A 54,858-nucleotide genomic window follows, 5' to 3' on the forward strand; every position below is an offset into this window, starting at 1 on the left:
TGGCGCGGGCCAGCAACTCCGCGCTCTCCTGCGGGGTCAGCACGTCCAGCGACACCGGGGGCACCTCGTCCAGCCCCAGCAGCCGGTTACGGCTGGTGATCAGGGCGACGGAGGGGCCGGCGCCGGGCAGCAGCAGGCGGACCTGGTCGGCGTCGGCGGCGTTGTCGAGGACCACGACGGCCCGCCGCCGGGCCAGTTCCGACCGCCAGCAGGCGGCCAGCTGCTCGACCCCGTCCTGCGGAACCCTCTCGGAGGGGACGTCGAGCGCGGCGAGCAACGACCGCAACGCCGGGTCGGGATCGAGCGGTTCCCGTCCCTCGGTGAACCCGTGCAGGTCCAGATAGAGCTGGGCGTCCGGGTAGTCGGTGGCGAGCCGGTGCGCGGCGTGCACCGCCAGACAGGTCTTGCCGACGCCCGCCATGCCGTCGATGGCGACCACCCGGCTGCTGTCCACCGCGGCGAGTACGGCGGCGAGCGGGGCCTCGCGTCCGGTGAAGTCGGGCACGTCGCGCGGCAGATCGTTACGGGGTGAGGGCTGGACCTGGCGGCTGGCCTTCGGGGGCGCGGGCAGGGGGTTGGAGGCCCGTTCCCACAGGGGGCGCAGCGGGCGGGGGTCGCGTTTGACGAGTCGGCACAGTGCGATCACCGCCGGCCAGGGCGGCACCGACTGGCCGCCGAGGTAGCGCGACAGCGACGACGAGCTGAGGCCTGTGTCCCGCGCCAGGGCCCGAACGCCGCGCCCGGACAACTCCTGGAGCAGGCGCAGCCGGGCGGCCAGTTCGTCCTGAGGGTCCGCCTTCGCCGTCCGCTGTTGCGCAACCACCGAGTCCTGCCTCTCTGTCCCGTCGCGGAAGAAACTTACCGGGACGGATCGCCGCAGGCGAAGGCCGTTTCACCTGTCCCACGGTGTCCCACCACCGTCGTCACCGCGTGGCCGTCCGGCTGTCATGGAGTCACGCCCCGAGGGACGGGGCGTCGATCCGAAGAGGAGAACTGAAATGCAGTCTCGTATGCAGAACCCGGCCTTCGTCCTGCCCGGCGCGATGCAGCCCATCCAGGAGCTCTTCAAGGCCGTGCACGCCGGCGGGGTGGACACTCAGACGCTGGAGCTGGTGCACCTGCGGGTCAGCCAGATCAACGGCTGCAGTGCCTGCGTCGACGCGGGCACGAAGACCGCTCGCAAGGCCGGGGTGAGCGACGAGCGGCTGGCCACGGTCGTCGCCTGGCGGGAGACCCCGTACTTCACCGAGGAGGAGCGGGCGGCGCTTGAGCTGGCCGAGGCCGCGACACGGCTGGCCGACCGCGCCGACGCGGTGAGCGACGAGGTCTGGGACAGGGCCGCCACCTATTTCGACGAGAAGCAACTGGCCGCGATCGTCCTGATGGTCGGCGTCACCAACCTGTTCAACCGGCTCAACGCCACCACCCGGCAGATCGCCGGCGCGTGGGGATGAGTGGTGAGCGGTCCCGGGTCAGCGTGCTCGAGCAGCCCTGGCCCGGGACCGCCCGCTCGCCGCGATCCCCTCGTGCCGAAGCCCGAGAAGCCGCCACGACGGCCGCTCTCGCAAGACGCACGCCTCTGCCGAGATCCCCAGAGAAGGAGAGACTCACCATGAAGGAAACGACCACCGCAGCCGCCAAGAACTTCGACGGGTTCACCGACGAAGAACGAGCCGCGATGAAGGAGCACGCCCAGGAGCTCAAGACGGCCGCACGCCGCGGCTCGCGCGCGACCAAAGCCGACGGGGAGCGCGACGTGCTCGCGAAGATCGCCGAGTTGGAGGAAGAGGACCGCGTCCTGGCCGAGCGGATCCATGCCATCGTCAGGGCCAGCGCGCCGGCCCTGTCGCCGAAACTCTGGTACGGGATGCCCGCCTACGCCAAGGACGGCAAGGTCGTCTGCTTCTTCCAGAGCGCGGCGAAGTTCAAGGCGAGGTACGCGACCCTGGGCTTCAACGACCCGGCGAACCTCGACGACGGCGCCATGTGGCCGACCGCCTTCGCGCTTATGGAGCTGACCGCCGAGGACGAGGCGAGGATCGGCGCGCTCGTGAAGCGGGCGGCGAGCTGAGGACGGCATTCGCCGGGGGTCCCATTCAGCGAGATGTGACGGGGGTGTGTAAGAAACCGAGGGGGTCAGGCGGCGGCGTGTGGCGCGGCCTTCAGGCCGACCTGCCGGCCGACGTCATCGGTCTCCGCCGCGGCCAGCACCGCGTCGAGGAGCCCGGGGAAACGTGTGCGCAGGTCCTCGCGGCGCAACACCACGAAGCAGCGGGTGCCCTCCTGGCGCGTGCGCGTCAGCCCCGCATCGCGCAGGACCCGCAGGTGGTGACTGAGGGTCGATTTGGCCACCGGAGCCAGCAACTCCCCCCAGCCGCGTTCGCGTCCGTCGGCCAGTACGCGTACCAGCCCGACCCGGATCGGATCACCGAGGGCGGCCATCACGTCGGTCAGGGTGATTTCGCCCAGCTCAGGGTGGTGAGCCTGTCTCATCCCCCCATGCTAGCGTTGTTCGATGTTTCACGAACATCGAAGAAAGAGATCTCTGTGAAAGACCAGCTCACCAGCCTGCAGGGAAAGACCGTGATCGTGACCGGAGCCGGGAGCGGGATCGGTAGCGCCAGTGCGCTCGCCTTCGCCCACGCCGGTGCGCACGTGCTCGGCGTGGGCCGTCGCGCCGAGGCCCTGCGGGACACCGCAGCCCGGCATCCCGGCATCGCCGTCCTGGCCATCGACATCACCGCGGCCGGCGCGGCCCTGACGATCGTCGATGCGGTGATCAAACGGTGGGGCCGCCTGGACGTCCTGGTCAACAACGCCGGCGCCACCGCGGTGATGCCGCTGGCCGAGGCCGACGCCCTGCGCATCGGCGAGTTGCTGGCCCTCAACGTCACCGCGCCCACCATGCTCGCTCAGGCCGCGCTGCCGCACCTCGCCGCGAGCCGCGGCGCGATCGTCAACGTCTCCAGCACGTACGGCCACCGGCCGCTGCCCGGCGCCGCCCACTACGCCGCCTCCAAGGCAGCCATTGAGCAGTTGACGCGCAGCTGGGCACTGGAACTGGCCGCTGACGGCATCCGGGTGAACGCCCTGGCTCCCGGTCCCACCGAAAGCCAGGCTCTGGCCGCGGCGGGCCTGCCCGACGCCGTGGTCGAGCAGATCAAACAAGACGAGATCGCGCGCATCCCGCTCGGCCGCCGCGGCACCCCGGAGGAGGTGGCCGCCTGGATCGTGCGTCTGGCCGACCCGGCCGCCATGTGGGTCACGGGTCAGGTCCTCACCGTCGACGGCGGCCTGGAACTCACCTGAGCGGTCAGGCAGAGGCCGGACCACCCCTCGCCCTGGGGCATGATCTTGGAACATGGTCTGGCCCCGCGTTCACCCGACGGGACCCGAACCCCAGGAGCCGGGCCCGCCTCACCGCCAAGCGCGCAGCTTGGCGGGGTTGAGCACCATCCAGATGTCGGTCAGCCGGCCGCCGTCCACGTCGGTGGCGATCACTGCGACCACCCGGCCGTCGAGCCGGGCGACCAGGCCGGGCCGGCCGTTGACCTCGGCCTCGGCGACCTCCTGGCCGAATTCCCGGCGGAGCAGGCCGAGGAAGAACCGGGCCACCTTCTCGGCGCCGTGGATCGGCCGCCGCGCCGCGCGCACCTTGCCTCCGCCGTCCGAGATCACGGTGACCCGCGGGTCCAGCAGTTCGATCAGGGTGTCGAAGTCCCCCGTCTCACAGGCGTTCTTGAACGCGGCGACCACGTTCTTGTGCTGATCGGGTGCGATGGCCTGGTGGCGGTTGGACTGGATGTGCCTGCGCGCGGAGGCGGCGAGTTGCCGGCAGGTGACCGGGGTGCGTCCGACCACGGCGGCGATCTCCGCGAACGGCATCTTGAACACGTCGTGCAGGATGAACGCGACCCGCTCCGCCGGGGTCACCGCTTCCAGCAGGACCAGCATGCTCATGCTGATCGACTCGTCCAGCGTCACCCGGTCGGCCGGATCGGCGCCCGGAGGCGTGGCGCTGGTCCACGCGTCGTCGTCGCCCAGCGGCTCGGGCAGCCACTCCCCCGCGTACCGCTCCCGCCGCACCCGCGCCGAGGCCAGGTGGTCCAGGCAGATCCGGCTGGTCACCCGGACAAGCCACGCGGTCGGCGACTCGATCTCCAGCCGCTCCTGCTCGGTCAGGGCGTACCAGCGGGTGTAGGCCTCCTGCACGGTGTCCTCGGCGTCGTGGGTGGAGCCGAGCATGCGGAACGCCACGTTCATCAGCGTGGCCCGCTCGGTGAAGATCGAGCGCAGCGAGCCCTCCTCATGCGACATGGCGGGTCACCTCCCGTAGCGTGCCGGCGCCGGGGCCGCTCCAGCTGCGGCGGGCGGGCAGCTTGTGCGGCCGGATACGTTCCACGAAGTCCTCGAAGTCCTCTATCGGGTCGTGCAGGGTGATCGCCACCTGGTCGCCGGCCGTACCGGCGAGTTGGTCGGCGCGCGTCACCCCGGCATACCCCCCGCCGAGGACGATTACCTTCTGATGTGTTTCGGGTGATGTCACACCCCTTCGACGACGCAGCCCCGCTGAACGTGAAGTTCTCCGGCCGTTCACATCGCACGGTGCCACCTCGTCATATCGAACATGACACAACTCGACGAAGCACATGTGGTGGTGCTGGGCGCCGGTTACGGCGGCCTGCGCGCGGCCTTCGGGCTGGCGCGGAAGGTCCGGGTCACGCTGATCGACCCGGACGACTCCTTCACCGAGCGGGTACGGCTGCACGAGCGGGCCGCGGGCAGGGAGGACGTGCGTCACGCGCTGTGGCCGCTGCTGCGAGCGTCCGGCGTCACGCACCTGTCGGCGCGGGTGTCGCGGATCGACACCGCCTCGGCCGAGGTGCATACCGACGGCGGCCGCCTCACCGTGGTGGGCGGCGGGCTTACCGGCATCGAGACCGCCGCCGAACTGGCCGAGTCGCACCCGGAGTGGGAGATCCGGCTGGTCACCGGCGGCAAGATCGCCCCGAGCGTCTCCCGGCGCGGCCGGGCGCACATCCGGTCGGTGCTGACTGATCTGGGCGTGGCGATCGAGGAGGACCGCCAGATCGCCGGGGCCGCCGACGTCGACTCCGACCTCGTGGTCTGGTCGGCGTCGATGGTGCCCAACACCGAGATCGCGAAGGCGGCGGGACTCGCCGTGGACGGGCTTGACCGGATCACCGTGGATGCGGCGCTGCGCTCGGTGTCCCATCCGAAGGTCTATGTCGCCGGGGACGCCGCGGCCGCGTACACCACGGTCTCCGGGCCGCTGCGGATGGCCTGTGCCACGGCGCTGCCGGTCGGGCTGCACGCGGCCCGCTCGGTGGTCCGGGACCTCCGCGGCCTGGAGCCCCTGCCGCTGAAGTTCTCCTATTCAGCCCAGTGCATGAGCCTGGGCCGCCGCGACGGGCTGCTGCAGTTCGTCGCCAAGGACGACACCCCGCGCGACCGCATCGTGACCGGCCGGGCCGCCGCGCTGGTCAAGGAGCAGATCATCCGCACCACGGTGCGCACCATCTCGATGACCGCCCGCCACCCGCGCACCGCCCGGCTGATCCCCGGCGTGAACTGACCGGCGCCCTTCCCCCCGCCCGCCTCGTCAGACGCCTCCCCTGAGGCCGCGGTCACCACGTGACGGGAAGTTCGGCTGGTCCGCTGGTCAGCACGTCAGTGATGAACGGCAGTTCTTCAACGGCCACGGTAAGGCGCATCTCCGGAAATCGGCGGATGAGCTGGGAGAACACCGTCTGCAGTTCGATGCGTGCCAGTGGTGCGCCTATGCAGTAGCGCGCACCGTGCCCGAAGGTGAGGTGCGCGGGGGCCGGGCGGGTGACGTCAAAGTTGTCCGGATCGGCGAACACCGTCCCGTCGTGGTTGGCCGCTCCGGTGTCCAGCAGGACCAACTCTCCCGCGCGCACGCGCACACCGGCGATGTCGAGATCGGTGCGGGCGTACCGGGGGATGCCGCCTCCGCCGCCCAGACCCGGCGCGCGCAAGATCTCCTCCACCGCCTGATCGATCAGCGCGGGGTCGGCCACCAACGCCTGCCATCGGGCCGGGTCGGCCAGCAGCCACACGACGCCCATGCCGATCGCGGTCACCGTGGTCTCGTGTCCGGCGAACAGCAGGAACATGCCCATCATCGCGGCCTCGTCGTCGCCGACCCCCTCGGTGCGCGCCATGCGGGTGATCACATCGGCGTCCTCGCCGTGCCCATCGTCGTTCAGCAGCCCCTCCTCGCGTCTGCGGGCCACCAGTTGCCGGCCGTAGAGGAACAGCTCGGCCAGGCCGTGCTCGGAGCGAGCACGGTCGGTGATGTCGCCCGCAGCCTGGGTCCAGGCGCGGAACCGCGCGCGATCGGCGTACGGCACGCCCAGCAGCTCGCAGATCACCGCGATCGGCAGCGGCAACGCCAGCCCCGCGTGCAGGTCGCCCGGTGCGCCCTGCGCGGTCAGATCGTCCAGCAACGCTCTGGTCAGCTCCTCGACTCGAGGGCGTAGCGTCCGCATCCGCCGGGGCGAGAAGTGCGGCTGCAGCAGCGACCGCATCCGGGTGTGGTCGGCCTGCTCGGTGTCGAAGTCGCCCAGCGGCCCGCCGAACAGCGCCGATTCGCCGGTGCGGGAGGCGCGTTCGGGTTCGGGATGGGCCCTGCCCAGCCGGTCGTCGTCCAGCAGACGGCGGACGTGCTCGTAGCCGATGATCATCCACGCCGGGTCCCCGACCGCGGTGCGGACCTGGTGAATCGGTCCTCGGCCTTGTAAGACGCGCAGCTCGGGTGAGGGTTGTAGCGGGCTGGGCTGCTCCATCGGGAGCTGCACGGGAACGGACACGGTTCCTCCACCTCGATCGACTTAGGTAGACACCATTTTGTATATCCTTACGTATACTAAGCTACTTGTAGACTTTCGCGTATACAAGAGGGAAGGACGGCGATGGCGAACACCGACCCGGCGGAGGCCCCGCAGACGGCGAACACCTCCGCGCCGGTGCGCCGGCTACGCCGTACGGAACGACGCGAGCAGATCCTGGACGCCGCGACCCGCGCTTTCGCCCGCGCCGGGTACACAAGCACCGGCCTGGACGACGTCGCCGCCGAGGCCGGTCTGACCCGCGCCATGCTCTATCGGCATTTCGACTCCAAAGCCGATCTGTACCGGGCCGTTCTGGACCGCGCCTGCACGCGCCTGGCCGAGGCCACCGGCGCAGACGACTTCGACGACGACTCCATCCCGGCACTGGTCCGCGCCGCCGCGGCCGATCCCGACGGATTCCGGCTGCTGTTCCGCTACGCGGCCCGTGAGCCGGAGTTCCGTGAGCTGATCGACTCCATCACCGCCGCCTCCCGCGACGTGGCCCGCCGGAACCTGGCCCGACTGCTGCCGGAAGGCCCCTGGCTCGAATGGGCCTCGCGGTTGATCCCGGCGCTCACCCTTGAGGCCGTCATCGCCTGGCTGGATGCCGGCCGGCCTGATCCCGGCCAGGTCGCCGAACGCATCGGCCAAGCCGTCCAAGGGGTCATCACGGCAGCCGGCCGGGATGCCGCGCTCAGCGACTGAGACATGTACGGACCGGGAGGCCCACGTCGTGTCCCGTGGATCTTCGATGGCGGCCTGACGCGCACCCCGCCCCCGCGGGGTCTACTTCAGCCGCGCTACGGCCTCGGCGATCCCGTCGCCGGTCAGCCCGTCTGGCCCTATCCGCCGTCCCGTGGCGAGGAGGAGCAGGTCGCCCGCTGGTCCACGCACCTCCCGCGGACCGTCGCCGGCCGTCCAATCGGCGTCGCCGGCGACGAACCGCAGCCCGGCGAAGCGTTTCCGCGTGCCGTAAAAGAAGCTCGTCCACACGTGCTGCAGCACTGGAAGCACCCGTTCGGCGGGCATCGGGCGCTGTCGACCGAGCGGCCGGGCGATGTCCTGCCCGTGCACCAGGATGTCGGTCAGCGGGTCCAGGGGGCTGCTCATCGGGAAGCGCCGGGGTTGCCCCGCCGTTTCCCGCAACTGCGCGACGAGTTCGGCGGGGCTGTACCGGAGGGCTCGTTCGCGGGCCATGTCCGCGGTCGCCTGGTCGAAGTCGCCGCGAACCCGGATCACCCGCAGCATCGTGGCGGTGAACTCGCGGTCGGCGAGCGTGAGATGAGCGACCACGTCGCGAACGGTCCACCCCGCGCACAGCGACTGCACCTGCCATTCGCTGTCGTCGAGTGTGTCGAGAAGGTCGGCGAGATCGAGTCGTTCGGCCTCCACGTCAGGCACCATGGCGACGCGGGTGCGGCGGGGAGATGTGGTCATGACGGATCTCCTCGGTTGGTTCGAATCGGTCGGTTCGAAGCCTGCGTCGTCAGAGGAGGCGCCGACGATGTGTCAGAACCGTCCACGCCTCGCTCGGACCTGTGTCGCCTGGGGGCGAGCCCGGCGCTCGGTACGCTATCGCGCGCCTCCGACGTTTCCGGGCCGACGATCCCGGCCAGGCTGCAGGTCGGGCTACTCGGGAGGTCTACTTCGCCGCCTGGGCGTCTGCTGCCGCCGCGCGGCCGAGCGTGCGGTCGAAGACGGTCAGCAGGAGGTAGACCACGCCGGAGCCGAGCATGACCCAGGCGAGCTGGTGCATGCCGCCGGTGTCGGCACGTTGCCCGAAGGACGCGCCGGTCGCCGAGGAGGCGATCATCGAGCCGATGTACGCGAAGGTGCGCAGCAGCCCGGCCGAGGAGGCGGTGCGCTCGGGATCGGCCTGGAAGTAGACGGAGTTCTGCAGGGCCAGGTTGTTCAGCCCCTGCGGGACGCCGAAGATCAGGGCGACGAGGACCAGCGTCCACAGGGGGCTCTTCCCGGTGAGCGTCAGCATCACCAGGCAGGCGACGATCTGTCCGGCCGCCCCGACCAGCAGCTTCCCGCGCACGCTCTTGCGCCGCCCGGTGATGATCGAGACGCCGATCGCCATCAGGAACATGGGGACCTGCACCAACCCGGCGTGGAAGGGCGTCAGTCCATAGCCTTCTTCGGTCCACTGGCTGAAGCCGTAGAGGAAGGCGTAGGCGACGACGTAGGCGACGAGCGCGCGCCCGTAGGTGGCAAGGAGCGGGGTGTTGCCGCCGAGTACGCGCAGGTCGATGAAGGGGGTGGCGGCCCGCAGTTCCCGCGCCGCGAACGCGGTTCCCGCGGCGGCGGCGATCACCAGCAGGTACCAGTCGCGCAGGTGCAGGTTCATCAAGAAGAGCAGCAGCGAGGTCAGCGTCGCGGCGAACAGGCCCATCCCGGGCAGGTCGAGCCGGGCGGCCAGGGGCCCACGCTGCGGGGACTCGCCCGTTCCGGCCGGCCTGGGCAACCGCAGCAGCCCCAGCAGCACGGCGGCGACGGCCAGCGGCACATTCAGCGCGAAGGTGGCACGCCAGCCGCCCGCCGCGATCAGCAGGCCGCCCAGCAGCGGGCCGACCACGGCGATGGTCTGGTTGGCGACCGCAAGGGCGGTCAGCACCCCGCCGGGACTGTCCCGTCCGGTGCGCTTGGCCTCGCTGCGCAGCAGTGCCATCGCGGCGGGATAGCCGGCGCAGGTGCCGAACCCGAGCAGGACGCGCGCGACGATCAGCACCCCCAGGTTCGGCGCCAGGGCGCCCACGACGCCGGCGACGCCGACGAGGCCGGTGCTGAGGAGGAAGAGCCTGCGCGGCCCGAAGACGTCGATGAGCCGGCCCACGACCGGCTGCCCGAGCGAGGTGGCCAGGTAGAGGGCGGAGACCAGCCACGCGGTCTGCGAGGACGGCGCGCCCAGGGCCTCGCCGATGGGTACGAGCGCGACGGAGATGATCGTCGAGTTGATCGGGTTCAGGACCGAGCCCAGCATCATCGGCGGCAGCAGCCGCCGGTCGAAACCCGGCTCGTCCGTCTCTTCTCCTACGGCGTCGGTCTTCGAATCAGTCATGGGTCAGCCGCGACAGCACGGCCATGGCGGCGATCACCGCCTGGCGTTCTTCTTCCGTGCACTTGTCCTGCAACTGGCCGGCGAGCCATTCGTTCCGGGCCTGCCGTCCCTCCTCCACCCGGCGGTGGCCCTCCGCGGTCAGCGCGATCAGCAGGCGCCGCCCGTCGTCCGGGTCGGGACTCCGCTCCACCAGCCCCATCGTGGCCAGGGACGCGACCGTCGCCGTCATCGACTGGTGCCGCACCCCTTCGGCTGAGGCGAGCTCACTCGCCGTGACGCCCCCCTTGCCGGACAGGCGGGCCAGGACGGACGCCTGGCCCAAGGTGATGTCCTCGACCTCGGAGGCGTTCAGGATTCGGCGTCGCAGGCGGCTGATGACCGCACGGACCTCGTGCGACGCCTGAACCGCCGAGGGCGACAGGCTCGGGTTCTCGCTCACGCCCTCCACGCTAACGTGTACAGGCTTGACTGTACAGTTTCACCTGTACAGTATGAGCTGCATCACTTGCTGTCGCCCTGCACGGAACGCGGGAGCAGCCGTCAGCGGCGGCCCGGTTCCCCCGCGGTCATTCCGCTTCGAGGCAGACCACCGGGATCCGCTGAACGGCGTTGTTCGCGAATCCGCCGCGGTTCCACGCCTGCGACTCGGGCTGTCCTTCCCCGTCGGCGGTCGTGGCCCTGGCCGACAGTTCGTAACGGCCAGGGCCGGGAGACCACTCGAAGGTGAAGCGCCGCCACGCCCACGGGTGCCCGTCGGGCTCGGCCAGCACCGCCGGCGCCCAGGTGGCGCCGCCGTCCACGCTCACGTCCACCCGCTCGACCGGCACACGGCCGGACCACGCCCGGCCCTCCAGGGTCACCGTGCCCGGCCGCACCACGCGCGTCCTGGACATGAAGTCGGGGAAGCCCGGCGGCACCAGGAGTGCCCGCGGGACGATCCGGGTGACCGGCTCGCCCGGCTCGTGTGGTTCCTGGCGCAGGCGGTAGGCGACGGACTGCTGGAAGCCGGTGAACGGTTCGGTCACCACCTCGATGTTCCTCAGCCACTTCACGTGAGCCATGCCGTACCAGCCGGGGACCACGAGGCGGAGCGGGAAACCGTGCTGCGGGGCCAGGGGAAGGCCGTTCATCTCGTAGGCGAGCAGCACCTCCTCGCGCATCGCCTCCTCCAGCGGCAGGCTGCGCTGGTAGTCCTGCTCGACGCCGCGCTCCACGCCGTGGTCGGCTCCGGTGAAGACCACCTCGGCCGCGTCCTGGTCGGCGCCCGCCGCGGCGAGCACCTCGCGTAGCGGCACGCCGGTCCACTCGGCCGTCCCCACCGCCTCCACCAGCCACGGCTGGCTGACCGGCCTGGGATCCAGCCTCGCCCGCCCGTTGCCCGCGCACTCCATCGTCACCCGCACGGTACGGCGGGGCAGTTCCTTCAGCTCCGCCAGGCCGAGCGTGAGATCCGTGCCGACCCGCCCGCCCACGTGCAACCTCCAGGTCAGCGGGTCCAGCAACGGGATGTCGTAATGGATGAGCAGGTAGTGCAGGCCGGGCGGCGTCACGTCGTACCGCAGCGCCTCCAGGGGGATGCCGTGGTTGCGCGCAGCCAGGGCGAGCTCTTCGGTGCTGATGCCTTCGCCGGTGTCCACCCGTCCGGGGCGGCTGATCTCGGCCAGTGTCACGTCCATCCGACCAGCATGCCCCGGCCTCCCCGACCGGGCCATACGCCGGGGGTGGGTTGGGGCCCGCAGCGGCTCTGGTTCCGGCGCAGAGCGCCGCCTCGGCCTCCGCCGTCGTGGCAGGCGGAAGCAGGCGCCCTGACCGGGGAACATGGTGTGCCGCGTGGGGAGGATCGGTAGTGCGAGTCCCGCTCCGCCGCCTCGGCGGCGCGCTTGATGTTCGCCAGCCGCCGATCCCACCTGGTGGCGAGCGCGGACATCCACCGGGCCGTCGCGTCCAGCGCCGCGGGCCGCACCGTGTACCGCTCAGTGCTCCCGGTAGAAGTCGGCGAGGGCGGCGAACGCGGCCTTGGGCTCCCATGGCATGTCGGGATAGGCGACTCCGAGGCGGTCCTCGTAGACCTTGACGACGCCGTAGCTCGCCAGGTCCAGGTCATCGCGAGGGTCCCCGTCGGGCCGGTGCGGGTGGTCGTAGAGCGCGAACGTGAACACGAACGTGCTGTCGACGCCGCCGGCGTCGAAGGCCTCCAGCAGTTCGCGCAGATACGCGGCCTGACCGGCCTCGTCGCGGACGTGCTCGCCGTTCAGCCGAACAGGCCTGCGGGTGACCTTGTCGTACTCGACGACCTCCAGGCCGCGAGCGCCCCTGTCGCCCGCGCCGCGGTAACCGGCCGCCCCGAACTCGGTGATCGCGACCGGCCTGCCCTGCGCGACGAGGCCGCGGACGCCTTCGGCGAACTGACCGGCGACCTCGGCCGACCGGTAGAGATCCACGGACATGAAGTCGAAGAGCGCCCAGTCGACGCGCTCCAGCGGTACGGAGGCGTAGGTCACCCTGCCGCCGAAACGCTCCCGGACGACCGCCACGGCCTTGGCGAGGAAGTCGTTGATCCGTCCGCTGAGCTCGCCGAGCACCTCGGGCGCGCGGTCCGGCCTGGTCAGGAACCCCACCCGCTCGCCGGTGTCGTCGCCGGGCAGGAATCCCTTGTTCATCAGGCTGTGCTCGGCGCCGGCGACGAACACGACCTCGGCTCCCCTCTGCCGGATCCGCTCCGCACGCTCCGCGCAGTCGGCGAACAGCGCCAGCATCTCGTCCGTGGTCAGTTCCAGAGGATAGGGAGACATCCAGACCTCCAGGCCGAGGTCGGCGGCATGGCCCGCCGCGAGCTCCAGCCGGTCCGGATCGCCACCCATGACGCGAACCGCGTTGCAATGCAGGTCGTCACGGATGATGCGCAGCTCCCGCCTGACCACCTCCGGATCGAAACCCTCATGACCGATCGCCCCGTCGTAGACGAAGCCGGTGTCGTAACTGATGCCCCTGGCTCGCATTGTCGCGCCCTCTTCCAGCGAGGAATTTACGGTACGGCGAGTACCTTAGTTGCCGACATGCCACCGTGACAACAAGAATGTGAGGGTACGGCTGGTACCGATCGCGGAGCAGGGGGCCATGACGGGAGATCCGAGCAGGCAGCCGGGCGCCGGGCACACGCGGCGACGCGGCGCCGCCCTGGAGGAGGCGATCCTGCGTGCCGCGGTGGACGAGCTGACCGAGTCCGGATACGCCGGGCTGACCATGGACAAGGTCGCCGCCCGCGCCGGCACCAACAAGAACACCCTCTACCGCCGCTGGCCGAACCGCCTCGCACTCGGCATCGCCGCCTATCGGCAACTCGCCTCGACTGTCGCGCCACCCGACACCGGCGACCTGCGCAGCGACGCCCTCGAACTGCTACGCCAGGCGAACCGCCACTGGAGCTCCCCGCTCGGCTCGATCCTGCGCGAACTGATCTCCGCCTCCGGCGGTGCGTCGGAACTCCTCGCGCAGGTGCAGGAACAGTCCGGCGACGCCGTGGCCGCCCCCTGGCTGATCGTCCTCGGGCGCGCCGTCGCACGCGGCGAAGCCTCCCCCGAAGCGCTCCATCCACGGGTCGCCACCGTGGCCATCGTCCTGCTGCGCAACGAATTCGTCCTGCGCGGGATCCCCAGCGCGCCCGACGACGTCCTCGTCGAGATCGTCGACGAGGTGTACCTCCCGCTGGTCCGCCGGCGCGGTCCGGCCTCGAGCTGAGCTCAGCGCGTCACGCGGGGGTGAGCACGAGGTCGAACTCGATGAGCTTGAACGGCGCCGCCACGCCGTACTCGGCGGCGCGCGCGGCGTCGTCGACGTCCACGACGGGCCGGACCAGGCTGGGCTTGACGCCGAACACGGCATCGGTGTCCAGATACGGGCTGCCCTCGACGAACAGGTGAGTGGTCACCGGCCGGTAGCCGGGGCTCCCGCCGATGAAGTGGATGTGCGCGGGACGGTTGGGGTCGCGGCGGGTGGCGCGGAGCAGGTCGCCGACGGGCCCGTCCGTGGGGATGGGATACGGAGCGGGGACGACGCTGCGGAACCAGAAACGGCCCTCGTCGTCGGCGGTGAACAGGCCCCGCAGGTTGAGCTCGGGCTGCACGCCGGGCTGTTGCACGTCGTAGAAACCCTCGCCGTTGGCCTGCCAGACGTCCACCAGAGCCCCGGCGAGCGCCTCGCCGCCGATCCCGAGGACGCGGCCGGCGACCACACACGGGACGCCCTTGTGGTCGAGGGAGATGTCCGCGCCGAGTTCCCGCACCGGCGAGTCGACCATGTGGAACGGCCCGAGCACGGTGGACTCGGTGGCGCCCCGCGGTTTGCGGTTGTTGATCGCGTCGACGAGCATCGAGACGCCGAGGACGTCCGAGAGCAGGATGAACTCCTGACGCACGTCGTCGCTCTTCTGCCCGGTGGCGGTGAGGAAGTCGACCGCCCGCTGCCATTCCTCGTGGGTCGGCTCGACGTCGCGGATGAAGTCGTGCAGGTGCGTGACCATGCTCTCCAGGACGGTGCGCAGCCGTTCGTCGGGCGTTCGCGCCCAGCGCGCGTTGACCAGGGCGGTCGCCGAACTCTCGGAGAACTCGGCGGGCGCTCCGGGGGGCGCGGTCGGATTCGTTGACACTGGACACTCCTTGGGCATGGCCACCTTCCAGCAATGTACCGAGGCCGCCCGTGCCGCTCACCGGCGGCGTCCGCTCCCCGCACAGCCCGTACGGCGGCGCGCGCCCACCGGGCCGGCCGAGACCCACGACGACAGCGCCGTCGCTCACGCCTGAGCCCGATGGAGGCGGTCGAGGACGGCGAACTCGTCCCCGGAGAGGCGCAACGCGCCGGCGGCGACGTTGTCGGTCAGGTGATCGGGGTTGCCGGTTCCGGGGATCGCCAGCACATGCGGCCCCCGCCGCAGCGTCCAGGCGATGCGCACCTGCGCCGCGCTCGCGCCGTGCGCCCGCGCGACGGCGAGCACCTCCTCGTTCTCCACGCCGCTCGCCCCCGCCTGGCGTCCGGTGCCGGCGATCGCGTAGAACGGCACGAACGCGACGCCCTGCTCGCCGCAGGTGCGCACGAAATCGTCCTGCTCGGGTCGCACGCCGATGCCGTACATGTTCTGCACGCAGACCACGGGGGCAATGGCCTGTGCCTCGGCGAGGTGGCCGGGGGTGACGTTGGAAAGGCCGAGATGGCGGATGAGCCCGGCGTCGCGAAGCCGGGCCAGCGCACCGAAACGCTCGGCGATCGACTGGGTTCCGAGCACGCGCAGGTTCACCACGTCGAGATGGTCCCGGCCGAGTTGGCGCAGGTTCTCCTCGACCTGGCCGCGCAGTTCCGCGGGACCGGCATGGGGCAGCCAGTGACCCGACGGATCGCGGCCCGGTCCGACCTTGGTGGTGATGACGAGATCGTCCGGATACGGGGCCAGCGCGTGGTTGATCAGCTCGTTGGCGGAACGCAGCGGCGAGAAGTAGAACGCGGCGGTGTCGATGTGGTTCACGCCGAGTTCGACCGCGCGGCGCAGCACGCTGACGGCCTGGCCGCGGCCGCTCGAAGCGGCGCCGGGCCGGAGCGCATCGCCGTGCTGCGTCAGGCGCATCGCGCCGAAACCGATCCGGTTGATCTCCAGGTCGCCCAGCCTCCAGGTGCCGGAGGCCGCGGCGGTGATCGTCTCTGAGGTCATGTCCCGGATGATCCCGAGCCCTGTAGCGTGACCGCCAATGATTAAGACATATCCGAATCCGGAGGTTCGCCGGTGCCGGCGGAGCTGACGTTCTCGGCGAGCGACCTGGCGCAGATGCGGTTCGCCGTCTCGCCGATGTGGGAGGTCGGGCCCAGTTTCCGGCTGCTGAGCTCCGGCTCCGCCCATCCCGTGCACCGCAGGTGGGCCGAGCAGGTTCGGCCGCGGACGGCGGCCGCCGGCCTGGACCGGGGCTGGCTCGCCGAACTGATCCCGCCCTCCGGGTACGTGCCCGACTTCCTCAACCCGGCGCCCGCCGGACCGGCCCCCACGCTGTCGGAGGAACTGGCCGTGGTGGCCGCCACCCCCGACGACCGGGTACGCCGGGACCTCGACCGGCTGGCCCACGAGCAGGGCCGTCTCGGACCCCGGTCGCGGAACCTGTACGTCGACCCCCGGGCCTGCCTGGCCCGGGTCACGGAGGAGATCGAGGTCTACTGGGAGCTGGGGCTGGCCCCCTACTGGGCGCGAATCCGCGCCGTGCTCGACGCCGACGTCTTCCACCGGGCCCGGCAGGTCGCCGAACACGGTGCGGGGCACCTCTTCAACGACCTGCATCCCTCGGTGAGCTGGGACGACAGCGCGTTGCGGCTGGCGCGGCGGCGGAGCCTGTCCCGCGAGACGGCGGGCGCGGGGTTGCTGCTGATCCCCTCGGCCTTCACCGGGCCGGGCCTGTTCACCCGGTTGACGCCACCCGATCCGCCGCAACTGGCCTACCCCCCACGCGGCCTCGGCTCACTGTGGGAACCTCGGCCCGTCACCGGCACCCATGCCCTCGCCGCCGTGCTGGGCCGCTCCCGCACCCTGTTGCTGACCGAACTGGACACCCCGGCCTCCACCACCGAGCTGGCCCGCCGTACCGGCCTGTCCCCCGCCGGCGTGTCCCAGTGCCTGACCGCGCTGCGCGACGCGGGACTGGTCAGCGCCCACCGGGCCGGTCGCTCCGTGCTCTACGCCCGCACCGCCGCCGCGGAAACGCTCCTCGCCGCAGCGGGTTCTTAGAGAGTGCCGGGCGGGAGCCCGTGCCGCCGGGCGAGCCAGGCGGCGTAGTGCGGGCGCTCGGCGATCGCCTCACGATGAGCCTCCGCCGCGAACGCGGTCAGCTCCTCGGCGCGCCCCGCGAGCGGGCCGTCCCGGCGCCAGGCCACGAGATGCCGCAGCCACAGCGGGTTCCCCGCGAGCGGGCGGACCACGATGCCTGGGCCGTCCTGCACCGTGGCCTGGCAGGGTGAGACCGCGTGCCCGCCGGCGACCAACTGCCGGATCATCGTCTGCTCGGTCATGCTGTGCGGGACCCGTGGTGTGAACCCCGCCTCCTGGCAGGCGGAGTAGACGCACTCCGGCCAGCCGACGCCGTCGGGCGGCGATATCACCCAGTCGTCGTCGGCGAGGTCGGCCAGGCGCACCTCCTGTTCGCCGGCCAGCGGATGGCCGCTGCTCATCAGCACGAAGACCGGCTCGGTCGCCACGAGGCGCATGCCGACCGAGGGGACGGAGGGCAGCTCGTTACCGGGATAGTCGACCAGGGTCGCCGCGTCGAGGCGGCGGGAGGCCAGCAGATCGAGCAGGAGCCGCGGGGAGTATTCGGTGTGCACGGTGATCGACACCCCCGGTACGGCGAACAGCCGGCTGAGCAGCCCGGACAACATCGGCGTCACATATCCGCCGATGCGCGCGACGTCCGTCCGGTCGTCGTACGCGCTGACGCCGCTGAGCAGCTCGTCCACCGTGAGCAGGATCGACCTGGCCCGTGTGAGCACGAACTGGCCGAAGGGAGTCGGGGTGACACCGAGGCGGCCGCGCCGGAAGAGCTGCCCGCCGAACGCCCCTTCGACCCGCTGAAGCTGGGCCGTGAGCGCGGGTTGCGACACGCCGACGGCGGTGGCGGCCTTGCTGAGGCTTCCCGCGTCGGCGATGGTGCAGATCACCCGCAGGTGGCGAAGCTCCAGCTGCACAGCAACCTCTCCCTTCACCCCTATAACGCCAGGAATATACCCCTTCAGGATTTGCCGGATATTTCGTAGTTCATGCAGGGTGGAGGCCGAGCCCGACAAGAGGAACCCTTCATGCCCGTGACCCACCGCCACTCCGGATACGTCTTCACCGATCACACGATCACGGTCCCGCTCGACCACGCCGTCCCGAGCGGCCGGACGATCGAGGTGTTCGCCCGTGAGGTGGTCGCCGTGGACAAGGAGCCCTCGAGCCTGCCGTGGCTGCTCTACCTCGAAGGCGGCCCCGGCAACCGGGCCCCGCGCGAACTGCCCGCCTGGTTGGGGCGCGCGACCCGCGACTACCGGGTGGTCCTGCTCGATCAACGGGGAACGGGACGAAGCACTCCCATCACGCGGCAGACCCTGACCGACCTGGCCGCTCCCGCAGACGACCTGCGCCTCTTCCGGGCCGACAACATCGTGCGGGACGCCGAACTGCTCCGGGCCCACCTCGCGGGCGACCGCCCGTGGAGCGTCCTCGGCCAGAGCTACGGCGGATTCTGCGCGGTCACATACCTGTCGCTGGCCCCCGAGGGCCTGCACGAGGTGATGATCACCGGTGGGCTGCCGTCGCTGACCGCCTCGCCGTACGACGTGTACCGGGCCGCCTACCCGCGGGTCCTGACGCACAACGACCGATTCTTCGCCCGGTATCCGGGTGACCAGAAGATCGCCGCCCGCGTCGTGGACCACCTACGGGAACACGAGGTGTCCCTGCCGGGCGGCGACGCGCTCACACCGCGCCGCTTCCAGACACTGGGCATCACCTTCGGCCAGGACCGGCGCTTCGACCTCCTCCATCACCTGCTGGACGAGGCGTTCACCGGGAACGGACGGCTTTCCGACGTCTTCCTGCGCCGGGTCGACTCCGTGGTCTCCTTCGCCGAACACCCGCTCTACGCCCTGCTGCACGAAATGATCTACTGCCAGGGCGAGGCCGCCGCCTGGGCCGCGCACCGGGCGTTGGACGAGTTCCCCGAGTTCGATCTCGAGCGGGGCGGACCTGTCCGGTTCACCGGCGAAATGGTCTTCCCGTGGCACTTCGAGGAGGACCCCGTGCTGGCGCCGCTGCGCTCCTGCGCCGAGCACCTCGCCGCGTACACCTCCTGGCCGCACCTGTACGACCCCGACCAGCTGGCCGGCAACACGGTGCCGGTGGCCGCGGCGATCTATCACGACGACATGTACGTCGACCGCGAGCACTCACTCGCCACGGCCGGAGCGGTGCGCGGCCTGGTCCACTGGATCACCAACGAATACGCCCACGACGGCCTCAGCCGCGGCCCGGCCGTACTGGACCGGCTGATCCAGATGGTCCGCCGCTGACCGCGGCCGATCGTCCTCGCCCTCCTGGCGGCACGGTGGCAGTGATCCTTTCTACGGCCACCCCGCGCCGGGCACCGTCACCTCGATCGAGAGGACCCGGCCGGAACCGGGTGCGACCATCTCGGGCATGCCACGCCACTCGGCTGCGACGACGAAGAGCGTCGACCGGTGCTCGCCGCCGAGCGCGCAGGCGAAGCCGCCGCGGTCCAGCTCGACGGTCTGCACCGTCTCCCCGCCCTCGCGGACGCGCACGCAACGCCGGTTGGGCACGTCCGCGTACCAGACGGCGTCCTCGGCGTCGACGCAGATCCCGTCAGGGACGCCGTCGCCGAGATCGGCCCACACCCGCCCCGCCGACAGACCGCCGTCGGCCTCGATGTCGTAGGCCATGAGCCTGCTCCCGTAGGAGTCGGCGACGATCAGCGTCGAGCCGTCCTGCGTCACGGCCATCCCGTTGGGAAACGCGATGCCGTCGGCCACGTCACGCGCCGAGCCGTCGGGACCGACGCGCGTGACATACCCGGGAGCGAACGGCGCACCGGCGAGCATGTCGAAGCCGAGCCGGTTGACGTAGACATTGCCGCGGCCGTCGATGACGACGTCGTTCCACGCGCCTGCCAGGCCGGTCAGGTCGGCATCGGGGACCAGCGACCCATCGGGTTCGAGGCGCAGCAGCAGTCCCCGCCCCGAGTCGACGATCACCATCCGCCCGTCGGGTCGCCATGCCGTGCAGAGGGGAAGCGAGTTCACCCGTGCGACGACTTCGTGCCGGCCGTCCGGGTCGAGCGCGATCACCTCGTGCACGCTCCAGTCGGAGAAGTACAGCCGGCCGTCGTGCCAACGTGGCGACTCGACCAGCCCCAGACCGGTGAGCCGGATGTGCGGTTCGGACATCGGGGACTCCCTTCGCAGCGTCATTGAGGACGGGGTGACGCCTGCCACCGGCGACGCGGCCGCCCCGGCAGGAATTCACTCACCTCTTCGGATTTGCCTCTCCGTCCTATACGAACCGGGAACGCCGAGATCGACACCCTGCTGACGGGCGGTTCCTCGCGCCGCTGACAGTGGGCGCACGCTCGAAGTGTGATTTATGAATAGAAATGCGGTTTATTAGCTGACAATCTATAAATAGCGGCATGCATGGCTGGAAAGTCGCCAGTGAGTCCGGAATGCGCATAGATTGATTACGTCCTGATTTAAGCTATAAATCCGGAGTTATCCCCACTTGGGATGGGCGGATCGGGCGCCGCGAGGCGGATAGTGCAGGCACACTCCGTCTTGCCGCTGGAGGTTCCCCCCGTGCGCATTCCCAGGCCGTTCGCGGCCTTGGCGGCCCTCTCGATGACCGCCGTCTTGCTCACCGTCCCCGCTACCCAGGCCGGCGCCGACACCGCCGCCACCGCCGCGGTCGGCAGCGCCACCGTGGTGCCGCTCCAGGTCACCGGCGACCCCGCCAAGCGCTTCAACCTGATCATCATGGGTGACGGCTACACCGCGGACGAACAGTCCACGTTCGCCGCGGACACCGATCACCACCTCAACGTGTTGTGGTCGATCGAGCCGTACAAGTCCTACCGCAACTACTTCAACGTCTACCGAGTGGACATCGTCTCGGGCGAGTCCGGCGTCGGCTGCGACCCCGACCTGTCCGCGGGCCGGAAGAGCACGCCGTTGAGCATGGGCTTCTGGGGCGGCTGCAACGCGTCCAGCGTCCAGCGGCTCCTCACCCTGAACAACTCGGCCGCCAACACCTACGCCAACATGGTCCCGGGAACCCGCAGCGCCAACCGGCAGATCCTGGCACTGGCCAACAGCGGCACGTACGGCGGCGCGGGCGGCGCCTACGCCACCGCCTCGGGCCACAACTCGATGTCGGCCCTGATCGCCCCGCACGAGATCGGCCACTCACTCGGCGGCCTGGACGACGAGTACTCCTACTACTCGCGCGGCGTGGACGGCGGTCCGTACACCGGCGGGGAGCCCTCCTCGGCGCACCACACGTTGCTCACCGAGCAGCAGATGCTCGACCAGCACAAGAAGTGGTGGCGCTGGCTCGGCGAACCCAGCGAGGCCGGCGGCGTCATCGGCAGATACGAGGGCGGCCTGTACAAGAGCAGCGCTGTCTGGCGGCCCAGCCAGCACTCCATCATGCGGACCCTGGGCTACTACTACGACCAGGTCAGCCGAGAGATCATGACCCAGAAGATCGCGGCCAAGGTCAGCCTCATCCAGAGCGAAACGCCCACGACCGCGCCCGTCGCCGCGGACCGGGTGCTGTGGGTCGAGCCGATGCACCCCAACACCCATTCGCTCACCACGTCGTGGAGCGTGGACGGCACTGAGGTCTCCGCCCACGGCACCTCGCTCGATCTGCGCGCGCTGAACCTGACGCCCGGCACGCACAAGGTGACGGCGACCGTCACGGATCCGACCGGCTTCGTCCGGGACCCGGCCATCCGCGCCGCGCTCACCGCGACCCGCTCATGGACGGTGGACACGAGCCTGACCACCACCCCCGTGGCGACCGCCCCCGGCTTCCTGTCCTCCACCCCGACGGGCCTGCCCGTGGCCCGCGAAGAGGTCGTGTACGCCGAGACCACCCACCCCGACGACAGCGTCCCCGCCGTCACCTGGGCCCTCGACGGCACGCGCCTCGACGACACCGACGGCGACCTCGACCTGGGAGCCGTACAGCTCACGCCCGGAGACCACACCCTCACCGCCACGTCGGGCGGTCAGACGCTCACCTGGACCGTGGACGACTCACTGCCCACGGCCGAGTACGAGCTCTCCGAACCGCTGGCCGGCTCGGGCGACGCCTACGTCTACAACGGTCCCTTCACCATGAAACTCACCGGCCAGGACGACCAGCCCGGATACGTGGTGCGGGAGTCGCGCGTGGACGGCGACGGCTGGTTCAACTACTTCGGCTGGCCGACCTCTGCCGACCTGCCGTGGCTGTTCAGCGAGAGCGGCACCACCATCGACAGCCTCACGTACGGCAAGCTGCCGCGCGGCGCGCACACCGTCGAGTACCGCTCCATCGACGCCGCGGGCAACTACGGGGAGTCGAAGAGCTTCACGGTGACGACCCTGGCGCCGCCGCCCGCGTGCACCACGACGATCACCGGCTCGCGCAAGGGGTCAGTCACGGTCACCTCGGGAGTCACCTGCCTGAACGACGCCGAGATCAGCGGCTCGGTGACGGTGCGCCGCGGCGCGTCGCTGGTGGTGGACGGCGGCACGATCAAGGGCGGGCTCACCGCGGCGTCCGCCGCCGAGGTGCACCTGCTCAAGGCCGACGTCAGCGGTTCGATCGCGATCTCCGGGACGACCCGGGCACTGGTGATCGGCGGCTCCGACATCACGGGGGCGGTGAGCCTGACCGGCAACACCGCGACAGAGGCGGCCGTCGTCACGGGCACCACCGTCCACGGCGCACTGTCCTGCGCCGCGAACACGCCCGCGCTCTCCGACGCCGGCGTGGCCAACCACCTCACCGGTGCCGGCGCCCAGTGCGGCGGCCTCGTCACGACGTCCCAGCACAAGGCCCGGAACTCGTTGTACGACGCGGTCCAGCCGGTGCGCGGCTGACGCCGGAATCCGAAGAAACATGCGGGGCGTCCTCAGCCGAGGGCGCCCCGCACGCGTACACGAACGGCCGCGTCGGCGCCCCCCCTTGAGGGTGATCATGCACGTCTTCGGGCCCGTGCCGCACGGCCTGCGACCCCCGTTCCGCGATCATGCGCAGATTCGGTCGCACTCATGGTGACCTGGCGTGCACTGCACGAGCCCGCCGGTCGGCCATCTGCTCGCCCGGCCGTGGAAACTCGCGGGGCCGAGGCCCAGTCGAGGTTTGAGGTTTGGGTGGATGGCGATTTTGCCCAAAGCGAGCGCCTTTACAATGTAGATTAATAAGTGTCTGTGTCGCCGCGCGTGACCACTGCTTGAGGTCTCAGGAGGTGATCGCGCCCGGTTAGATGGCGTAATGACTGCCGCAGACCTTGCGAAGCGCCTCCCCGGCATCGCGACCGTCCGAGCCCTGAGCCAGTCCTATGCCGTTCTGGACGCTCTCCTGAGTCCGGACGGCTACGCCACCTACTCCTTCGACGCCCACTGGGCCTCGGGCGAGGAACTCGCCTCGATGAACGACGGCGCCGGCGACGAGTACTCGATCGTCTTCACCCGGGCCGGAGCGTTCATCCGCGGGTTCGACCACGAATCTCCGATGAGCCCCTACCGTGACGACGGCACCTATGCGACCTGGCCCGGCCTGGTCGAGTCGCTCCCCCGCGAGTTCGCGTCCCAGATCGACGAGCCGGCCTTCTGCCACGACGTCCCGACCGGCAAGGTGCTGGCGGCCACCGTCTGCCTGTGGCGCCTCCACGACGACTCGGCCTGGCGGTGCGGCGACATCGCCTACCCGAGACGGAGCGGCTTGGACGACCCTGACGGTTCAGGCTGGATGTTCGCGATGCTCGCCGACGCCACCCCGGAGGCCTACCGTGCTTATGCCGAGGACTATTTCGAGGTCTCGCTCGACCCGGCCGCCATCCGGGAGGTCTTCCAGCACCGCCCCCTGACCGCGGACCTCGTCAGGCGTATCAACCCCGAGGCGGAACTCGCCTCCCTCGAGGAGACCCTCGAGACCGTCGGCTACTCCCCCGGTTCCATCCGTTAGCGCCAGGTCCGCTCCCCCAGGTCGATCCGTTATTTGAGGTTGAACTGGCGCTTGAGCACACAAGGCTCACGTGTCGGGGCGTCGTTGAGGATCCGCGTCAGGACAGGGCGAGGACGCAGAACTCGTGGCCCTCCGGGTCGGCCAGGCACGTCCACGGGACGTCGCCCTGGCCGACGTCGAGGTCGGAGGCGCCGAGGGCCCGCAGCCGGGCCACCTCCGCTGCTTTGTCGTCACCGGGGTACGGCAGCAGGTCAAGATGGACGCGGTCCGGCACGGTCTTCGCGTCGGGCGTGCGGAGGAACTCGAGATACGGGCCGACACCCTTGGCGGAGCGCAACGCCGCATGTTCGTCGGTCACCTCGTGCAGGGTCCAGTCCATCGCCTCGTCCCAGAACCGGGCCATGGCCCGCGGGTCCGCGCAGTCGACCACCACCGCGGCGATCGGCCCGGTGTCCCGGTAGATCTCCCGAGGCTCCAGCACGCAGAACTCGTTGCCCTCGGGGTCGGCGAGGACCGTCCACGGCACTTTGCCCTGGCCCACATCGGCAGGCGTCGCACCGAGATCCTGGAGGCGCGCGACCAACTCCGCCTGATGGGCAGCAGAGGTGGTGGCGAGATCGAGGTGCACACGGTTCTTTGTTGCTGTCTTGGGTTCGGAGACGGGAACGACGTCGATGCCGACGGCGACCGGGTCCGGCCAAACGAAGCCGCCGACGGGTCCAACGTAGGTGGTCACGCCGGGCCTGAAAACACTCCAGCCGAGCGCCTCCGCCCAGAACCGGCCGACCGCCAAGCCATCAAGAGCCTTTATGTTCACCTGAACAGGTCGCAGTGCCATGCCCGCGATCCTATGTACCCGCTCTGCAACGACATCCGCAGGTACTGCTCCATGTCCGGCCGAGGACCTGTCCCTGCCTACAAGCCGTGCGAACCGCCGTACAGGATCGCGGCCTGGACCCGGCTGCGCAGGCCGAGCTTGCTCAGCACGCGGCTGACGTGCGTCTTCGCGGTCGCCTCGCTCATGTCGAGCGCACGGGCGATCTCCGCGTTCGACAGCCCCCGCCCCACGCAGGCCAGCACCTCGCGCTCCCGCGGCGTCAGGACGCCGAGATCGGGGGATTCGGGCTCCCTCGTGCGTGCGAAGGCGCTGATCAGGCGTCGTGTCACCGATGGGGAGATCAGGCCGTCCCCGCACGCCACCAGTCGTACGGCCTGGACCAGTGCGTCCGCGTCGGTGTTCTTGAGAAGGAATCCCGCCGCGCCGGCGCGCATGGCGCCGAACACGTACTCATCCAGGTCGAACGTGGTGAGGATGAGGACGTCGGCGATGCCGGCCAGTTCGCGCGTGGCCGAGATGCCGTCGAGCCGGGGCATGCGGATGTCCATGAGCACGACGTCCGGCCGCGTCTCCACGGCCGTCCGCACCGCCGCCTCTCCGTCGGCCACCTCGGCGATCACCTCGATGTCGGCCTGGCCCTCCAGGATCAGCACGACGCCGGCGCGCACCGCGGCATGGTCGTCCGCGACCAGGACTCTGATCACCTTCCGTCCTCCGCGGAGATCAGCGTGGCCTCGAACGGCTGCGACTCCACGACGAGCGTCGCCACGACCCGCCAGAGCAGTTCCCCGTCGCCCGCTGCCGGAGGCTCGGTCCGCGGACCGGCGGGCCGTCCGGATGGACCCACCGTGAACGTGCCGCCGACGAGCATCGCGCGCTCCGCCATGCCCACCAGGCCGGTCCCTGAGCCGGGCAGGCCGGTCGAATCGGGTGCGCACGGATTCTCAACCGTCAGAACGATCTCGCCGTGCTTGTACTCGACGGTCACGTCCGCCCGTCCGGTGCCGTGCTTCAGCGCGTTCGTCAGGGATTCCTGGAGGATGCGGTAACCGGCCAGCTCGATGGACGGCGGCAGCTCGCGAGAAGTCCCCGTCACCGACAGACGGACGTCCATTCCCGCCTGGCGCGACCGCTCCACCAGGTCGGGCGCGTCCGTCATGCGATGCCGGGTCGTCTCGGGTTCGTCGGCCTCGGCCCGCAGCAGGCCGATCATGGTGCGCATCTCGGCCATGCCGCGCACGCTGTTCTCCCTGATCGACTCCAGCACCTGTCGCACCGCCCCTGCGTCGAGGTCCTGCCGCGCGATGACCGCCGCCGACTGGATCGCGACGGCGCTGAAGTGGTTGGCGATGATGTCGTGCAGTTCCCGGGCCATGCGGCTGCGCTCGGCGGTGACGGCGGCCTGCCGGTCCAGCTCGGCCAGCCTCGCGAGCTGCACCGCGCGGGCGCGCTCGGCGATCGCCTGGTCCCGATGCTGCCGGACGATCAAAGCCGTCAGCGCCGGGGTGGTGAGCACGAGCCCGGCCTGCACACCCCCGACCGCCAGCGCTCCCCAGTCTCTGGCGACGACTCCGGCGACGGCGCCCACGACGACGGCGAGGACGGAGGTGATCCCGAGGAGCCACCTCGCCAGGCGGTACGGGCCGTACAGCGTGGCCGCGTAGAGGTTGTCGGTGAACACCAGGACGGTGCCGAGCGACGGCCCCAGGGCGATGTCACCCGCGATCGCCGCCACGCCCAGCGCCAGCGCCGCCACCGGCCGGCGCCGTCGCAGGCCCACTCCCAGGCACGCCGCCGCCAGTGGGACGGCGATCAGCGGCGCCGCCTGTCCCCGGTGGACGTACGCGTCGCCGGCCAGCAGAGCCAGGCCGCCGGCGAACACGGCGACCGCCATCAGGGCGTCCCGCTGGAACGGATTCACATGAGTCATCGCATCACGCCCTGGTGCCCCGCGATACCGCCCCCGTCATGACCTGCCCGTACATAGAAGGATGTAGCCGGGTTCATCATCGCCGACGACGACGGGCGGCCCCTCGCCGAGCACGCTGAAAGAGTGATCGTAGCCACCATCATCGGATGTGAGATCGGGTTCTGGGTGCTGCTCGGCCTCGGCCTGCTCGCTCGCTACAAGCTGCGCCGACGGCGTCTGAGCAGCGCGCTTCTGTTGTGCGTCCCCCTGACCGACCTGGTCCTGCTGGTCATGACGGTGATCGACCTGCGTGGCGGTGGCACGGCCGCGTGGACGCACGGGCTCGCCGCGGCGTATCTCGCGTATTCGATCGTGTTCGGCCGCCGGACGATCCGCTGGGCCGACCAGGTCGCCGCACACCGGCTCTCCGGCGGCCCGCCGCCGTGGAAACCACCCGCGGGCGGAATGGCCAGGGCTCGGCACGAATGGGGCATGTGGCTGCGGATCGTGCTGGCGTACGGCATCGCGTGCGCCCTCCTGGGGCTTGCGATCTGGGCGATCGGCGACCCGGCTCGCACGGCCGCGCTCGTGACCTTCATGCTCGGGCTGGCCCGGGTACCGGTCATCGCGCTTCTCTGGCCGTTGGCGTACACGCTGTTCCCCAAGAAGACGACGAGCCCCCGCCCTTCTGGAACGTGAAGGTGGAGCGTCCCCGCGCTGCCGACGCTCCCTGACGCCGAGCCGTCACAGGTGTCCGGTTTGACGGCTCCTCGGACATTCGGTGGGATCGTGGGGTGAGGCCGCCGGCGAGGCGCCGGTGGAGCCCGATGATCCCGTTCACGGCTTCGGTGCCGCCGTTGGATGACCGGCTGGTGGTGAAGTAGGCCAGGAACGCGTCTGGTCGCCCGCGCTCTGATAGACGGAAGCCACTCAGCGCAGTACGGCCGCCAGCAGGTCGGCGCCCAACGCCGTCAGATTGGGCAGATTGAGGGTGTACCGGACGTAACGACCGTGCCGTCGAGCCGTGAGCAGGCCCGCGCGGCGCAGGACGGCAAGGTGGCGGGACACCTCCGGGGGTGAGAGCTCCCAGAAGTGGGCCAGCTCGCCGGTGGTGTGCGGGCCGCGGGCCAGGGTGCGCAGTAGCCGCAGCCGTACCGGATGCGCGAGCGCCTCCAGCCGGAGGGTGACCGTCTCCAGAGAGACCGGCTCCGCCGGACTCGGCTCGGCGACGGGGTACTGCACCACCGGATGCCACCCGGGTGCGTGGACCGCCACCAGGTGCGGGCGGCCGAAGACGCTGGGGATGAAGGTGACCCCTTCGCCACGGGCGGCGGTCGCCTTGTCCTGCACCTTGTCCACGATGATGCGGTCGCCGTCCGGTGCCAGGGTGACCGCGCCGGAGACCGAGGCGAGTGCCGCCCCGATGCCGTGGCGCCTGAGCAGTTCGTTCTTCAGGCGCAGATCGGTGGCGAGCTGCACCGCGACCCCCGCCCAGGCGCCGTCGAAGAAGGCTCCGGCGCATTCTTCGAGGGTGTGGCGCACCCGTGCCCGCACCGCAGCCGGGTCCGCGAGCAGCCGTTCCGCGAAGGCCTCCTGCAGCGCGCCGCGGGCCTGGGCCACGTCCAGGGCCCGCTCGCGCGCTGTCGTGTCGGTGAGCGGCGACGCCCCGGGGAAATGGACCCGGTTGCTGCCACACGTGGTGACGAGCGCGGCGGTCACATACGTCTCGTCGTCGATCCGGTCCACATCGTCCAGCTCCTCGGCGAGGGTCGGCCGGGGCCGCGCGGGGATCAGGAAGTCGGCCTGTGAGGAACGCCAGAGGAACTCCGCCTCCCTGAGCCGCTCGGCCAGCTCCGGCCGCAGCCCGGCCCAGACGTCCGCGGCCCAGCCGGCGAACTGCGGATGATGACCGGGTTCGGCCAGCACGTGCAGCATCGCGGTCAGTTCGGCCAGCGGGGAGGCGGCGAACCGCACTCGCTCGGACGGCAGACCGCTGATGTCGATCCTCAGCGTCACCCCTCCATCATCACCGCCCGGACAACCTGGCGACGGTGTCGATTGACGATGTGCGTCAACCGACGTGCCCTGCCCCAGCGGCCGAACGCACCATCTGACGCCATGGCAACCATCACCGGAATCCAGCCCCGCGCCCTCGTTCGCGCCTCAGGAGGCCCCCGCTATGCCGTCGCCCTGGCCGTGGACGCGCTGGGCACCGGCCTGCTGCGGCCCTTTCTGCTGCTCTACGGCGTGACGGTACTGAGGCTGTCCGCGCCGGTCACGGGCACCGCCATGACGGTCGGCATCGTCGCGGGTCTGGTGTGCATGCCCGGCGTGGGCCGATGGCTGGACCGCGGCGCACGCAGCACGGTCGTGGCGGCGTCGATGCTGGTGCGGGTGCTGGGAGTGGCGCTGCTGCTGGCCGCCCCAGCGGGGCACGTCTGGCTTTTCGCGACGGCGGCACTCTTCCTCGGCAGCTGTCACTGCGCTCGCCTACCTTGCCGCAGCCGCCTTGGCGTGGTCGGTCCACGTGCACGCACATCCAGCGGAGGCCGCCCCGGCCAAGGACCGGGACGACGAGCCCGCACCCCGGATGCTCGCGCTACTTGCCGCCAACGTGGTCTACGTCTTCTGCCTCAACGTCCCCGAGATCGCGCTCCCTCTGGTTCTGGTGACGCAGCTCCACGCGTCCCCGGTGTGGCCGGCAGCCGTCTTCGTGGCCAACACGGTGCTGGTCGTCACCCTGCAGGTGCCGGTCACCGTCCTCATGTCCCGCTTCTCCCGGCGGACCGTGCTGGCCCTCTCCGGCGTGGTGCTGGCCGCGTCCTATCTCGGCTTCCTCGCGGCCACCTCATTGGGACACGGCTGGGGTACCCCGGCCGTCGCCACGGTGTCCGTGGTCTGCACGATCGGCGAGATCATCTACGCCGGCAGCGCCACCGCGCTCGTCACCGCACTCACCCCGGCCCATGTCCTGGGACGCTCCCTCGCCCGCTTCCAGCTCTCCACGGGCTTCGGCCTCGCCGTCTCCCCGGCGGTCATCACCACGCTCGCACCCCACGGCCCGGCGGCCCTCTGGGGCAGCCTCGCCGCCGCGACACTCCTCTCCGCCTCCGCCGTTGGCACCGAGAAGGATCGCGGAACGCGGCTCAGCGGTTGCCGCCCCCGGGGGCGAGCAGGCTTGTGAGCCCACCAAATGTCCAAAGAGCCGGTTTGACCGGTGGCCCCTTACGGCTCCCGGCGCGGGGATCAACGCAACCGTGGCCGGCGCTGAGCTGACATGCCTTCCGGGGCTGACCTGGATCGCGGGCTTGTGCGTGGGTAAGCTGCACGTCCGGATCATCCTGACTTGCCGAGGTGATTGCCCTTGCCTCCCACCTTGACGTCCTCTGCCGGCTGACCAGGACGTTCGCCCAGCGATCAGCGCAAACTGCAACGAATCGTCATACGGGAGACGGCAACACATGAATACGCCACCAGCGCCACCTGGAGCGGAGCGGATCGACGGATCATCCGTCCAGATCGGCGCTCTCGTTCCGCTGACTCGGCCCGGCTGGATCGAGGCGGGCCGACACCTGCTCGCTGGACTCAAGCTGGCCGTTCGCGAGGTCAATGACGCCGGCGGGATCGGCGGAAGACCCCTCGAGCTGGTGGTCCGAGACACCGCGGCTGATCCGCAAAGGGCCGCGGCGGCCGTAGATGAACTGGCCCGCCTGGGCGCGGCCGCCTTGGCGGGGGAATATCACAGCGTCGTCGCTCGCGCCGCTGCCGCCAGGGCCGACGCCCTCGGCCTGCCGTTCCTGTGCTCGTCGGCGGTTCTCGACGCGCTCACCGAACAGCCGACAGAATGGGTCGCGCGCCTCGCCCCGGCACAGTCCCACGGCTGGCAGATCTACGCAGACTTCCTCCTCAGCGCGGGCCACAGTCGAATCGCCGTGGCAGCCGAGCCGAGTGTCTACTGGGCGGCTGGGGCCCGCATTCTTCGGGACCACCTCGCTCCACGCGGCGGCACCGTCATCGAACTCGACATGCGCGCGCTCGCCCCCACGGCCGTGTGCGACGAACTCGTCGACAATCGCGCGACAGCCCTCCTTCTTCTGGTCGGCAACCCGGAGCCGGCCGTGTCGATCGTCAAGTCTGTCCGCCGCGACCGGCGCCTCGCCGAGATCATGATCGGTGCTCCGGCCGGGCAACCGGAGTTCGCCGAATGGGCGACGTCGCTGGGCGACGACAGCGCCGGGATCCCGTTCTTGCGCTACCTGCCCGAGCGCCTCAGCCCACTCGGCGCACGAGTCAAGACGGCCCTCCGCGAGCGGCTGGCCGAAGCGCCCTCCTTCGTCGCCTTCGAGGGCTACGACACAGTAACCGTCCTCGCCGATGTGCTGCGTTCTCACGGCGCGGACCGGGCGCGCACCGCCGAATCCTGGCCACGCGTCGCGGTCGAAGGCACCCGCGGGCAGATCCAGTTCTCCCGCACGCCAGGCATCAGCGTTTGGCAATGGGCTTGGCCGCCGATCCAAGTCGTTGATCGAGATCCGGCGGAACCCGATCGCTTCCGGATCCTTCACGCCGGCTGAGAGGGTTCCGACTACCCAGATCTGACCGAACTTCAGGCTGTCTACCTGTATCAGGGCAGCGCTCAGCCCGCGGCCTCACCCCCTCCCGGCACTCGGCTGCGCGAGGCGGCGGGCACGGCCGGTGGCGGCCCAGGCGTCTGCCGCCGCGTCATCGCGACGCCGACGAGCACGACGGCCATGCCTGCGATGACGCGGAGCCCCAGCCGCTCGTCGAGCACGATCGCCCCCAGCGCCACTGAGACGACGGGAAGCAGGTATCCGACGGTGGCGGCGCTGGTCGCGCCCTCGTCGGCGATGAGCCGGTAGTTGAGATAGAAGGTGAATCCGGTGCCGAAGACCCCGAGAACGGCGACGGCGATCACGGCCATCGGGCCGACGGCCACCGGAGCCGCGCCGCCAATGGGAAGGGCCGGCGCGCTCAGTCCCGCGGCGGCGGCGAGTTGGGCCGCGGACAGGGCGATGGGAGTGGTGCCCTTCCCGGTGAGATTGCGTCCCATGTAGGCGAAGGCGACGGCGTAGCTCGCCGCCGCTCCGAGGATGGCCGCGGCCCCCCAGCTGACGAGTCCGGCCTCCTGCCACGGGGCGAAGATCAACATTGTGCCCGCGAACCCGAGCACCAGCCCGCCCAGGCGGACTCCGGTGAGTCCTCGCTCGGTGCCGATGGCGATGCCGATCAGCACCGACCACAGAGGAGTCGTCGCGTTCAGCACTCCGGCGACCCCGGAGTCCACCGTCTGCTCACCGATGCCGAAGAGGAAGAACGGCAGCGCGTTGCAGAAGAACGCGGCCACCACGAGGTGGCCCCAGGTCGCGCGGCCCCGCGGGAAACGCTGGCGTGCGGAGAGCGCCAGACCGGCGAGGACGGCCGCGCCGAGCGCGGAGCGGATGAAGGTGATCTGGAGTGGGGTCAGCCCGTCGTCCAGGGCCAGCCTGATCCACAGGAACGCCGATCCCCACAACAACGCAAGTACGGCCATGCGCACCAGCGAGGCGTGTCCACCCCTCATCACTCGCACCCCTCTGTCCGGTCGGTCCGATATGACGGTGCCGGAGCACGATACGACAGGACAAGTGCAAGGTTGTGAGGTCACCTTTAAGCTCAGCTACATGCTTGATGTGCGCCGCCTCATGGTCCTCCACGCGGTGGTCACCAGCGGGTCGGTGACCGCCGCGGCGGCGAATCTGGGCTACACGCCGTCCGCCGTCAGTCAGCAGGTGGCGGCACTGGAGAAGCAGGCCGGGATCCCCCTGCTCGAGCGCGTCGGCCGGGGCGTGCGGCCCACCGAGGCCGGACGGGCGCTCACCGAACACGCGGCCGTCATCGACAGGCAGCTGGCCGAGGCGGAGACGGAGCTCGCCGACCTGCGGGCCGGCCGTACGGGGCGGCTGGCGATCGGCTACTTCGCCACGGCGGGCGCCACCCTGATGGCGCCGGCGCTCGCCCGGTTTCGCGAAGAGCACCCGGGCGTGCGGGTCGATCTCACGATGACCGACCCCGACGACCCGCTTCCGGAGGTGATGAGGGGCCGGGCCGACCTGGCCATCGTGGTGCGGCCCCGCGACCGGCTCCACGAGGGCGTCCACCTCGTCCACCTGCTGGACGACCCCTACCGCGCCGTCCTGCCCAAGGGGCACCGGCTGGCGGCGAAACGGGTCCTCGACCTGGCCGACCTCGCCGGCGAGCCGTGGGTGGGCAGCGAACGGCCCGGCCCCTGCCTCGACGCCGTGCTCGAAGGTTGCGCCGCGGCGGGATTCACCCCCACGTTCGTCGTGGAGAGCGACGACTACGCCACCGCGCAGGGGTTCGTCGCCGCGGGCCTCGGAGTCAGTCTGATCCCGGACCTGGGGCTGGCCAATCGCCATCCCGGCGTCGTCGTGCGCAGGGTGCGCGGACCGGAACCCGTCAGGTCCATCCATGCGGCGGTCCGGGAGACCTCGCTGGGCCGGCCCGCGCTCGACGGACTGCTCACCGCCCTCCGCGATGCCTCAGCGCGGTGAGCGCCGGCTTCGGCGCCGGTCTCGTGGTCGCCCGGGCCGTAAGCAGCCGTAACCCTCGGCCCGGGCAACGCTCACGGGTCAGCGGGTGCGCGGCAGCACCTGGATCGTGTCCCCCACGGGACGCTCGCCCGTCGCGTCCGACGGGCGGTTGACGAGAGCGCCGTTCACCACCATGGCGGAGGAGCCGCCCCCGTCCAGGTTGAGCGCGTCGACCGCGCCGAGGGACCGCATGAAGGCCGCGCCCTCCGAGAGCGTGAAGCCCTCGCTGCCGCCGCTGAGGCGTCCGTCCACCGTCACGAGCAGCAGCCTGCCGTGCCGGTCGATGCCGGCCATCGTGCGGGGCTGGCGGTTGTTCGCCCACGCGAAGCCGAAGGACAGGTCCAGTGGGTCCAGGACGCCCTCCGTGGCGGCGTCGACGCGGGTCCGGCCGTCCTCCACCAGCGTCGGGGCGGCGCTGACGATGCTGTCGTCCGCGCCCAGCCTGACCTTGCGGCCGTCGGCGTCGCGGATGTCCTCCGTCACGGAGATCTTCGCGCCCACCTTCGCGTGCTCGGTGAGCCAGTCGGCCGCGGGCCCGATGCCCTGGAGCACCGTCTGGCCGGGCGCGACGGTGCCCGCCCGTCCGCCGACTGACACGACCCGGTTCTTGGAGTTCAGCGCCACCTGGACACCGGCGCCGGTCGGCAGGGCGTGGACGTAGTCATCGGTGAACTTCACCAGGTCGTCGGCCTTCGTGCAGGTGGTGTCGTGGCACGGCTCGGCGGTGGGGAGCGCCCCCGGGCGGCCGCAGTTCCGCAGCAGTCCAGGAGTGCGGTTGATGCCTTCGACCGCGTGTACGGCGCGGCCGGCGCGTGCGGTCACGGTGGTGGTGAGATCGGTGATCCGGACGTTCCTGCCGCCGTCCTGGAGGATCAGCGCCGCGCGCGAGCCCACCGCCATCGAGGTCAGCTCACCGTCGTAGGCGCCGATGCCCGCCATGGTGCCTTGCACACCGTCGGCGTCGGAGGTGAGGAAGAAGCCCCCGTTGACGCCGACCAGGGACCCGACCTTGGCCGCCACCGAGGAGGTCGTCTCGCGCTGGGCCACGTTGCCGTCGTGGGTGGCCTCGACCGTGCCGCGGAACCCGCGCGGGTCGATGACCGCGACGTTGATGTTCTCGACGTCGGCCGGCTGGTCGGCGTCATAGCCGCTCCACTCCACGACGTTGCGGAGTCCCGCCGCGGTGACCTTCGACGCCACGCTCCGCGCCGCGTCCTGGGTCGGGTAGGAGCCGACCCTCACCCGCACACCCATGAGCCCGTGCGGCGTGTCGGAGTAGTCCGGCCACGGAATCGTCGTCACCACCGGCTCCAGGCCGGCGGCACGCAACCGGTCGGCCGTCTGGGAGGCCCACGACTCCGTTCCCACCGGGGCCCACGCCTGGGCGCCGGTGAACCGCGCCTTCACCTCGGCCTGCACAGTGACGGTCCAGCCGGGCGCGGCAGCGGGGTTCCTGAGCGTCCCGGTGCGCACCTCCACGCCGGGCGCGACGGTCCGTGTGGTCCACTGCGTCGTGGCGCCCTCGGCCGCCTGCCCGGCGACGACGGCGGGTGCGGCCGGCGTGTCCGCCGCGGCCACTCCGGAGACTGAGAGCGGCGCGATGACCGCCAGCGCGGCCACGCCGAGCGCGAACCGGGCGCGCGTGCGACCTCTGCTCGGGCTGTTGTCCATGACGCATCCTTAGGACTCGATGTACGGCCGGATCAGGTGACCTGTTCCGGGCTGAAACGATCGAGTCGAAAGTCCAACGCGCCCAGACGAACACGCGAACGAAAGCGAGGGTGCGGAGGTGGACGGGAAGATGAACCCTCAGTGGCGGCGTACGAGAGTTGCCGGACGCCTGGCCATACCCTGCGCCCCCAGGAACATCGGGATACCGCCTCGGCACCGGCGAAACCATCGCCGGAACGGCCTCTCGACAGGGCCGTCCCGGCGGGCCGTACTGCAGGCGTAACGGCGGGGCGGATCAGGCCTGGGACCCGATGTTGACCATCCACGTGATGCCGAACCTGTCCACACACATCCCGAACTCGTCGCCCCACATCTGCTTCTCGAGGGGGACCGCCACGGTGCCGCCGTCGGACAGCTTCTCCCAGTAGCCGCGCAGTTCGTCGGCGTCGTCTCCGCTCAGGCTCACCGAGATGTTGTCGCCGGGGGTGCTCTCCATTCCGGACGGAGAGTCGGCGCCCATGAGAGTGAATCCGCCGTCGGTCTCGAGCATGCCGTGCATGATCTTGTCGGCGTCCGGAGAGTCCGGCGCGCCGAAGTTCGCGTAGGTGTTCAGCACGAGGCCGCCGCCGAAGACGTCCTTGTAGAACTCCAGAGCCTGCCGTGCGTTGCCGGCGAAGCTGATGTACGGATTGAGACGTGAGGCCATCAGATGCTCCTTTGGTCTATGGCGAACGCATCCTCGCATATCAGCTAGTCGCAGGCAGGGGGTTCGAGAGACGTCCAAGCCGGCCATCAATGGAGAATTCACGGAATCACGAGCCGTGAAATCCGATCATCCGCATGAGCATGCGATTCACGATCTCCCACTCCCCCGCGCCGGAGTTTTTAACGGCCCGGTTCGAAGATCAGATCGTTCTCTTTTCGATCAGAAACGGGAGCTGATCGTTTTAATGGAATCAAGAAATCCGGAAACCCCGGACAATCCGCCGGCGCGTGCGACCACGCGGGGATCGCCTAACCTCGATCCTTCACGACCACGTTGCGAAGTGAGGAACGATGACGGCCGGTGACATCGCGGTGGTGACGGGCGCTGGTTCAGGGATCGGCCGGGTGGTCAGCAGGGCGCTCCTGGACTCCGGGTACAGGGTCGCGCTCGCCGGCCGGCGGGAGGGGGCGCTGCGGGAGACGGCTGAAGATCGTGCTGACGCGCTCGTCGTGCCCACCGATGTCAGCGACCCCGATTCCGTGGCGGGCCTGTTCACCCGGGTGCGGGAGCGCTGGGGCAGGGTGGACCTGCTGTTCAACAACGCGGGCACCTTCGGCTTTCCCGGATCCGTCGATGAGATCTCGGTGGCCGACTGGCGCCGTGCGGTCGACACGAACCTGACGGGCGCGTTCCTGTGCGCGCACCACGCCGTGGCGCTGATGAAGGAGCAGCGGCCGCAGGGCGGGCGGATCATCAACAACGGCTCGGTTTCCGCGCACACCCCCCGCCCGGCCAGCGTGGCGTACACCGCCACCAAGCACGCCTTGACCGGCCTGACGAAATCGATCTCCCTCGACGGCCGCCCCTACCGGATCGCCTGTGGCCAGATCGACATCGGCAACGCGGCCACCGAGATGACCGAGACCATCGCGAGGGGGGCCGTCCAGGCGAACGGCACGCTTGCCGGGGAGCCGACGTTCGACCCCGTGCACGTCGCGGACGCGGTGCTGTTCATGGCGAATCTTCCCCTGGACGCTAACGTGCTGTTCCTCACCGTCACGGCGACGGCGATGCCGTTCGTCGGCCGTGGTTGAGACGGGGGTCAGCCCCGGCCGTCAGCGGTGTCCTGCCTCGGCCGCACGGGGAGAAGCAGCGGGCGTTTCGCCGTACGGCCGTCGCCGGATGAGCGGCCGAGCAGGCGTCTGCCCAGCCACGGGCCGAGGAAGGTACCGGCCCAGCGCAGCTCACCGCTGACGCTGCGCCACCTGGACGCCGGGCTTTCGTGGGGCAGCGGACGCGTCCAGGAGTCGTCGCTGCCGGGCAGGGCGAGAGCGTGGGCGACCGCGTCCGCGATCCGCTGGTGACCGAGCGGGCCGGCATGCAGCCGGTCCACGCTCCACAGCCGGGGATCGGTGACCACCGGATGGCCGGTGGTCTCGGCGACGGCGACTCCGTGGCGGCGGGCCGCGTCGCGGATCCGGGCGTTGAGCGCGATGACGCGTGAGCCCAGTGGCCGCGCGAGAGGGATGAGCCGCGTCAGGTCGGGGAAGGTGAGCGTGGCGACGAGGGCGCCCTGGGCGGTGAGCGCGGCGAACATCGCCTCCAGGTGCCCGGCGACCTCGTCGGCGTCGAACCGCGGGCGCATCAGGTCGTTGACGCCGGCGACCACGGTGGCCAGGTCGGGCTGCAGGGCGAGAGCAGGGGACAGTTGCTCGGTGCGGACCTCCCGGGCCAGCCGCCCTCGTACGGCCAGATTGGCGTAGTGCAACCCGGGGCTGTGCCGCACGAGGTGTTCGGCGAGCCGGTCGGCCCAGCCACGCAGGCCGGCGACCTCGTCGCCGTCGCCGAGGCCCTCGGTCTGGCTGTCGCCCAGGGCCACATACCGCAGATAACGCGGGTCAGTCCGGGACACGGGCGCCCTGCCTGTCTCGCAGCACGGCGGCCGCGTGCTCGCACCAGTCACGGTTGCCACGCTCGAAGGCGAGGCCGCGCAGGCAGGTCAGGTAGGGGCCGATGCGCTCGCCGTGACGCAGGAAATCCTCCTCGGCGCGGTCGCCCCGCATGGTGCGCAGCAGCCTGCCGAACAGGTCGACCTTGGCCTGCGCGAAGGCGGCGCGCTCGGCCAGCTGCGCGATCAGCGTCCCGGCGTCGACGTGGTCGGCGGCCTGGACCTTCACGAGCAGGTCGTCGCGGATGAACGAGGGCTTGGCGGCCAGTGCCGTGAAGCGCTCCAGCTCGGCCAGGCCCGCGTCGGTGACCCGGAACAGCCGCTTGTTGGGCCGCGTGTCCTGGACCACCTCCCGGCCCGTGACCAGCCCGTCCCGCTCCAAGCGGGTCAGCTCGGCGTACAGCTGCTGCGGCTGGGCATGCCAGAAGTTCGCCACGCCCAGGTCGAACGCCTTGGTCAGCTGGTATCCGCTCAGCTCCTCGTCGAGCAGCGCCGCCAGCACGGCGTGCCGCAACGCCATCGGATCGCCTCCTCCGTGCGACTGTCCACGAACCCTGTTCAGATGATACTCATAAATAGGAATATTCATGATTGTTGAGGAGACGTCATGACCGCCGCCGATCGCTTCCGCTCCGCCGTCGACGACCGGGACCTCGCCGCGTTGCACGACCTGTTCACCGAGGACATCCGCCTCTACAGCCCCGTCAAGTACCGCCCCTTCGAGGGCAGGCCCTCGGTGCTGGACCTGTTCAAGGTCCTGTTCCGCACCTTCGAGGACTTCCGCTACATCGGCCGCCACCCCGGCGCCTCCGAGACGAGCACCGACGGCGTGGAGTCCCCCTCGGAGGTCCTGCTCTTCAGGGCCGTCGCCGGCGGCAAACAGATCCACGGTGTCGACCTGCTCCACATGAGCGACGACGGCCGCATCAAGGAGATCACGGTCATGGTCCGCCCGCTGTCCGCCGTCCAGGCCCTGGGTGAGGCGGTCCTCGCGGGGTTGATAGCCGACGGGACAGCCGTCACGCCGTCCGACCGCTGAGCGGGCGTTCCGCGGGGCGGCTCCCGTCGATCGCCCAGGCCGCCGGCCCGGTGCTCAGATGACGGCCGGCCGATCGGCCATGAGCTCGAAGGGATCGATGGGCAGTCCTGCGAAGGGCGTCATCGGTCCGGGGTGAGGAGGGGTTTGACGTCCAGGATCGGGGTCGCGTCGAGGGCTTCGAGGTTGCTGACGTGGACGCGCGTGCCGTCGATGGCGAGGATGTGGACCTCGTGCAGGCCGATCGGGTTCGGCCGGTCGGGCGCGCGGGTGGCGAAGACGCCGGCGCGCGGCCGGGTGAGGTCGCCGCGAGGGTGGACGGTGAGCGTGTCGCGGTCGGCGCGGTCGAGCCAGGTGAGCAGAAGAACGTCGGTGCCCGGGGACAGGCCGTCCAGAGCAGGGGCGTACCGGTCGTCGAAGACGAGCCAGGCGTCGGGGGCTCCCTCGTCGGGCTGCCGGGGTGCCGCCGCCCGATCGGTCAGCGTCGACTCGACGCGCCCGATCGCGCGCAGCGTGTATTCGGTCAAGAGCTTGGGTCCTTTCCTGAGCGGGCGTTCCGAGAAGGTTAGTCAGCCGGCCGGCGTCTCCACGTCGAGCCGCGGCCGTTCAGCGTGGGTCGATCGGCGTCAGCGTCGCGGTCGCCGCCTCTATCACCGCCGCGGCGTCGAGGCACAGGTCCTCGCGGAACCTCGGGCCGATGATCTGCACGGCCTGTGGCAGGGTGCCGGCGGACCCGACGGGCACGGCCACGGACGGCAGTCCGAGGAGGTTGACCGCGACGGCCGTCCGCATGGTCTCCGGCCAGTCGGCCAGCCACCGGGCATCGAGATCCGAGCCGACCACGAAGGCCGGATAGGTCCTGATCGGCGCGAGCACCAGCGGAGTGCGGCTCATCCATGCGCTCCATAAGCGGGCGATGGACGCCCGCTCCATCATCGGGTCGAACGCCCCCTCACCGGCGGCTCGCGTCCAGACGGGCTCGAACTCCTGCCAGAACCGTACGAACCCGGGGGACGCGATCGCCTCGACGGGGGGTTGCTCGCGGTGCACCCTGCCGTACGCCGACATGATCTGCGTGAAGATCTCACTCGCGCGGGTGAGCGCCGGGGCGCGGCCCTCCTCGACGAGATAGCCGTTCTCGGCCAGGATCTCCGCGGCGCGCGTCAGAGCGGCGGCAACCTCCGGGGCCGTCTCCGCCCCGTCGAGATCGGTCACCACGCAGACCCGCAGGGGCGCGGGCAGAGGCGGGCCGTCCAGGGGCGCCGGCGCGTACCACGGGTCGCCGCCGGGCCGGCCGCACATGTGGCCGAACGCCAGGCGCAGATCCCGGACGTGCCGGGCGATCGGGCCATGGACGCCGAGCAGTTGGAAGGCGAACGGCGTCGGGCCCGCCCGCTCCCCCACCTGCGCCACTCTGCCCAGCGACGGCTTCAGCGCGCTGACGCCGCAACACTGGGCGGGCCAGCGCAGCGAGCCCGCACCGTCGTTCCCGATCCCGAGCGGTGACATGCCCGTCGCCACCGCGACCGCCTCCCCGCCGCTCGAGCCGCCCGGCGTGTGCTCGGCCGACCAGGGGTTGACCGTCGCGCCGTGCAGCGCGTTGTCGGTGTGCCATCGCATGCCGAACTCGGGCATGTTCGTCCGGCCGATCGGGATCGCCCCCGCCGCCCGCAGCTCGGCGACGGGGGGCGCGTCCGCGGACGCCCGCGCGTCCTTCAGTGCGACGATTCCCATCGTCGTCGCCGAGCCGGCGACCTCGATGTTCTCCTTGACCGTCAGCGGCACGCCGAACAGGGGCCCGACGGAGTCACCCCGCGCGCGTGCCGCATCGGCCGCGTCCGCCGCGGCGAGCGCCTCCTCCCCCAGCGTGACCGTGATCGCGTTCACGCGAGGGTTCACCTGGTCGATCCGCCGTAGATGCGCCTCGACCGCCTCTCTGCAGGACGCCTGTCCCCCGTGGATCAGCTTCGCCAGATCCCATGCGCCCAGTTCCCACAGCTCCGTCAACGCGTCCTCCTCGGTGGCCGTGCCGGGAAATCTAGGAGGGGTCGCGGGAAAAGAGCAGTCTTGTCTTTCCCGGAGGCGTCAGCCGTCCTCTGTGCGGACCGGACGTGGCTGGCGTGGGTGCGGTCAGTGGCGTTGTGGCGCGAGGCCGGACATTGTCTCGACGTGCCGCAACGCGGCACGCACGCTGGCGGAGCCGGCCGGCAGGAGCGGCAGCCGCACCGCGGCGCTCGGGATGCGGCCCTGCGCGTGAAGGACCGCCTTGATGACCGTGGGGTTGGGCTCGGCGAACAGCGCGCCCGACAAGAGAGCGAGGCGGTGACCGAGCGTTCGGGCCCGGGCGGCGGCATCGGCGTGCCAGGCGTCGGCCAGCTCGACGTAACGTGCTGTGGCGACATGCGCCGAGGCGAGGATGCCGCCCTGCGCGCCAAGTGCCAGCAGAGGCGAGATGAAGACGTCGTCACCGCCCAGCACCGCGAAATCGGCCGGCGGGTCCGCCAGCAGTTCGACGGTGTCGGCGCCGATCCCGCCGACGGAGTACTTGATACCGGCCACACCGGGGATGCCGGCCAGCCGCCGGATGGCGTCGGCGGGCAGGTCCTGGCCGGTCCGGTACGGGACGTGGTAGATCACGAGCGGGACGGGACTGGCAGCGGCGAGAGCGGTGAAGTGCGCGATGACCCCCGCCTCGCCGGGGCGCAGGAACGGCGGCACCAAACTGAGCGCCGCGGTCACGTCCGACCGGCCGCGTAACTCCCTGACCGCCTCGACGGTGCTCGCACCGACCAGAAGCCGGGCCGAGTGCTCACGGCACACCCGCGCGATCACGTCGACGACGCCGCGCCTCTCGGCGGCGCTCAACGACGTCGGTTCCGCGGTGGTGCCCAAGGCCACGATGCCGGCCGCGCCGGCGTCCAGCACCTCGTGCGCCAAGGCTTCCAGCGTGGGGAAGGCGACGGCGCCGTCGCCGTCGAACGGGGTGATCAGCGGCACGTACACACCGGAAAGCGTCATGGTCACAGCGTCCGGCACGTGAACAGGTAAGGTCCAGTTCGCATTTCTGATCAGAAACGTAAGCTCTTCTTATGCTCGACGTGCGCCGCCTGCGACTGCTGTGCGACCTTTCCCGTCTCGGCACGATCGCCGCCGTCGCGCAGGCGCACACCTGCTCGGCGTCGGCGGTCTCCCAGCAGATGGCCGTATTGGAACGAGAAGCCGGTGTGCCACTCCTGGAACGCACGGGCCGGCGCGTCGCCTTCACGGCGGCCGGCCGCCTTCTCGTACGGCACGCGGAGACGGTCCTCGCCGCCCTGGAACAGACAACGGCCGCGCTCGCCGCGGTGGGCACGGGCCTGTCCGGCCCGCTGCGCATCGGCGCGTTCCCGACAGCGGTTCGCACCCTCCTCCCGGCGGCGCTGGTCGCACTGGGCCGCCGGCACCCGGGGCTCGAGCTGATGGTGAGCGAGCTGGACCCGGTCGCGGTTCCGGGCGCCCTGCGCGAGCGGCGGCTCGACGTCGGGCTGCTTCACGACTACGACGTCGTGCCGGTGAAGCCGGACCCCGCCTTGGACGCGGTGTCGCTGCTGGACGAAACCGTGTTCCTCGCCGTGCCCGGCACCACCCCCGCGACCGAGGGCGCCGACCCGCTTCGTGACGTCCGAGACGCGCCCTGGATCATGGCCAGTCCCGGCACCCTCTGCCACACCGTCACGCTGCATGTCTGCCGCGCCGCCGGCTTCAGGCCCCAGGCGCGCCACCATGCCGACGACTTCGCCACCGTGCTCGCCCTGGTCGCGGCCGACCAGGGCGTGTCGCTGGTGCCCCAGCTCGCCGCCGCGCAGCCACCTGCCGGCGTGCGTCTCATCCCGCTGCCCACCCGCCGGCGAACCCGCATCGCATACCGGCAGGGCGCGGCCACCCACCCGGCCGTGGCCGCGTTCGTGTCCGCGCTTCGCCAGTCCACCGGCGCATTCCTCGGCCGGTGAACCTGCCGATCGGCGCCCTTCAGGATCTGACCTCGTTCCAGGCGGAGCTGTTGAGGAAGTAGGTGTCGTAGAGCTCCTGGACCTCGAGCAGGCTCTCCGGCGGCACCTTCCCGTAGGCGATGCGCTCCAGGTGCCGGAAGTACTCGAACCGTTCGACTCCGGGCGTGATGACGATGAGGATGTCGGCGTCTTCTCCCGGAGCGGCGGCGAAGGCGTGCGCGAGGCCGGGCGGCACGATGACCAGGTCGCCGCGCTCGGCGGTCACCACCTGCTCGCCGGACAACAGTTGCGCGGTGCCGTCGAGCATGTAGAACAGCTCGGCGGAACCGTCATGCCGGTGCGGCCTTGCCCCGTCGGCGCCGCCGGCCAGGCTGACCCTCTGGGTCGACAGCGCGCCTCCGGTCGAGCTGCTGTCGGCCAGCAATCGGATGGTGGTCGGGGCACGGCCGATCACTTCGGCCTCCGCGGATCGGACGACGACGGACTCGTTGAAGCTCGGCACGATCAGCGACATCGGTGTGACTCCTTGCCTGTGGGGGTTGGTGTGCGGGGGCGGGCGCCGGCCTCAGACGGCGAACAGCAGGGCGGCGCTGATCAGGACGACAACGGCGGTGGCGAAGTGGATGCCGAACGCGACCGCCTTGGTGCCGCCGTGGCGCAGGACGACGAGGGTGTCGCCGAGCGGGACCAGGGCGACGACGAGCATGAACCAGGCCTCGGCGCGGGCGCTCGCGAAGACGAGAAGGGCGAGGCCGAGCAGGCCGTAGCTGAGGTCGCGCAGGCCCTTGATGGTGAGGTACGCGGCGTCTCCGTCCTTCTTCGCGGGGACGCCGTAGCCGGCGGCCGCGGCGCGGGGCGACAGGAGGAAGCGGGCGCCGATGACGAGGACGAGGACGTCGAGCACGATGGCCAATCCGTACGCGGTGGGGGTGATCACTGGCGTCTCTCCTTGCTAGCGCTGCTAGATACGGGAGCGACACTAACATAGCTATGACAGGAGCACTAGCGGCGCTAGAATTGCGCCATGTCCATCCAGGCGCGCCGGGCGCGCGAGCGAGCAGAGCGGGAACGACTGATCGTCACGGCCGCGCGGGAACTGGCCGAATCGGAGGGCTGGGACGCGGTCACCACGCGGCGCCTCGCCGAGGAGATCGAGTACAGCCAGCCGGTCCTCTACAGCCACTTCAAGGGCAAGGACGCCATCATGGCCGCGGTCGCGGTGGAGGGCTTCGCCGACCTCGCCGATGAGTTGCGCGCGGCGCGCGGCGCGGTGGCCGACCCCCGCAAGGCCCTCGCGGCCGTCGGCGCCGCCTACGCGCTGTTCGCCGAGCGGCGGCCCGCGCTGTACGACGCGATGTTCACCCACGCCGTCGACCTGCCCTTCGCGACCGCGGAGGCGCCTCCCGCCCTGCGGGAGGCCTTCGGCGAACTGCTCGAGACCGTACGGCCGCTGGTGAGGGACGACGACCTGGAGACGCTCACCGAGACCTTCTGGAGCGGGCTGCACGGGCTTGTCACGCTCATGCGCAACGGCAGGCTCCGGCATGCCGACCACGAGCGGCGACTGGCGCTGCTCATCAGCCGCTTCTCCGGCTGACCGGCCATCCGGGCCGCAGCGCGTCCGTGCCCGGTCCGCGCCGCGGCGACAGCAGACCGGCCGTCGTGCGGCGCCTGCATGATCGAACGGGCGCGGCGTCGCGCGGCTCACCGCCTCTCCCGGCCACGTCGGTCGACATCGCGATTTGAGGGTTTGACACGCATACCTCCACCGCAGATGCGTGATCACGGTCGAAACTCTCAAAGGGCGCTTCAATGAGACGCTTGAAGGCATGGATGCAGGTGACAACGACCACAGACCAGGAGAGTCCGTTCCCCCACTCCCCCCGGATCCGCGTGCCGAGCGCTCGTCGCACACCGAGCCGGTCATCGAGACCTCCGGCCTCCGAATGCGCTACGGGGGGTCGGCCGACGTGCTCCACGGGGTGGACCTCCGTGTCCACCAGGGCGAGGTGGTGGCCCTCCTGGGCCCGAACGGCGCGGGCAAGACGACGACCATCGAGATCCTCGAGGGGTTCCGCCGGCGTTCGGCCGGTGAGGTACGGGTGCTGGGCGTCGATCCGGACGACGGCGACGAGGCGTGGCGGGCGCGGCTGGGCATCGTGCTTCAGTCCTGGCGCGACCACGGCAAATGGCGGGTCGGCGAGCTGCTCGACCACCTCGGCCGCTTCTACCTCCCGTACGGCACGCCGCGCCGGGCCCGGCCGTACGGCACCGGCGAGCTGCTCGACCTGGTGGGCCTGACCGACCGGGCGAGCGCGGTGGTGGGCACGCTCTCCGGCGGGCAGCGACGCAGGCTCGACGTGGCCATCGGACTGGTGGGACGCCCGGACCTGCTGTTCCTCGACGAGCCGACCGTCGGCTTCGACCCGCAGGCGCGGCGCGAGTTCCACGAGCTGGTGCTACGCCTGTCGGATCTCGAGGACACCGCCATCCTGCTCACCACGCACGACCTCGACGAGGCCGACAGGCTGGCCGACCGGATCGTGATCCTGGCCGGCGGCCGGATCGTCGCCGACGGCAGCGCGCCGGAACTGGCCGCGCGGGTCTCCGGCAAGGCCGAGGTCAGGTACAGCAGGGACGGTGAACACCACGTGGAGTCGGTCGAGGACGCCACCGGCCACGTGCGGAAGCTGTTCGCCGAGTACGGCGAGGCGATCGGCGACCTGGAGGTGCGCAGGGTCAGCCTGGAGGACGTCTACATGACGCTGGTGCGCGAATTCGAGTCCGGGCGGCGCACGGAGGCGCCCAGCGAGTTGACGGAGGTGGCCCGATGAGCCCTCGAGCGGTCGCCGTCCGCGCGGGCCTGCAGCGCGGCTGGATCGAGTTCCGGCAGAGCGTGACCAACGGGCAGGACCTCTGGTCGGTGCTGTTCTTCCCGATCATCGCGCTGATCGTCATGTTCCTGCTGCGGAACAACACGGTGCCGGGCACCGGCTTCTCCCTCGGCTCGCAGTCCATCCCCGGCATCTTGGGGATGAACGTCGTGCTCAACGGGATGCTGGCGCTGGGTCTGTCGCTGACCATGGACCGTGAGGACGGCACGCTGCTGCGCGCCAAGGCGACGCCGAACGGCATGGTCGGCTACCTCACCGGCAAGGTGCTCAGCCGGACCGGGACGGCGGTGGTGGGGCTGCTCGTCCCTCTGGTCCCGGCGGTGTTCCTGTTCGACGGGCTGGAACTGGGCCGCGTGTCGTCGTGGCTGACGCTGGCCTGGGTGCTGGTGCTCGGCCTGGTGGCGCTGCTGCCGATCGGCGCCGTCCTCGGCTCGCTGTTCAACACCGCGCAGAGCATGGGATTCGTCTCGCTGCCGACGATGCTGCTCATCGGCCTCTCCGGCGTGTTCTACCCGATCAGCGCGTTCCCCGACTGGCTGCAGTGGGTCGCCCAGGCCTTCCCGCTCTACTGGCTGGCTCTGGGACTGCGCTCGGCGATGTTGCCGGACGCCCTGGCCGCCGCCGAGCTCAGCGAGTCCTGGCGGCACCTGGAGACGGTCGGCGTCCTCGGTCTGTGGGCCGTCGCGGGCCTCCTGCTCGCGCCGGTGGTGTTGCGCCGGATGGCGCGCCGCGAGTCGGGCTCCGCCGTGGAGGGCCGCCGCCAGAAGGCGATGCAGCGGACGATGTAGGAGCGGGCGGGGAGCCGGCGGGCAGATCACCCGCCGGCCCTCACCCCGCCACCCGGCACGGGCGCGCACGCTCCTGCCGTGCGGCATCCCGGCCCCGAGGAGACTTGAATCCCCGGTGGCATCAGAGCGGCAGGTAATCGAGGACGCACTGCACGGAGACGCTCGAGCCGTCCCTCGACAGGTCGACGACGACCGTCCGTCCGGGCCGGGACGCCTGTATCAGGGACGTCACCTCCGTGGCCGACGTGATCCTCGCGCCGTCCACGGCGACGATGACGTCGCCGGCCCGGATCCCCGCGATGTCGGCGGCGTACCCCGGACGGACCTCCCTCACCACGACTCGTCCGTCAGACGAGGCGGCGGTGCTCAGCCCGGCGTAGGCGACGCTGCCCGGCGGCGGCCCGGCCTCCCGTCCGGCGGCGGCCCTCGCATAGGCGATGAAGAAATCGGTCGGGACGATCCGCGTCCAGTCGGCGCGCGTGACGTTGTAGCTGAGCCCCAGCATCGGCAGGAGTCTGTCCCGGCCGCCGAGCACCACAGGCGTCAGCACCTTGTTCGTCTCGTCGGCCTCCGGATTCGCGACGACGAGGAGCGGTCCGGTTGCGCCTTCCGGGCTTTCGACGCCCGCCGCTCGCGCCTGGTCCACCCGTGGTGAGGAGCCGTCGTGCAGCACGTAGACGCTGTCGAGCAGCGGCCCGGGAGCCTCCGGGGTGAGGACGACGCTCTCCCACAATCCCCCATCCGGGCCGAGGCCCCCAGGCAGCCGGGCGACCGCGATGCAGGCGAAGGGCGAAAGCAGGCCCGCGCAGTCGACGGTCGCCCCGACCTCGCGTCCGCGGTACCGGAGCGTCGCCGACGTGCCCGTACGGCCGGGCAGACCGTCGGACGGCAACGCGAACGCGTACTGATCCGCGAGCCGCGCGGGACCCCTGTTGCCGTCCACGACCACCTGCCGGAGCGAATTCCAGAACCCGGTCACCTTGGGCGGTGTGTAGAAGTCACGGAGGCTGCCAAGCAGGACGGCGTTCACCGGCGCGGGACTGCCGGGAACCGACACCTGAGCGATCAGGTACGGCTGACTCGTCGCCAGCAGGTCCTGCGTGTGAGGAGCGTTGTAGTCCGTCCGCAGTGCGATCGTGATCGCGAGCAGTGCGAGGACCAGCACGCTCGCGCCGAACCTGGCCAGTTTCCTGACCAGCCGGCCGAGTAGGACGCTGGACAGGAGCAGGCCGTCCAGGACGGCGGGCGTGAGCCCGGACGGACGCGGCGGCGGCGCCATGGCGCCGGTCGCGGGAGGCGGCCCGTCATCCGGATGCTCGTGCGAGCCGAGCAGGCTCTGCATCGTGATCTGCTCCGACCACCGGGTGAGGCCGTCTTGGGGATCGCGATCGCCGATCCGGTCGGGCCAGGCCGCCGCCTCTTCGAGGGCGACGGCGCGGCTCGGCACCGGAGGAGACGTGCTCCAGACGGTGAGGCTCGCCCAGACCGCGGCCGGTGGCCACTGGTCCCGGGCGCCGGCTCGCTGGTCGTCGACCGCCGCCCGCAGTGCGGTGGCCGGATGCTCACCGAAGGCGGCGGCCAGGGCCACCCGTGCCAGCGTGCTGGAGGCCGCCCGGTTCGCGATCGGCGCCTGACCGCCGACCACGGACGTGGCGCCGCCGAGCAGACAGGCGGTGACCAATCCCATCGGCTCGTCGCCGGTCTCCATGGTGAGCCGGGTCGACCAGCAGGAGCCGAGGACGACGGTCTTCGGCCAGCGCAGCCTGATGGCGCCGGCGGCCGACAGGGTGGTCCGGTCGCGGAGGTGGACGAAGTGGTCGATGGGCCGGCCGCGGACCTCGCCGTGATCGGAGATGGCCACGAGATCGGCCTGCGGTGTGGCGCCGATCGCCACGATGAGCTCCGCCCGCGTCGCCGTATCGATGATGCGCGGGGCAGCGGGGCGGCCGTTCGGCACAAGCGGGCGTTCGCCGGCGGCGAGCCCCGCCAGTTCGGCGCCGAACCGGGTCGGTCCGACGTGCGTGACGATGGCGGGTGACCGCCCGGGCGATGCGGCGCCGAGCGTGGCGGGCGGGTCCACCAGGGCCAGGTTCGGCACGAAGACGATGGTCGCCCGTTCGGTGAGTGCCGTGCCGTCGGGCAGCCGCAGCCCCGCGAAGGGCACTGCGGCGGTCGGCCCGTCCGGGACGATGAGCAGCACGCACTCCCCGGCGGTCGCCGTGGTCTCGGACATGACCTCGTCCAGATCCGGAGGCAGGAGCGCTTCAGCGAGATCGCGCCACCCCGGATCGTTCATGGGGAACAGCCGATGTGCACGAGTGCTGTCGGCCGAGTCGGTGCCGGCCAGTGCCCGGAGCAGTCCGGCCGGATGCCGCAGTGGGTTGTCCGCTTCTTCGTGGTCGCGCAGGACGACGTCGCTCAGCCGGGTACGGCCCTTCGCGGTCAGCGCCGTGGTGATGTGCCATCCACCGTCGACCTCGTGGCACGAGTAGGTCAGCGCCACCCTGGCCCCGAGACGATCGTGAAGGTCGCCGACATCGATCGGCGTGCGGTCCAGGGCCGCGACCGCCGTGGCGGACAACCGATCTCCGATCTCGCCGCGAAGCCGGGCCAGCCGCTCTGACAGGATCCAGGTCGGCGGGGCTGCGGGGCTGCGGGAAGGCCCGTCCGCGGCGTACGCCTGCGCCTCCTCCACGTCGTGCTCGGTGAGCAGGTCGGCCAGATCCCGGTCTTCGTCGTGGCGAAAGCCCCGGCGGATGGCGGCGGCGAGCGCGTTGCGCCGGATCGACTCCATCAGCCACAGGGCGGTGGCCGCGGCTTCGTCGCGATAGAACACGACGTCGCGGGCGAGTGCGGACAAGACCGCCGAGTAGAGGTCGCGGCTGTCGCGCAGAAGCCCGATCCGGTTGGCCCGCTGCTCCAGCAGGCCCCGGTCGAACTCGAGGTCCCGCAGGCCGCGGGTGAGGTGGAACAGGGCGTTCGCCTCACCTCGGCGCGACCCGTTGTTCAGCCGCAGCGCGGCCGAGGTGGCGGCGAGGAGCGCCGCCGCCCGGCCCGAACGGTGGAACTGACGGTTGTAGCGATTCGCCGCGTCGACGAACGCCGTCACGGCGTCGCCCGACCGGCCGTCGGCCTGGTGAATCTCGCCCACGATCTCCAGTGCCATCGCGCCGACGAGCTGGAGGGCACGAGCCTCCTCGACGCTCATGTCGGCGTACATCGACCGCTCTCCCAGGGCGATCGTCAGCTCGTGGACCGCGAACGCGAGGTCCAGCGCCGTGCCGGGGTCGGTGCCGCGGAACGGTTGCACTCGAGTGAGCAGATCCAGCCCGACGGCCGCGTACTGGCGGCGCCACACCAGCCCGGCGCGGGTGGCGAAGCCCCATGAGGCGGTCGCCGTGGCCCGCTGCTCCGGGCTCGCGGTCTCCAGCAGCAGGGTGCGCAGCCGGGCGGGCCCTCCGCCTGACTCGCGCGCGGCCTCGGCGAACGCCTCATGCGCGGCGGCGTCCAGCCCGATCGCCTGGCGGAACAGTCCGGTCGCGGCCAGGACGGCGGGCATCTCCCCGGACGGATCGCCCCGTGACGCCATAAGGATCCGTTCCGCGTCGGACAACGCGTTGATGCGGAGCGCGTAGTCGACCTCGCGTGCGACGCACCACGCCCGCAGCCGAGGATCCTGCACGGCGGCGATGGCGTCGCCAAAGCCGGCCCAGGCCCTGGCGACGGCGTCGGCGTCGTTTCTCTCCGCGCTGTTGCAACTCCGGATGACGCGTCGGTCTCTCCGCCGCAGCAGCGCACGGCGGGGCGGCAGGAATCCGGCACCGGTGGGCACCCGCAGGCGCACCCGGCCGTACACCAGGCGTCGCACGACCACCGCCCATCCGCAGGCGACGATCGCGGGCGCGAACCGCACGACGGCCCCGCCAGGCAGGAAGATCAGAACCAGCCCGCCGCCCACCACCACCACCACCACCAGGAGCGACCACCCCAGCGTGGTCGCGACCGCGGCTCTGTGCAGCAGCACCCCCGGAGCGCTCCCACTGCGGAAGGCGCGAAGCAGGGCGGCGAACGACAGCACCGCGATCACGGTCGGGAAATATTGCGCCATGTGATGGCTCAGCAGGAATGGCTCGTCGCTGATCTGCGCGGCGACGGTCGGCTCCGGCAGGTCCTCCGGCCGGCGCGCCCACCAGATGGCCGCCGCCGCGACGGGCGCCAGGGCGAGGCCGTCGAACGCCCAGCTTCTCAGGTAGTTCAGAATCCGATAGGGCACCGGCGTGATGAAGACCGTGTCGATCGTTCGCGCCAGCTGCGCCAGCCGCCAAGGCGGGAACGGCGTCATCACGAATGCCTTGGCGTGCCGAGTGACCCGTGGAAAGGTGTCCGCATGAGTCGTGAGGAGCAGCCGGACACCACCGGATCATGGGTCGTCGAACTCATCCCCGGCGAGGAGGCACTGGTGTTCCTGGACGCCGACGACCTTCCCGATGAGGACACCGTCAGCGAACTGCGCATGCAGGCGTACGCGCGGCAGGACGACCCGACCCTCGGACCGGGTGAGACGGCGGACGTGCTCCGGACGCTCGCCGAGTACGCCGCCTCCGGCGTCGTCGGCGCGGCAGCGGTCACCCCGTTCACCGCGACCCTGCGATATCTGCAGCGGTGGCGCGGCAAGCGGCGGGACAACCGCATCGACATCGACCGCGCGATCGAACTGGCGCGGGGCCTCTGCCATACCGCTCTCGGCGTCGATTCCACCGCATGCACCGTCACGGCCGCGACATCGGACGACGGGGGGTGGAGAGTGCGCCTCGCCGCCGCCGGAGTCCCGGTGGAGGTCTTCGTGGATGCCAGCGGCACTCTCGCAAGCTACCGGGTGGTCGAGAGTCTTACCTAGACATTCCGGCTTTCACCGGGTGGCGACGGCACATTCGGAACCCGTCTACAACAGGAGGTGACGCAGCTTGCCGACGGAGTCCGCGGAGTGGCTGTCGAGCATTGACTGGCAGACCAGGAGGACCTGACCGGGTGCGCTGTTGACGGGCAGGGTCTCGTAGGCGAGCTTCACCTCTCCCACGTCGGGGTGACGCAGTTGCAGGATGCCCCGGCCGTTGGTCCGCACATCGTGAGTGCCCCACATGCGGCGGAAGTCCCCGACCTGGGAGAGCTCTTCGATCAGGTCGAGGAGGAAGGGGTCCTCGCAGTGCGCCCCCGCGGTCGCGCGCAGGTGGGCCACCCACACGTTGGCCGCCGAGTGCCAGTCCTGATACCACTCCGGGTGGTAGAAGGCATGCCTCAGGAGGTTGGGGCTGAATTCGCGTTCGTTGCACAGGAGCGCCGCCAGCCGGTTCTCGAAGAGCACGTCCAGCCGGCGGTTCATCACCAGGGCCGGGTGGTCCCAGCTCTGCATGAGCGTGATCAGGGTCGGGTTGACCTGGTCGGCCCGGTCCGCGGGCGTGTGCCTGGGCGTCCGCGGGCGCGCGAGATCGTGAAGGTGCCGGGCGGCCTCCGGGTCCAGGTGGAAGACCCGCGCGAGCGAGTCGAGCACCTGCTCCGACGGATGGCGCTCTCTGCCCTGCTCGAGCCGCATGTAGTAGTCGACGCTGACACCGGCCAGGTCCGCCACTTCGCTTCGCCGAAGCCCCGGCGTCCGGCGGCCGTCGACGTGAGGCAACCCGACCTGATCGGGGGTCGTCGCTTGACGTCGAGCGCGCAGAAATTCCCCCAGAGCGCCCACTAGGTCAGATTAAGGATAGGTAGGTAACATCCGCGCCAAAGGCATGACAAATCACCATCTGGACCAACTCGCGAGGCGGCACGACCGGGTCCGCATCGGCGCGCCCTACTCGGGTGGCCCCATGATGCGGTAGCCCACCCCGGGGGTGGTGGTGATGATCGGAGGTTCGCCGAGTTTGCGGCGCAGGCGGCCCATGGTGACCGTGACGGTGTTGGTGAACGGGTCGGCGTGCTCGTCCCAGACCTGTTCGAGCAGGTCCTCGGTGCTGAGGAAGGCGGGGGCGGCGCGCAGCAGGGCCTCGAGGAGGGCGAACTCCTTGACCGACAACTCCACGCGACGGCCCTCACGGGCGACGGTGCGGCTCACCGGGTCGAGCTCGATGCCGCCCGCGCGCAGGGTGCGGGCGCGGGCGAAGGGCCGGCGGCGGGCCAGGGCGCGGATGCGCAGGACCAGTTCGGGGAAGTGGAAGGGCTTGGCGAGATAGTCGTCGGCGCCCAGGGTCAGGCCGCTGACCCTGTCTCCGGGTGAGCCGGCCGCGGTCAACATCAAGATCATGGTCCGGTCGTCGGCCTCAGTGATCATCTGGCAGAGCGCGTCGCCGTGGATCCCCGGCAGGTCCCGGTCGAGGACGACCACGTCGTAGGCGTTGAGGTCGAGCTTGGCCGCGGCCTCCAGCCCGTCGTACGCGACGTCGACGGCCATGCCCTGATCGCGCAGGCCCTCCACCAGGACGGCCGCGAGTGAGCGGGCGTCCTCGACCACCAGCACCCTCACGCCGGCGCGCCCGTCAGCGCGGCCGCCAGGGGCAGCGAGACGGTGACCCGGAGGCCGCCTTCGGGCCGGGCGCGCAGGTCCAGGACCCCTCCGTGCGCCGTGGCGACGGCCGACACGATCGACAGGCCGAGTCCCGACCCGTTGTCTGAGCCGGTCCGATCCGTCCCGAGCCGCTGGAACGGCCGGATCAGCAGCGCGACCTGTTCCTGGTCGAGCAGCTCCCCGCCCGTCTCCACGACGAGCCGCGCCGTCTCTCCGTCGGCCGTGGCGGCCACCCGGATCCAGCCGCCCCGGCGGTTGTGCACGATCGCGTTGTCGATCACGTTGTCGACCATGCGGGACAGCAGCGTCCGGCTCCCCCGGGTCCAGGCGCGGTCGTCGACCTCACCGTCGTGGACGGTCAGGTCCTTGTCCGCGATGTCGGCCGCCCGGTCGTCCAGGGCCGCGGACACCATGCGGCCGAGCGAGACCGTCGCGCGGTCGGACAGGGCTCCGTGCTGCGTGCGGGCGAGCGTGAGGAAGCCTTCCAGAAGCCGGTCGACCTGGTCGAGCTCGACCCGGAGCCGGTCGGCGAGCGCGATCGTCTGGGCCGGCACGGGCTCCGGCTTGGCCACGGCGACATCCAGCGACGCCCGCATGGTCGCCAGTGGGGTGCGCAGCTCGTGGGAGGCGTCGGCGACGAATCGGCGCTGCGCGGCGAAGGACCCCTCAAGGCGTTCGAGCAGGCCGTCGATCGTGTCGGCGAGGTCCTTCACCTCGTCGGCGGGGCCCTGCACGGCCAGTCGCTCGTGCAGGTTGTCCGCGGAGATCCGCCGCGTGGACGCGGTGATCGTCCGCAACGGCCGGAGCACCCGTCCCGCGACGAGCCGGCCGAGCACGAGCGACACCACGGCCATGACGGCGAGCGCGATCACCGAGCCGATCAGCAGTTGGCGTGACTGGAGCGCCTCCGTCTCCGACAGCCGGCTCTGGAGCAGCGCGATGTGCTCCTGGGCGGTCTCGAGCGTGAGTTGCGCGCCGGATGGCGGTCCGCCGCCGTGTGCGCTGATCCGCGATCCGAGGCTCACGAGGTTGGTGATGGCCAGCAGCCCGACGGCGGACAGGAGGAACAGGACGCCGTACAGGGCGGTGAAGCGCTGCCGTACGGTACGGCCGGCCTGAGCCGGGCGTCGCGGTTTCGTCATCAGTCCACTCCCGTTCCCGTGCCCCTCAAGGATGCCGCCCCTGACCTAACAACGGCATGACGGGCCGCGTTCGGCCCACGTTATGGCCACCTCCGTAGAACCGATCGCATGCGAGCAACCATCGAAGTCACCGGCCTGCGTAAGCGGTACGGCCGGACCACGGCGCTGGACGGGATGTCGTTCACCGTGGAGCCGGGCCAGGTCACCGGATTCGTCGGGCCCAACGGCGCGGGCAAGTCCACCACGATGCGGGTGATCCTCGGCCTGGACGCGGCCGACGAGGGCAGCGCGCTGGTGGGCGGGCGACCGTACGCCGGCCTGCGGCGGCCGCTGTTCCATGTCGGAGCACTGCTGGACGCCGCCGCGCCGCAGCCGAGCCGGACCGCCCGCAATCACCTGCTGTGGCTGGCCCACTCCCAGGGGCTGGGCGCCGGGCGGGTGGACGAGGTGATCGAGCTGGTCGGGCTGCGTTCCGCGACCAGACGCAGGGTGGGCGGTTTCTCCCTCGGCATGCGGCAGCGGCTCGGGATCGCCGCGGCGCTGCTCGGGGACCCGCCGGTGCTGATGTTCGACGAGCCGTCCAACGGCCTGGATCCCGAGGGCATCGTGTGGATGCGCGGCTTCCTGAGGTCGCTGGCGGCCGAGGGCCGGGCCGTCCTGGTCTCCAGCCATCTGATGAGCGAGCTGCAGGACACCGCCGACCATCTCGTGGTCGTGGGACGCGGCCGGGTCGTCGCCGACACCAGCGTGGCCGGGCTGATCGCGGCAGCCTCACTCGACCGGGTCACGCTGCGCACATCGGCATGCTCGGCGGCCGTGACCGCGCTGACCCGCGCCGGCGCCGCCGTGGCCGACACGGGCCACGGCACTCTCGGGGTCACCGGCCTGGCGGCGGAGCGCGTCGTGGCCCTCCTCAACGACGACGCGGTGCCGTTCTCCGAGGTGTCGGCGCATCGCGCGACGCTCGAGGAGGCCTACATGCACCTCACCCGGGACTCGGTCGAGTTCCGCGCCGCCCCGGAAACCACTCCGGGAGCCTCCCCAGGAGCCGGCGTGGAACCCACCGCAAAACCCTCCA

Annotated in this window: 54 protein-coding genes (1 of these 54 cut by a window edge); 22 read left to right on the forward strand and 32 right to left on the reverse strand. The window is 70.9% G+C overall.

The annotated features are described in order from the left end of the window. A protein-coding gene (locus Pph01_RS08080; protein WP_239116513.1) for an XRE family transcriptional regulator crosses the window boundary here: on the reverse strand, positions 1-823 show its 5' portion. The gene continues 1,631 nt to the left of window position 1, outside the view; only the first 823 of its 2,454 coding nucleotides appear in the window; its start codon is at positions 821-823; the stop codon falls past the left edge of the window. Between the two features lie 175 nt (positions 824-998). On the opposite strand from Pph01_RS08080, the gene Pph01_RS08085 reads away from it, so the two are divergent. After that, positions 999-1,454, forward strand: coding sequence for a carboxymuconolactone decarboxylase family protein (locus Pph01_RS08085; RefSeq protein ID WP_204072364.1), 456 nt, complete (start codon positions 999-1,001; stop codon positions 1,452-1,454). 158 nt (positions 1,455-1,612) lie between these two features. After that, positions 1,613-2,071 carry an iron chaperone gene (locus tag Pph01_RS08090; protein ID WP_204072365.1) on the forward strand — a complete coding sequence of 153 codons (459 nt, stop codon included), beginning with the start codon at positions 1,613-1,615 and terminating at the stop codon, positions 2,069-2,071. Between the two features lie 65 nt (positions 2,072-2,136). Here Pph01_RS08090 and Pph01_RS08095 read toward each other — a convergent pair whose 3' ends face one another. Beyond that, positions 2,137-2,493, reverse strand: a complete 357-nt coding sequence (locus Pph01_RS08095) for an ArsR/SmtB family transcription factor (protein ID WP_204072366.1) — start codon at positions 2,491-2,493, stop codon at positions 2,137-2,139. 54 nt (positions 2,494-2,547) lie between these two features. On the opposite strand from Pph01_RS08095, the gene Pph01_RS08100 reads away from it, so the two are divergent. After that, positions 2,548-3,309: an SDR family NAD(P)-dependent oxidoreductase gene (locus tag Pph01_RS08100; protein ID WP_239116514.1), complete on the forward strand. Its 762-nt coding sequence runs from the start codon at positions 2,548-2,550 to the stop codon at positions 3,307-3,309. A 108-nt stretch (positions 3,310-3,417) separates the two neighbouring features. Here the strand turns inward: Pph01_RS08100 and sigJ are convergent, their stop codons facing one another. Continuing rightward, the gene (gene sigJ, locus Pph01_RS08105) at positions 3,418-4,317 is read right to left on the reverse strand and encodes an RNA polymerase sigma factor SigJ (protein WP_204072368.1); all 900 of its coding nucleotides are present in this window, start codon (positions 4,315-4,317) and stop codon (positions 3,418-3,420) included. Beyond that, entirely contained in the window at positions 4,307-4,489 is a 183-nt protein-coding gene (locus tag Pph01_RS08110; RefSeq protein ID WP_204072369.1) for a hypothetical protein, read from the reverse strand. Before Pph01_RS08110 ends, sigJ begins: the two co-directional genes overlap by 11 nt. Before the next feature lie 138 nt (positions 4,490-4,627). On the opposite strand from Pph01_RS08110, the gene Pph01_RS08115 reads away from it, so the two are divergent. Continuing rightward, entirely contained in the window at positions 4,628-5,596 is a 969-nt protein-coding gene (locus Pph01_RS08115; RefSeq protein WP_204072370.1) for an NAD(P)/FAD-dependent oxidoreductase, read from the forward strand. Positions 5,597-5,648: 52 nt separating this feature from the next. Here Pph01_RS08115 and Pph01_RS08120 read toward each other — a convergent pair whose 3' ends face one another. After that, on the reverse strand, positions 5,649-6,854 hold the full coding sequence (locus tag Pph01_RS08120; RefSeq protein WP_239116515.1) for a cytochrome P450: 1,206 nt from the start codon (positions 6,852-6,854) through the stop codon (positions 5,649-5,651). Between the two features lie 102 nt (positions 6,855-6,956). Between Pph01_RS08120 and Pph01_RS08125 the strand changes: the two genes are divergently transcribed. Continuing rightward, positions 6,957-7,580, forward strand: a complete 624-nt coding sequence (locus Pph01_RS08125; protein ID WP_204072371.1) for a TetR/AcrR family transcriptional regulator — start codon at positions 6,957-6,959, stop codon at positions 7,578-7,580. An 81-nt stretch (positions 7,581-7,661) separates the two neighbouring features. Here the strand turns inward: Pph01_RS08125 and Pph01_RS08130 are convergent, their stop codons facing one another. From Pph01_RS08130 to Pph01_RS08150, 5 genes are all read right to left on the reverse strand, one after another. After that, positions 7,662-8,312 carry a maleylpyruvate isomerase family mycothiol-dependent enzyme gene (locus Pph01_RS08130; protein ID WP_204072372.1) on the reverse strand — a complete coding sequence of 217 codons (651 nt, stop codon included), beginning with the start codon at positions 8,310-8,312 and terminating at the stop codon, positions 7,662-7,664. A 205-nt stretch (positions 8,313-8,517) separates the two neighbouring features. Next, entirely contained in the window at positions 8,518-9,939 is a 1,422-nt protein-coding gene (locus tag Pph01_RS08135) for an MFS transporter (RefSeq protein ID WP_204072373.1), read from the reverse strand. Continuing rightward, positions 9,932-10,378 (reverse strand): MarR family winged helix-turn-helix transcriptional regulator, encoded by a 447-nt coding sequence (locus Pph01_RS08140; RefSeq protein ID WP_204072374.1) that lies wholly within the window; start codon positions 10,376-10,378, stop codon positions 9,932-9,934. Before Pph01_RS08140 ends, Pph01_RS08135 begins: the two co-directional genes overlap by 8 nt. A gap of 127 nt (positions 10,379-10,505) precedes the next feature. Beyond that, a complete protein-coding gene (locus Pph01_RS08145; RefSeq protein WP_204072375.1) occupies positions 10,506-11,615 on the reverse strand; it encodes a sulfite oxidase in 1,110 nt (369 codons plus the stop codon). 297 nt (positions 11,616-11,912) lie between these two features. Further along, complete coding sequence (locus Pph01_RS08150) at positions 11,913-12,938, reverse strand: glycoside hydrolase family 113 protein (RefSeq protein WP_239116516.1); 1,026 nt, start codon at positions 12,936-12,938, stop codon at positions 11,913-11,915. 118 nt (positions 12,939-13,056) lie between these two features. Here Pph01_RS08150 and Pph01_RS08155 point away from each other — a divergent pair, with 118 nt between their 5' ends. After that, positions 13,057-13,677: a TetR/AcrR family transcriptional regulator gene (locus Pph01_RS08155; protein ID WP_204072376.1), complete on the forward strand. Its 621-nt coding sequence runs from the start codon at positions 13,057-13,059 to the stop codon at positions 13,675-13,677. Between the two features lie 10 nt (positions 13,678-13,687). Here the strand turns inward: Pph01_RS08155 and Pph01_RS08160 are convergent, their stop codons facing one another. Together Pph01_RS08160 and Pph01_RS08165 are read right to left on the reverse strand one after the other, a co-directional pair. After that, positions 13,688-14,584, reverse strand: a complete 897-nt coding sequence (locus tag Pph01_RS08160; RefSeq protein ID WP_204072377.1) for an intradiol ring-cleavage dioxygenase — start codon at positions 14,582-14,584, stop codon at positions 13,688-13,690. A 144-nt stretch (positions 14,585-14,728) separates the two neighbouring features. Then, positions 14,729-15,637, reverse strand: coding sequence for an aldo/keto reductase (locus Pph01_RS08165; RefSeq protein ID WP_204072378.1), 909 nt, complete (start codon positions 15,635-15,637; stop codon positions 14,729-14,731). A gap of 72 nt (positions 15,638-15,709) precedes the next feature. Here Pph01_RS08165 and Pph01_RS08170 point away from each other — a divergent pair, with 72 nt between their 5' ends. After that, positions 15,710-16,696 (forward strand): ArsR/SmtB family transcription factor, encoded by a 987-nt coding sequence (locus tag Pph01_RS08170; RefSeq protein ID WP_239116517.1) that lies wholly within the window; start codon positions 15,710-15,712, stop codon positions 16,694-16,696. Here the strand turns inward: Pph01_RS08170 and Pph01_RS08175 are convergent. Then, entirely contained in the window at positions 16,693-17,649 is a 957-nt protein-coding gene (locus Pph01_RS08175) for a LysR family transcriptional regulator (protein ID WP_204072379.1), read from the reverse strand. The genes Pph01_RS08170 and Pph01_RS08175 overlap by 4 nt on opposite strands. Before the next feature lie 111 nt (positions 17,650-17,760). On the opposite strand from Pph01_RS08175, the gene Pph01_RS08180 reads away from it, so the two are divergent. Continuing rightward, on the forward strand, positions 17,761-19,014 hold the full coding sequence (locus tag Pph01_RS08180; protein WP_204072380.1) for an alpha/beta fold hydrolase: 1,254 nt from the start codon (positions 17,761-17,763) through the stop codon (positions 19,012-19,014). 51 nt (positions 19,015-19,065) lie between these two features. Here the strand turns inward: Pph01_RS08180 and Pph01_RS08185 are convergent, their stop codons facing one another. Then, positions 19,066-19,908, reverse strand: a complete 843-nt coding sequence (locus Pph01_RS08185) for an SMP-30/gluconolactonase/LRE family protein (protein ID WP_204072381.1) — start codon at positions 19,906-19,908, stop codon at positions 19,066-19,068. 405 nt (positions 19,909-20,313) lie between these two features. Between Pph01_RS08185 and Pph01_RS43280 the strand changes: the two genes are divergently transcribed. After that, positions 20,314-22,608, forward strand: a complete 2,295-nt coding sequence (locus tag Pph01_RS43280; RefSeq protein ID WP_275412806.1) for a M64 family metallopeptidase — start codon at positions 20,314-20,316, stop codon at positions 22,606-22,608. Positions 22,609-23,002: 394 nt separating this feature from the next. After that, complete coding sequence (locus Pph01_RS08195) at positions 23,003-23,695, forward strand: hypothetical protein (RefSeq protein WP_204072382.1); 693 nt, start codon at positions 23,003-23,005, stop codon at positions 23,693-23,695. A gap of 97 nt (positions 23,696-23,792) precedes the next feature. Here the strand turns inward: Pph01_RS08195 and Pph01_RS08200 are convergent, their stop codons facing one another. The 3 genes from Pph01_RS08200 to Pph01_RS08210 form a co-directional block, all read right to left on the reverse strand. Further along, a complete protein-coding gene (locus tag Pph01_RS08200) occupies positions 23,793-24,533 on the reverse strand; it encodes a VOC family protein (protein ID WP_204072383.1) in 741 nt (246 codons plus the stop codon). A gap of 77 nt (positions 24,534-24,610) precedes the next feature. Then, on the reverse strand, positions 24,611-25,237 hold the full coding sequence (locus Pph01_RS08205; protein WP_204072384.1) for a response regulator: 627 nt from the start codon (positions 25,235-25,237) through the stop codon (positions 24,611-24,613). Continuing rightward, complete coding sequence (locus Pph01_RS08210; RefSeq protein ID WP_204072385.1) at positions 25,234-26,463, reverse strand: sensor histidine kinase; 1,230 nt, start codon at positions 26,461-26,463, stop codon at positions 25,234-25,236. The genes Pph01_RS08205 and Pph01_RS08210 overlap by 4 nt, the downstream gene beginning before the upstream one ends. 123 nt (positions 26,464-26,586) lie before the next feature. On the opposite strand from Pph01_RS08210, the gene Pph01_RS08215 reads away from it, so the two are divergent. Beyond that, entirely contained in the window at positions 26,587-27,141 is a 555-nt protein-coding gene (locus Pph01_RS08215; RefSeq protein WP_204072386.1) for a hypothetical protein, read from the forward strand. Positions 27,142-27,372: 231 nt separating this feature from the next. Here Pph01_RS08215 and Pph01_RS08220 read toward each other — a convergent pair whose 3' ends face one another. Next, positions 27,373-28,458, reverse strand: coding sequence for a DUF5937 family protein (locus Pph01_RS08220; RefSeq protein ID WP_239116518.1), 1,086 nt, complete (start codon positions 28,456-28,458; stop codon positions 27,373-27,375). Positions 28,459-28,969: 511 nt separating this feature from the next. Between Pph01_RS08220 and Pph01_RS08225 the strand changes: the two genes are divergently transcribed. Further along, on the forward strand, positions 28,970-29,626 hold the full coding sequence (locus Pph01_RS08225; protein WP_204072387.1) for an MFS transporter: 657 nt from the start codon (positions 28,970-28,972) through the stop codon (positions 29,624-29,626). Between the two features lie 277 nt (positions 29,627-29,903). Beyond that, positions 29,904-31,016, forward strand: coding sequence for an ABC transporter substrate-binding protein (locus Pph01_RS08230; protein WP_204072388.1), 1,113 nt, complete (start codon positions 29,904-29,906; stop codon positions 31,014-31,016). A gap of 62 nt (positions 31,017-31,078) precedes the next feature. Here Pph01_RS08230 and Pph01_RS08235 read toward each other — a convergent pair whose 3' ends face one another. Next, positions 31,079-32,023 (reverse strand): DMT family transporter, encoded by a 945-nt coding sequence (locus tag Pph01_RS08235; RefSeq protein ID WP_239116519.1) that lies wholly within the window; start codon positions 32,021-32,023, stop codon positions 31,079-31,081. A gap of 100 nt (positions 32,024-32,123) precedes the next feature. On the opposite strand from Pph01_RS08235, the gene Pph01_RS08240 reads away from it, so the two are divergent. Beyond that, positions 32,124-33,014: a LysR family transcriptional regulator gene (locus Pph01_RS08240; protein ID WP_204072389.1), complete on the forward strand. Its 891-nt coding sequence runs from the start codon at positions 32,124-32,126 to the stop codon at positions 33,012-33,014. A 78-nt stretch (positions 33,015-33,092) separates the two neighbouring features. Here the strand turns inward: Pph01_RS08240 and Pph01_RS08245 are convergent, their stop codons facing one another. After that, positions 33,093-34,724, reverse strand: coding sequence for a phosphodiester glycosidase family protein (locus tag Pph01_RS08245; protein WP_204072390.1), 1,632 nt, complete (start codon positions 34,722-34,724; stop codon positions 33,093-33,095). A 295-nt stretch (positions 34,725-35,019) separates the two neighbouring features. Next, positions 35,020-35,430 (reverse strand): VOC family protein, encoded by a 411-nt coding sequence (locus tag Pph01_RS08250; RefSeq protein WP_204072391.1) that lies wholly within the window; start codon positions 35,428-35,430, stop codon positions 35,020-35,022. A gap of 350 nt (positions 35,431-35,780) precedes the next feature. Here Pph01_RS08250 and Pph01_RS08255 point away from each other — a divergent pair, with 350 nt between their 5' ends. Continuing rightward, positions 35,781-36,524, forward strand: coding sequence for an SDR family oxidoreductase (locus tag Pph01_RS08255; RefSeq protein WP_204072392.1), 744 nt, complete (start codon positions 35,781-35,783; stop codon positions 36,522-36,524). An 8-nt stretch (positions 36,525-36,532) separates the two neighbouring features. Here Pph01_RS08255 and Pph01_RS08260 read toward each other — a convergent pair whose 3' ends face one another. Continuing rightward, positions 36,533-37,342 (reverse strand): SGNH/GDSL hydrolase family protein, encoded by an 810-nt coding sequence (locus tag Pph01_RS08260; RefSeq protein WP_204072393.1) that lies wholly within the window; start codon positions 37,340-37,342, stop codon positions 36,533-36,535. Further along, on the reverse strand, positions 37,329-37,898 hold the full coding sequence (locus tag Pph01_RS08265; RefSeq protein ID WP_204072394.1) for a PadR family transcriptional regulator: 570 nt from the start codon (positions 37,896-37,898) through the stop codon (positions 37,329-37,331). Before Pph01_RS08265 ends, Pph01_RS08260 begins: the two co-directional genes overlap by 14 nt. A gap of 87 nt (positions 37,899-37,985) precedes the next feature. Between Pph01_RS08265 and Pph01_RS08270 the strand changes: the two genes are divergently transcribed. Beyond that, a complete protein-coding gene (locus Pph01_RS08270; protein ID WP_204072395.1) occupies positions 37,986-38,417 on the forward strand; it encodes a nuclear transport factor 2 family protein in 432 nt (143 codons plus the stop codon). Between the two features lie 119 nt (positions 38,418-38,536). Here the strand turns inward: Pph01_RS08270 and tsaA are convergent, their stop codons facing one another. The 3 genes from tsaA to Pph01_RS08285 form a co-directional block, all read right to left on the reverse strand. Next, a complete protein-coding gene (tsaA, locus tag Pph01_RS08275) occupies positions 38,537-38,941 on the reverse strand; it encodes a tRNA (N6-threonylcarbamoyladenosine(37)-N6)-methyltransferase TrmO (protein ID WP_204072396.1) in 405 nt (134 codons plus the stop codon). A 79-nt stretch (positions 38,942-39,020) separates the two neighbouring features. Beyond that, the gene (locus tag Pph01_RS08280; protein ID WP_204072397.1) at positions 39,021-40,421 is read right to left on the reverse strand and encodes an amidase; all 1,401 of its coding nucleotides are present in this window, start codon (positions 40,419-40,421) and stop codon (positions 39,021-39,023) included. Positions 40,422-40,544: 123 nt separating this feature from the next. Then, positions 40,545-41,432 (reverse strand): dihydrodipicolinate synthase family protein, encoded by an 888-nt coding sequence (locus Pph01_RS08285; protein WP_204072398.1) that lies wholly within the window; start codon positions 41,430-41,432, stop codon positions 40,545-40,547. 71 nt (positions 41,433-41,503) lie between these two features. Between Pph01_RS08285 and Pph01_RS08290 the strand changes: the two genes are divergently transcribed. Continuing rightward, positions 41,504-42,403 (forward strand): LysR family transcriptional regulator, encoded by a 900-nt coding sequence (locus Pph01_RS08290; RefSeq protein WP_204072399.1) that lies wholly within the window; start codon positions 41,504-41,506, stop codon positions 42,401-42,403. Positions 42,404-42,422: 19 nt separating this feature from the next. On the opposite strand, the gene Pph01_RS08295 is transcribed toward Pph01_RS08290, so the two are convergent. Together Pph01_RS08295 and Pph01_RS08300 are read right to left on the reverse strand one after the other, a co-directional pair. Continuing rightward, positions 42,423-42,917: a cupin domain-containing protein gene (locus Pph01_RS08295; protein ID WP_204072400.1), complete on the reverse strand. Its 495-nt coding sequence runs from the start codon at positions 42,915-42,917 to the stop codon at positions 42,423-42,425. Positions 42,918-42,968: 51 nt separating this feature from the next. After that, positions 42,969-43,340, reverse strand: coding sequence for a DUF4267 domain-containing protein (locus tag Pph01_RS08300; protein ID WP_204072401.1), 372 nt, complete (start codon positions 43,338-43,340; stop codon positions 42,969-42,971). 87 nt (positions 43,341-43,427) lie between these two features. Between Pph01_RS08300 and Pph01_RS08305 the strand changes: the two genes are divergently transcribed. The 3 genes from Pph01_RS08305 to Pph01_RS08315 all read left to right on the forward strand — a co-directional run bounded on the left by Pph01_RS08305 (position 43,428) and on the right by Pph01_RS08315 (position 46,085). Further along, positions 43,428-44,000, forward strand: coding sequence for a TetR/AcrR family transcriptional regulator (locus tag Pph01_RS08305; RefSeq protein WP_204072402.1), 573 nt, complete (start codon positions 43,428-43,430; stop codon positions 43,998-44,000). 349 nt (positions 44,001-44,349) lie between these two features. After that, the gene (locus Pph01_RS08310; protein WP_239116520.1) at positions 44,350-45,237 is read left to right on the forward strand and encodes an ABC transporter ATP-binding protein; all 888 of its coding nucleotides are present in this window, start codon (positions 44,350-44,352) and stop codon (positions 45,235-45,237) included. Further along, positions 45,234-46,085 (forward strand): ABC transporter permease, encoded by an 852-nt coding sequence (locus Pph01_RS08315; RefSeq protein WP_204072404.1) that lies wholly within the window; start codon positions 45,234-45,236, stop codon positions 46,083-46,085. Before Pph01_RS08310 ends, Pph01_RS08315 begins: the two co-directional genes overlap by 4 nt. 121 nt (positions 46,086-46,206) lie before the next feature. Here the strand turns inward: Pph01_RS08315 and Pph01_RS08320 are convergent, their stop codons facing one another. Continuing rightward, positions 46,207-50,427 (reverse strand): CHAT domain-containing protein, encoded by a 4,221-nt coding sequence (locus tag Pph01_RS08320; RefSeq protein WP_204072405.1) that lies wholly within the window; start codon positions 50,425-50,427, stop codon positions 46,207-46,209. A 45-nt stretch (positions 50,428-50,472) separates the two neighbouring features. Here Pph01_RS08320 and Pph01_RS08325 point away from each other — a divergent pair, with 45 nt between their 5' ends. After that, on the forward strand, positions 50,473-50,982 hold the full coding sequence (locus Pph01_RS08325) for a hypothetical protein (protein ID WP_204072406.1): 510 nt from the start codon (positions 50,473-50,475) through the stop codon (positions 50,980-50,982). A gap of 45 nt (positions 50,983-51,027) precedes the next feature. Here the strand turns inward: Pph01_RS08325 and Pph01_RS08330 are convergent, their stop codons facing one another. From Pph01_RS08330 to Pph01_RS08340, 3 genes are all read right to left on the reverse strand, one after another. Next, positions 51,028-51,822: a helix-turn-helix transcriptional regulator gene (locus Pph01_RS08330; RefSeq protein ID WP_204072407.1), complete on the reverse strand. Its 795-nt coding sequence runs from the start codon at positions 51,820-51,822 to the stop codon at positions 51,028-51,030. A gap of 105 nt (positions 51,823-51,927) precedes the next feature. Continuing rightward, on the reverse strand, positions 51,928-52,596 hold the full coding sequence (locus Pph01_RS08335; RefSeq protein WP_204072408.1) for a response regulator transcription factor: 669 nt from the start codon (positions 52,594-52,596) through the stop codon (positions 51,928-51,930). After that, the gene (locus Pph01_RS08340) at positions 52,593-53,780 is read right to left on the reverse strand and encodes a sensor histidine kinase (protein ID WP_204072409.1); all 1,188 of its coding nucleotides are present in this window, start codon (positions 53,778-53,780) and stop codon (positions 52,593-52,595) included. Before Pph01_RS08340 ends, Pph01_RS08335 begins: the two co-directional genes overlap by 4 nt. Before the next feature lie 108 nt (positions 53,781-53,888). Between Pph01_RS08340 and Pph01_RS08345 the strand changes: the two genes are divergently transcribed. Beyond that, a partial coding sequence (locus Pph01_RS08345; protein ID WP_204072410.1) for an ATP-binding cassette domain-containing protein occupies positions 53,889-54,858 on the forward strand: 970 nt, incomplete at its 3' end.

Source organism: Planotetraspora phitsanulokensis, from assembly GCF_016863295.1.
GTDB classification, from domain to species: Bacteria; Actinomycetota; Actinomycetes; order Streptosporangiales; family Streptosporangiaceae; genus Planotetraspora; species Planotetraspora phitsanulokensis.

Excerpts from the sequence above, each read along its gene's own strand:
- Pph01_RS08085 (WP_204072364.1), top strand. The coding sequence starts at position 999 with ATGCAGTCTCGTATGCAGAACCCGGCCTTCGTCCTGCCCGGCGCGATG.
- Pph01_RS08090 (WP_204072365.1), top strand. The coding sequence starts at position 1,613 with ATGAAGGAAACGACCACCGCAGCCGCCAAGAACTTCGACGGGTTCACC.
- Pph01_RS08095 (WP_204072366.1), bottom strand. The coding sequence starts at position 2,493 with ATGAGACAGGCTCACCACCCTGAGCTGGGCGAAATCACCCTGACCGAC.
- sigJ (WP_204072368.1), bottom strand. The coding sequence starts at position 4,317 with ATGTCGCATGAGGAGGGCTCGCTGCGCTCGATCTTCACCGAGCGGGCC.
- Pph01_RS08115 (WP_204072370.1), top strand. The coding sequence starts at position 4,628 with ATGACACAACTCGACGAAGCACATGTGGTGGTGCTGGGCGCCGGTTAC.
- Pph01_RS08125 (WP_204072371.1), top strand. The coding sequence starts at position 6,957 with ATGGCGAACACCGACCCGGCGGAGGCCCCGCAGACGGCGAACACCTCC.
- Pph01_RS08130 (WP_204072372.1), bottom strand. The coding sequence starts at position 8,312 with ATGACCACATCTCCCCGCCGCACCCGCGTCGCCATGGTGCCTGACGTG.
- Pph01_RS08135 (WP_204072373.1), bottom strand. The coding sequence starts at position 9,939 with ATGACTGATTCGAAGACCGACGCCGTAGGAGAAGAGACGGACGAGCCG.
- Pph01_RS08145 (WP_204072375.1), bottom strand. The coding sequence starts at position 11,615 with ATGGACGTGACACTGGCCGAGATCAGCCGCCCCGGACGGGTGGACACC.
- Pph01_RS08150 (WP_239116516.1), bottom strand. The coding sequence starts at position 12,938 with ATGCGAGCCAGGGGCATCAGTTACGACACCGGCTTCGTCTACGACGGG.
- Pph01_RS08155 (WP_204072376.1), top strand. The coding sequence starts at position 13,057 with ATGACGGGAGATCCGAGCAGGCAGCCGGGCGCCGGGCACACGCGGCGA.
- Pph01_RS08165 (WP_204072378.1), bottom strand. The coding sequence starts at position 15,637 with ATGACCTCAGAGACGATCACCGCCGCGGCCTCCGGCACCTGGAGGCTG.
- Pph01_RS08180 (WP_204072380.1), top strand. The coding sequence starts at position 17,761 with ATGCCCGTGACCCACCGCCACTCCGGATACGTCTTCACCGATCACACG.
- Pph01_RS08185 (WP_204072381.1), bottom strand. The coding sequence starts at position 19,908 with ATGTCCGAACCGCACATCCGGCTCACCGGTCTGGGGCTGGTCGAGTCG.
- Pph01_RS08195 (WP_204072382.1), top strand. The coding sequence starts at position 23,003 with ATGACTGCCGCAGACCTTGCGAAGCGCCTCCCCGGCATCGCGACCGTC.
- Pph01_RS08200 (WP_204072383.1), bottom strand. The coding sequence starts at position 24,533 with ATGGCACTGCGACCTGTTCAGGTGAACATAAAGGCTCTTGATGGCTTG.
- Pph01_RS08210 (WP_204072385.1), bottom strand. The coding sequence starts at position 26,463 with ATGACTCATGTGAATCCGTTCCAGCGGGACGCCCTGATGGCGGTCGCC.
- Pph01_RS08230 (WP_204072388.1), top strand. The coding sequence starts at position 29,904 with ATGAATACGCCACCAGCGCCACCTGGAGCGGAGCGGATCGACGGATCA.
- Pph01_RS08235 (WP_239116519.1), bottom strand. The coding sequence starts at position 32,023 with ATGAGGGGTGGACACGCCTCGCTGGTGCGCATGGCCGTACTTGCGTTG.
- Pph01_RS08240 (WP_204072389.1), top strand. The coding sequence starts at position 32,124 with ATGCTTGATGTGCGCCGCCTCATGGTCCTCCACGCGGTGGTCACCAGC.
- Pph01_RS08245 (WP_204072390.1), bottom strand. The coding sequence starts at position 34,724 with ATGGACAACAGCCCGAGCAGAGGTCGCACGCGCGCCCGGTTCGCGCTC.
- Pph01_RS08250 (WP_204072391.1), bottom strand. The coding sequence starts at position 35,430 with ATGGCCTCACGTCTCAATCCGTACATCAGCTTCGCCGGCAACGCACGG.
- Pph01_RS08255 (WP_204072392.1), top strand. The coding sequence starts at position 35,781 with ATGACGGCCGGTGACATCGCGGTGGTGACGGGCGCTGGTTCAGGGATC.
- Pph01_RS08265 (WP_204072394.1), bottom strand. The coding sequence starts at position 37,898 with ATGGCGTTGCGGCACGCCGTGCTGGCGGCGCTGCTCGACGAGGAGCTG.
- Pph01_RS08270 (WP_204072395.1), top strand. The coding sequence starts at position 37,986 with ATGACCGCCGCCGATCGCTTCCGCTCCGCCGTCGACGACCGGGACCTC.
- Pph01_RS08285 (WP_204072398.1), bottom strand. The coding sequence starts at position 41,432 with ATGACGCTTTCCGGTGTGTACGTGCCGCTGATCACCCCGTTCGACGGC.
- Pph01_RS08290 (WP_204072399.1), top strand. The coding sequence starts at position 41,504 with ATGCTCGACGTGCGCCGCCTGCGACTGCTGTGCGACCTTTCCCGTCTC.
- Pph01_RS08295 (WP_204072400.1), bottom strand. The coding sequence starts at position 42,917 with ATGTCGCTGATCGTGCCGAGCTTCAACGAGTCCGTCGTCGTCCGATCC.
- Pph01_RS08305 (WP_204072402.1), top strand. The coding sequence starts at position 43,428 with ATGTCCATCCAGGCGCGCCGGGCGCGCGAGCGAGCAGAGCGGGAACGA.
- Pph01_RS08310 (WP_239116520.1), top strand. The coding sequence starts at position 44,350 with ATGCGCTACGGGGGGTCGGCCGACGTGCTCCACGGGGTGGACCTCCGT.
- Pph01_RS08315 (WP_204072404.1), top strand. The coding sequence starts at position 45,234 with ATGAGCCCTCGAGCGGTCGCCGTCCGCGCGGGCCTGCAGCGCGGCTGG.
- Pph01_RS08320 (WP_204072405.1), bottom strand. The coding sequence starts at position 50,427 with ATGACGCCGTTCCCGCCTTGGCGGCTGGCGCAGCTGGCGCGAACGATC.
- Pph01_RS08325 (WP_204072406.1), top strand. The coding sequence starts at position 50,473 with ATGAGTCGTGAGGAGCAGCCGGACACCACCGGATCATGGGTCGTCGAA.
- Pph01_RS08340 (WP_204072409.1), bottom strand. The coding sequence starts at position 53,780 with ATGACGAAACCGCGACGCCCGGCTCAGGCCGGCCGTACCGTACGGCAG.